This is a genomic window from Alcaligenes sp. EGD-AK7, assembly GCF_000465875.3.
GTDB classification, from domain to species: domain Bacteria; phylum Pseudomonadota; class Gammaproteobacteria; order Burkholderiales; family Burkholderiaceae_B; genus Alcaligenes; species Alcaligenes phenolicus.
Map to the genome: position 1 here is coordinate 1 of NZ_AVOG02000001.1, position 57,671 is coordinate 57,671.

The 57,671-nt window shown below is 56.3% G+C and carries 49 protein-coding genes (1 of these 49 running past the window's edge); 38 read left to right on the forward strand and 11 right to left on the reverse strand.

Going from position 1 to position 57,671, the window contains the following annotated elements; translation table 11 throughout:
* From N879_RS00005 to N879_RS00015, 3 genes are all read left to right on the forward strand, one after another.
* Positions 1-427, forward strand: a 427-nt coding sequence (locus N879_RS00005; protein ID WP_021446463.1) for a helix-hairpin-helix domain-containing protein, incomplete at its 5' end; no start/stop codon positions are given.
* Positions 428-466: 39 nt separating this feature from the next.
* Positions 467-1,039, forward strand: coding sequence for a CDP-diacylglycerol--glycerol-3-phosphate 3-phosphatidyltransferase (gene pgsA / locus N879_RS00010; protein WP_009455960.1), 573 nt, complete (start codon positions 467-469; stop codon positions 1,037-1,039).
* A gap of 5 nt (positions 1,040-1,044) precedes the next feature.
* A complete protein-coding gene (locus tag N879_RS00015) occupies positions 1,045-2,295 on the forward strand; it encodes an MFS transporter (protein WP_031231865.1) in 1,251 nt (416 codons plus the stop codon).
* Between the two features lie 180 nt (positions 2,296-2,475).
* On the opposite strand, the gene queF is transcribed toward N879_RS00015, so the two are convergent.
* Complete coding sequence (queF, locus tag N879_RS00020; RefSeq protein ID WP_009455959.1) at positions 2,476-3,303, reverse strand: NADPH-dependent 7-cyano-7-deazaguanine reductase QueF; 828 nt, start codon at positions 3,301-3,303, stop codon at positions 2,476-2,478.
* Between the two features lie 308 nt (positions 3,304-3,611).
* Between queF and aceA the strand changes: the two genes are divergently transcribed.
* From aceA to N879_RS00070, 10 genes are all read left to right on the forward strand, one after another.
* Entirely contained in the window at positions 3,612-4,919 is a 1,308-nt protein-coding gene (gene aceA, locus N879_RS00025) for an isocitrate lyase (RefSeq protein WP_009455950.1), read from the forward strand.
* A gap of 584 nt (positions 4,920-5,503) precedes the next feature.
* Complete coding sequence (locus N879_RS00030; RefSeq protein ID WP_051359093.1) at positions 5,504-6,472, forward strand: hypothetical protein; 969 nt, start codon at positions 5,504-5,506, stop codon at positions 6,470-6,472.
* Position 6,473: 1 nt separating this feature from the next.
* A complete protein-coding gene (gene ccoS / locus N879_RS00035; RefSeq protein WP_009455947.1) occupies positions 6,474-6,659 on the forward strand; it encodes a cbb3-type cytochrome oxidase assembly protein CcoS in 186 nt (61 codons plus the stop codon).
* 186 nt (positions 6,660-6,845) lie between these two features.
* Complete coding sequence (ccoN, locus tag N879_RS00040) at positions 6,846-8,333, forward strand: cytochrome-c oxidase, cbb3-type subunit I (protein ID WP_021446465.1); 1,488 nt, start codon at positions 6,846-6,848, stop codon at positions 8,331-8,333.
* Between the two features lie 10 nt (positions 8,334-8,343).
* A complete protein-coding gene (gene ccoO, locus N879_RS00045; protein WP_009455946.1) occupies positions 8,344-9,003 on the forward strand; it encodes a cytochrome-c oxidase, cbb3-type subunit II in 660 nt (219 codons plus the stop codon).
* A complete protein-coding gene (locus tag N879_RS00050; RefSeq protein WP_009455945.1) occupies positions 9,004-9,177 on the forward strand; it encodes a CcoQ/FixQ family Cbb3-type cytochrome c oxidase assembly chaperone in 174 nt (57 codons plus the stop codon).
* Positions 9,174-10,091 (forward strand): cytochrome-c oxidase, cbb3-type subunit III, encoded by a 918-nt coding sequence (ccoP, locus tag N879_RS00055; protein WP_009455944.1) that lies wholly within the window; start codon positions 9,174-9,176, stop codon positions 10,089-10,091. The genes N879_RS00050 and ccoP overlap by 4 nt, the downstream gene beginning before the upstream one ends.
* A 37-nt stretch (positions 10,092-10,128) precedes the next feature.
* Positions 10,129-11,628, forward strand: a complete 1,500-nt coding sequence (gene ccoG / locus N879_RS00060; RefSeq protein ID WP_009455943.1) for a cytochrome c oxidase accessory protein CcoG — start codon at positions 10,129-10,131, stop codon at positions 11,626-11,628.
* Between the two features lie 18 nt (positions 11,629-11,646).
* Positions 11,647-11,850: a FixH family protein gene (locus tag N879_RS00065; RefSeq protein ID WP_009455940.1), complete on the forward strand. Its 204-nt coding sequence runs from the start codon at positions 11,647-11,649 to the stop codon at positions 11,848-11,850.
* A 66-nt stretch (positions 11,851-11,916) separates the two neighbouring features.
* On the forward strand, positions 11,917-12,171 hold the full coding sequence (locus N879_RS00070; protein ID WP_022983138.1) for a hypothetical protein: 255 nt from the start codon (positions 11,917-11,919) through the stop codon (positions 12,169-12,171).
* Between the two features lie 160 nt (positions 12,172-12,331).
* Here N879_RS00070 and N879_RS00075 read toward each other — a convergent pair whose 3' ends face one another.
* Entirely contained in the window at positions 12,332-13,060 is a 729-nt protein-coding gene (locus N879_RS00075) for a helix-turn-helix domain-containing protein (RefSeq protein ID WP_009455938.1), read from the reverse strand.
* Positions 13,061-13,384: 324 nt separating this feature from the next.
* On the opposite strand from N879_RS00075, the gene clpB reads away from it, so the two are divergent.
* Positions 13,385-15,976 carry an ATP-dependent chaperone ClpB gene (gene clpB / locus N879_RS00080; RefSeq protein ID WP_009455937.1) on the forward strand — a complete coding sequence of 864 codons (2,592 nt, stop codon included), beginning with the start codon at positions 13,385-13,387 and terminating at the stop codon, positions 15,974-15,976.
* Positions 15,977-16,297: 321 nt separating this feature from the next.
* On the opposite strand, the gene N879_RS00085 is transcribed toward clpB, so the two are convergent.
* Both N879_RS00085 and glnE read right to left on the reverse strand, forming a co-directional pair.
* A complete protein-coding gene (locus N879_RS00085) occupies positions 16,298-16,996 on the reverse strand; it encodes an epoxyqueuosine reductase QueH (protein WP_009455936.1) in 699 nt (232 codons plus the stop codon).
* 102 nt (positions 16,997-17,098) lie between these two features.
* Complete coding sequence (gene glnE, locus N879_RS00090; protein ID WP_009455935.1) at positions 17,099-19,855, reverse strand: bifunctional [glutamate--ammonia ligase]-adenylyl-L-tyrosine phosphorylase/[glutamate--ammonia-ligase] adenylyltransferase; 2,757 nt, start codon at positions 19,853-19,855, stop codon at positions 17,099-17,101.
* A 118-nt stretch (positions 19,856-19,973) separates the two neighbouring features.
* Between glnE and N879_RS00095 the strand changes: the two genes are divergently transcribed.
* Both N879_RS00095 and bla read left to right on the forward strand, forming a co-directional pair.
* Positions 19,974-23,561, forward strand: a complete 3,588-nt coding sequence (locus N879_RS00095) for a YhdP family protein (protein WP_235484212.1) — start codon at positions 19,974-19,976, stop codon at positions 23,559-23,561.
* 97 nt (positions 23,562-23,658) lie between these two features.
* Positions 23,659-24,534 carry a class A beta-lactamase gene (bla, locus tag N879_RS00100; protein WP_009455933.1) on the forward strand — a complete coding sequence of 292 codons (876 nt, stop codon included), beginning with the start codon at positions 23,659-23,661 and terminating at the stop codon, positions 24,532-24,534.
* Positions 24,535-24,663: 129 nt separating this feature from the next.
* Here bla and gdhA read toward each other — a convergent pair whose 3' ends face one another.
* The 3 genes from gdhA to trxA all read right to left on the reverse strand — a co-directional run bounded on the left by gdhA (position 24,664) and on the right by trxA (position 27,798).
* Complete coding sequence (gene gdhA / locus N879_RS00105; protein ID WP_009455932.1) at positions 24,664-26,004, reverse strand: NADP-specific glutamate dehydrogenase; 1,341 nt, start codon at positions 26,002-26,004, stop codon at positions 24,664-24,666.
* Positions 26,005-26,145: 141 nt separating this feature from the next.
* The gene (rho, locus tag N879_RS00110; RefSeq protein WP_009455931.1) at positions 26,146-27,402 is read right to left on the reverse strand and encodes a transcription termination factor Rho; all 1,257 of its coding nucleotides are present in this window, start codon (positions 27,400-27,402) and stop codon (positions 26,146-26,148) included.
* Positions 27,403-27,471: 69 nt separating this feature from the next.
* On the reverse strand, positions 27,472-27,798 hold the full coding sequence (trxA, locus tag N879_RS00115) for a thioredoxin TrxA (RefSeq protein ID WP_009455930.1): 327 nt from the start codon (positions 27,796-27,798) through the stop codon (positions 27,472-27,474).
* Between the two features lie 233 nt (positions 27,799-28,031).
* On the opposite strand from trxA, the gene N879_RS00120 reads away from it, so the two are divergent.
* The 9 genes from N879_RS00120 to N879_RS20605 all read left to right on the forward strand — a co-directional run bounded on the left by N879_RS00120 (position 28,032) and on the right by N879_RS20605 (position 39,658).
* Positions 28,032-29,993 (forward strand): DNA topoisomerase IV subunit B, encoded by a 1,962-nt coding sequence (locus N879_RS00120; RefSeq protein ID WP_031231877.1) that lies wholly within the window; start codon positions 28,032-28,034, stop codon positions 29,991-29,993.
* 20 nt (positions 29,994-30,013) lie between these two features.
* Positions 30,014-32,323 (forward strand): DNA topoisomerase IV subunit A, encoded by a 2,310-nt coding sequence (gene parC, locus N879_RS00125; RefSeq protein WP_009455929.1) that lies wholly within the window; start codon positions 30,014-30,016, stop codon positions 32,321-32,323.
* A gap of 61 nt (positions 32,324-32,384) precedes the next feature.
* Positions 32,385-33,419 carry a CDP-6-deoxy-delta-3,4-glucoseen reductase gene (locus N879_RS00130; protein WP_009455928.1) on the forward strand — a complete coding sequence of 345 codons (1,035 nt, stop codon included), beginning with the start codon at positions 32,385-32,387 and terminating at the stop codon, positions 33,417-33,419.
* A 37-nt stretch (positions 33,420-33,456) separates the two neighbouring features.
* The gene (locus tag N879_RS00135; RefSeq protein WP_021446472.1) at positions 33,457-34,710 is read left to right on the forward strand and encodes a D-amino acid dehydrogenase; all 1,254 of its coding nucleotides are present in this window, start codon (positions 33,457-33,459) and stop codon (positions 34,708-34,710) included.
* A 7-nt stretch (positions 34,711-34,717) separates the two neighbouring features.
* The gene (locus N879_RS00140) at positions 34,718-36,031 is read left to right on the forward strand and encodes an extracellular solute-binding protein (protein ID WP_009455926.1); all 1,314 of its coding nucleotides are present in this window, start codon (positions 34,718-34,720) and stop codon (positions 36,029-36,031) included.
* Positions 36,032-36,134: 103 nt separating this feature from the next.
* Entirely contained in the window at positions 36,135-37,124 is a 990-nt protein-coding gene (locus tag N879_RS00145) for a TcpQ domain-containing protein (protein ID WP_009455925.1), read from the forward strand.
* Positions 37,121-37,714, forward strand: coding sequence for a hypothetical protein (locus N879_RS00150; RefSeq protein WP_009455924.1), 594 nt, complete (start codon positions 37,121-37,123; stop codon positions 37,712-37,714). Before N879_RS00145 ends, N879_RS00150 begins: the two co-directional genes overlap by 4 nt.
* 536 nt (positions 37,715-38,250) lie before the next feature.
* Positions 38,251-39,189, forward strand: a complete 939-nt coding sequence (locus tag N879_RS00155) for a hypothetical protein (protein ID WP_152978298.1) — start codon at positions 38,251-38,253, stop codon at positions 39,187-39,189.
* Entirely contained in the window at positions 39,155-39,658 is a 504-nt protein-coding gene (locus N879_RS20605; protein WP_152978299.1) for a hypothetical protein, read from the forward strand. Before N879_RS00155 ends, N879_RS20605 begins: the two co-directional genes overlap by 35 nt.
* 219 nt (positions 39,659-39,877) lie before the next feature.
* On the opposite strand, the gene N879_RS00165 is transcribed toward N879_RS20605, so the two are convergent.
* Positions 39,878-41,110, reverse strand: a complete 1,233-nt coding sequence (locus N879_RS00165; RefSeq protein WP_009455921.1) for a urate hydroxylase PuuD — start codon at positions 41,108-41,110, stop codon at positions 39,878-39,880.
* A gap of 58 nt (positions 41,111-41,168) precedes the next feature.
* Complete coding sequence (gene uraH / locus N879_RS00170; protein ID WP_009455919.1) at positions 41,169-41,522, reverse strand: hydroxyisourate hydrolase; 354 nt, start codon at positions 41,520-41,522, stop codon at positions 41,169-41,171.
* Positions 41,523-41,754: 232 nt separating this feature from the next.
* Here uraH and N879_RS00175 point away from each other — a divergent pair, with 232 nt between their 5' ends.
* From N879_RS00175 to trmD, 7 genes are all read left to right on the forward strand, one after another.
* Positions 41,755-42,483 (forward strand): GntR family transcriptional regulator, encoded by a 729-nt coding sequence (locus tag N879_RS00175; RefSeq protein ID WP_009455917.1) that lies wholly within the window; start codon positions 41,755-41,757, stop codon positions 42,481-42,483.
* Positions 42,484-42,494: 11 nt separating this feature from the next.
* Positions 42,495-43,427: an allantoinase PuuE gene (puuE, locus tag N879_RS00180; protein WP_021446474.1), complete on the forward strand. Its 933-nt coding sequence runs from the start codon at positions 42,495-42,497 to the stop codon at positions 43,425-43,427.
* A 284-nt stretch (positions 43,428-43,711) separates the two neighbouring features.
* On the forward strand, positions 43,712-46,339 hold the full coding sequence (alaS, locus tag N879_RS00185; RefSeq protein WP_009455911.1) for an alanine--tRNA ligase: 2,628 nt from the start codon (positions 43,712-43,714) through the stop codon (positions 46,337-46,339).
* A complete protein-coding gene (locus N879_RS00190) occupies positions 46,339-46,593 on the forward strand; it encodes a sulfurtransferase TusA family protein (RefSeq protein ID WP_009455909.1) in 255 nt (84 codons plus the stop codon). Before alaS ends, N879_RS00190 begins: the two co-directional genes overlap by 1 nt.
* 136 nt (positions 46,594-46,729) lie before the next feature.
* The gene (gene rpsP / locus N879_RS00195) at positions 46,730-46,990 is read left to right on the forward strand and encodes a 30S ribosomal protein S16 (RefSeq protein ID WP_009455906.1); all 261 of its coding nucleotides are present in this window, start codon (positions 46,730-46,732) and stop codon (positions 46,988-46,990) included.
* Positions 46,991-47,023: 33 nt separating this feature from the next.
* Positions 47,024-47,623, forward strand: coding sequence for a ribosome maturation factor RimM (rimM, locus tag N879_RS00200; protein WP_009455896.1), 600 nt, complete (start codon positions 47,024-47,026; stop codon positions 47,621-47,623).
* A gap of 88 nt (positions 47,624-47,711) precedes the next feature.
* On the forward strand, positions 47,712-48,470 hold the full coding sequence (trmD, locus tag N879_RS00205; RefSeq protein WP_009455895.1) for a tRNA (guanosine(37)-N1)-methyltransferase TrmD: 759 nt from the start codon (positions 47,712-47,714) through the stop codon (positions 48,468-48,470).
* Between the two features lie 72 nt (positions 48,471-48,542).
* Here the strand turns inward: trmD and N879_RS00210 are convergent, their stop codons facing one another.
* Positions 48,543-49,511 carry a DMT family transporter gene (locus tag N879_RS00210; RefSeq protein ID WP_021446475.1) on the reverse strand — a complete coding sequence of 323 codons (969 nt, stop codon included), beginning with the start codon at positions 49,509-49,511 and terminating at the stop codon, positions 48,543-48,545.
* A gap of 76 nt (positions 49,512-49,587) precedes the next feature.
* On the opposite strand from N879_RS00210, the gene N879_RS00215 reads away from it, so the two are divergent.
* Positions 49,588-50,460 carry a LysR family transcriptional regulator gene (locus N879_RS00215; protein ID WP_009455889.1) on the forward strand — a complete coding sequence of 291 codons (873 nt, stop codon included), beginning with the start codon at positions 49,588-49,590 and terminating at the stop codon, positions 50,458-50,460.
* 227 nt (positions 50,461-50,687) lie between these two features.
* On the opposite strand, the gene N879_RS00220 is transcribed toward N879_RS00215, so the two are convergent.
* Positions 50,688-53,540: a valine--tRNA ligase gene (locus N879_RS00220; RefSeq protein WP_021446476.1), complete on the reverse strand. Its 2,853-nt coding sequence runs from the start codon at positions 53,538-53,540 to the stop codon at positions 50,688-50,690.
* A gap of 253 nt (positions 53,541-53,793) precedes the next feature.
* On the opposite strand from N879_RS00220, the gene ndk reads away from it, so the two are divergent.
* The 5 genes from ndk to hisS form a co-directional block, all read left to right on the forward strand.
* Positions 53,794-54,219, forward strand: coding sequence for a nucleoside-diphosphate kinase (gene ndk, locus N879_RS00225; protein ID WP_009455885.1), 426 nt, complete (start codon positions 53,794-53,796; stop codon positions 54,217-54,219).
* 148 nt (positions 54,220-54,367) lie between these two features.
* On the forward strand, positions 54,368-55,516 hold the full coding sequence (rlmN, locus tag N879_RS00230) for a 23S rRNA (adenine(2503)-C(2))-methyltransferase RlmN (RefSeq protein ID WP_009455884.1): 1,149 nt from the start codon (positions 54,368-54,370) through the stop codon (positions 55,514-55,516).
* Positions 55,513-56,007 (forward strand): helix-turn-helix domain-containing protein, encoded by a 495-nt coding sequence (locus N879_RS00235; protein WP_009455883.1) that lies wholly within the window; start codon positions 55,513-55,515, stop codon positions 56,005-56,007. The genes rlmN and N879_RS00235 overlap by 4 nt, the downstream gene beginning before the upstream one ends.
* A complete protein-coding gene (ispG, locus tag N879_RS00240; protein ID WP_009455882.1) occupies positions 56,004-57,290 on the forward strand; it encodes a flavodoxin-dependent (E)-4-hydroxy-3-methylbut-2-enyl-diphosphate synthase in 1,287 nt (428 codons plus the stop codon). The genes N879_RS00235 and ispG overlap by 4 nt, the downstream gene beginning before the upstream one ends.
* Before the next feature lie 42 nt (positions 57,291-57,332).
* Positions 57,333-57,671, forward strand: partial view of a histidine--tRNA ligase gene (gene hisS, locus N879_RS00245; protein WP_021446477.1) — the start only. Its footprint extends 945 nt past the window's final position; 339 of the gene's 1,284 nt are visible here — the first part of the coding sequence; it begins with the start codon at positions 57,333-57,335; its stop codon lies off the right edge, out of view.

Here is a 57,671-nt window from a genome sequence, read left to right on the forward strand (position 1 = left end):
GATCGACGGTGGCAAGGGGCAGGTGGAAATTGCCCGCCAGGTTTTTGTGGAACTGGGCCTGGATATTCACGTCCTGGTCGGCGTTGCCAAGGGTGAAAAGCGTAAAGTAGGTCTGGAAACCCTGGTATTTGCCGATGATCGCCCGCCTGTGGCTTTGGGTGTGGAGTCGGCGGCACTGATGCTGGTCGCTCAGGTGCGTGACGAAGCGCACCGTTTTGCCATTACGGGCATGCGTGCCCAACGTGCCAAAACGCGCAATGTGTCACGCCTGGAAGATATTGACGGGATTGGCGCCAAACGGCGTCAGCGTCTGCTGGCTCGCTTTGGTGGTTTTAGTGGCGTTGCGGACGCAAGTATTGATGAGCTTAGTGCAGTTGATGGAATATCCACTGAACTGGCCGAACGCATTTATCATGCTTTACGATAGGCGAGAGCCTTTGTTTTAAATTAGGTTGGTATCCAAGCTATGCCTTTTAATCTGCCCATAGCCCTGACGTGGCTTCGCATCGTTCTGATCCCCTTGATCGTCGCCCTGTTTTATCTGCCAGCGAATTGGCTGAGCATGGAAACACGCGATCTGTGGGCCGCTTCGGTGTTTATCGTGGCCGCCGCAACGGACTGGTTTGACGGTTGGCTGGCTCGCCGCTGGAACCAGACGTCCTCATTCGGGGCCTTCCTGGACCCGGTTGCGGACAAACTCATGGTCAGTGCCGCTTTGCTGGTCTTGCTGGATCTGGGCCGTGTGGACGCCTTTATCGCCCTGATTATTATTGGCCGCGAAATCACCATTTCGGCATTGCGGGAATGGATGGCCAAGATTGGTGCCAGTGGTAGTGTGGCTGTTCACCGCTTGGGTAAATTCAAGACTGCGGCGCAAATGGTTGCCATTCCTTGTCTGCTGTACTGGTCGCCTGTCATGGGCCTGCCGACACGGATCATTGGGCAAGCCCTGATTATTGTCGCTGCAGTCCTGACGGTCTGGTCCATGTGCTATTACTTGCAGAAGGCCTGGCCGGAAATCAAGAAAAAGCAGCTTTAAGTTAAATGGCTAATTCATCAACAACGACGCTGGATGGGGCGGGGCCTGACGGTTCACAGGACTGGCGGGTGATTGGCGTTATTGGTATCGCCCACGCCAGTTCGCACTTCTTTCAGCTGATTCTGCCCACACTGTATATTTCCCTGGGCCAAGAGTTCGGTTACGACTTCCTGACCTTGGGTGGTCTGGTGACCACCTTTTATCTGGTGTCCTGTTTTGGGCAGGCCTCTTCCGGTTTTCTGGTTGACCGCATCGGCGCCTTGCCGGTCCTGAAAGTGGGTCTGTCCTGTTTTGTGGTGGCGGCCTTGCTGATCGGGACGGCCAATGGCTATGGCATGTTGCTGGCGGCTGCCTTGATCGGTGGCGTGGGCAATGCCGTGTTCCATCCGGTGGATTACTCCATCCTGAATCATCGTGTCAGCCCGGCTCGTTTGGGCCACGCTTTTAGCGCACACGGTTTGACTGGGAATCTGGGCTGGGCCCTGACGCCGGTCTTTATCACCACGCTGACTATTTACTTTAACTGGCGTGTTGCCGTGCTGTCGGCGGCAGCCCTGATTGCGGCTATTCTGGTGCTGGTCCTGATCAACCGGGATGCCTTGGCGGGACGTACAGCCTCGGGAACAGCGCCTGCACGTCCACAGAGCAAAGAATCGGTTTGGACGACGCTATCTACCTTGCTGTCCCGTCCTTCCCTGTGGGGTGCCTTCCTGTTCTTTGCCTTTGCTACGGCAGCGATGGCCGTGGTGCAGAACTACACCATTCCTATGCTGCATAACACCTATGGCATTGATAAGGTGACGGCGGGTACGGCTTTGTCCGGTTTCATGCTGGCCTCGGCAGCGGGCATGTTTGTAGGTGGCTTTATTGCTTCCACGACACCACGTTCTGAATTGATTGTGTTTGTGTCCCTTTGCGTATCGGGCGCTTTGTTGCTGGTACTGGGGGCGGGTTGGGTCATGCCTTCGCTGGCCTTGTTCGTGGTGGGCGCGGCTGGCTTTTGCTCGGGTATTGCCTCGCCATCGCGGGACATGCTGATACGTCGTGTCACTCCCAAAGGGTCTACCGGCGCAGTGTATGGTCTGGTGTACTCTGGCATGGACGTAGGTTCTTCCCTGGCACCAGTGGGCTTTGGTTTGCTGCTGGACGTGGGTTTGACCCAGGCTCCCTGGTACGGCGCAGCCATCGGGTATTGGACTGCGGCTGGCCTGGCGGTGTATGTGGCTTCTACCGTAAGCCGTGCGGCCAAATCCTGATTGGCTTGAAGCTATTCATGGCTACTTGGAAAGCCCTAAAAGAGAACCCCAAAAACCTGTCAAGTTTTTGGGGTTTTTTCTTGCCCTGGCTGCGTCTTGCTGCGGAGCTTGGCACCTTGAATCCAGAAAGGCGTATTGGCCCTCCTGGTTCAAACATCTCTAGCTGGCTTTATATAGAGATCACTGACGCGCCAGGCGAGGTTCGTCCACGCTATCCGCGTGGCTGCTGCGCCAGGGATTGATGTCCAGGCCACCGCGGCGGGTATAACGCGCGTACACCAGCAAACGCTCGGGCTGGCAGCTTTGCTGGATATCGCTGTAGAGGCGTTCTACACAATGTTCGTGGAACTCGGTATGCCGGCGCAGTGAGACGATATAGCGCAACAAGGAAGCCGGATCAATCTGCAGGCCGGTATAGCGTACTTGCACACTACCCCAGTCGGGCTGGCCGGTAACGGGGCAATTGGACTTGAGCAAATCAGAAACCAGGGATTCGGTCACGATGGGGGCATCTGGCAGGCATTGCAGCAAGCCGCTTTGTGGCGTGTAGTCCTGAATGCTGATGTCCAGCTCATCAATGCAATGGCCTTCGAGCTGACGGATAGGCTGGCCGTTCAAGGCCTTGAGCGGAATCAGCGTCACATTGACAGCGGCACCGGCAACCGCGCTCAAGTCTTGCTCCATGCGCTGCACAAGGCTGGCCACATCTTCCACCACTTCATCATTGAACGAGTTCAGATAAAGCTTGAAGGATTTGGACTCGATGATGCGTGGGCTATTCCAGGGAATAACAAAGCGCGCCAGTGCGACGACAGGCTTGCCTTTGGGATTGAGCCAGGAGATCTCGTAACCGTTCCAGATATCGGCGCCATGCCATTGCTCGGGAAGCTGAAGCGCCTGGCGGTTCAGGGAGCGCTCAATACCAAACAGGACACTGGGGTCGTACTGTGTGGGATAAACCACATCGTGCCCAAGAGGCGAGTCTTTAAGAGGGGAGTTGTTGCTCATTGACGGGTGCTGCAGAAATAAAACGGGAAACCGGTGCAGCGAGCAGGCGCTCACCGGGCGGTATAAAGGCGATTATCCCACATTGTGAAATCCTTGTCTCAGTATGCAAAAAACGGCTTGCGCGCCGCACAGTTTTTCATTTCACAAACAGGTAAGTCATTTCATATCTCGGAATTAATTATATATCTATATGATTTTTAAAAGAAAAATATTTACTCTTATATAAGATAGAAAACATGGATGCGGTGCAGCATTTGGGTAGACTGTAGTCATCTTGTTCACTGTTAAATCCATCTTAGGAGTTCACCATGAATGCTCGAGAAACTGAGATCCGCAATTTGCAAAAACGCTGGGCAGAAGACCCACGCTGGCAAGGTATCAAGCGTGGTTACACCGCTGAGGAAGTGATTCGTTTGCGTGGTTCTCTGGTTGAGGAGCACACTCTGGCTCGCCGTGGTGCTGAGCGTCTGTGGCAGTCCATCAATCAGGAACCCTTTGTGAACGCACTGGGCGCCCTGACGGGTAACCAGGCCATGCAACAGGTCAAGGCCGGTTTGAAAGCGATTTACCTGTCGGGTTGGCAAGTGGCTGGCGACGCTAACAGCGCTGGCGAAATGTACCCTGACCAGTCGCTGTACCCCGTCAATTCGGTGCCATCCGTGGTGCGTCGCATCAACAACTCCCTGGCCCGCTGTGATCAGATCCAGTGGATGGAAGGGGTGAACCCGGGTGACGAAGGCTACGTGGATTACTTCGCTCCTATCGTGGCCGACGCAGAAGCCGGTTTCGGTGGTGTGCTGAACGCATTTGAACTGATGAAGGCCATGATTGTGGCTGGCGCTGCTGGCGTTCACTTCGAGGACCAACTGGCTTCGGCCAAGAAGTGTGGTCACTTGGGTGGCAAAGTGCTGGTGCCAACTCGTGAGGCCATCTCCAAACTGGTGGCTGCTCGTCTGGCTGCTGACGTTCTGGACGTTCCCACCATTCTGGTTGCCCGCACGGATGCGGATGCAGCGGACCTGATCACCAGCGATGTGGACGAGTACGATCGCCCCTTCATTCTGGATGAGCGTACGGTGGAAGGTTTCTACCGCACCCGTGCCGGTCTGGATCAAGCCATTGCCCGTGGTCTGGCCTACGCTCCTTATGCCGATCTGGTCTGGTGCGAAACCTCCACACCGGATCTGGAGTACGCCCGCCGCTTTGCGGAAGCCATCCACCGTCAGTTCCCTGGCAAGTTGCTGTCCTACAACTGCTCGCCATCGTTCAACTGGAAGAAGAACCTGGACGACGCCACGATTGCCAAGTTCCAGCGCGAGCTGGGCGCCATGGGCTACAAGTTCCAGTTCATCACTCTGGCTGGTTTCCACGCACTGAACTACGGCATGTTCGAGCTGGCCCACGGCTACGCCCGCAACCAGATGAGCGCCTTCGTTCAACTGCAGGAAAAAGAGTTCGCCGCTGCACCCCTGGGCTTTACCGCTGTGAAACACCAGCGCGAAGTGGGTACAGGCTACTTTGACGCTGTCACTCAGACAGTTGAAGCCGGTAAGTCCTCGACGACCGCACTGGCCGGCTCCACAGAAGCCGAGCAGTTCGCGCCCTCCGAGGCATAAGCAGGACAGGGAAGGGTAGATAGCCCCTTCTCTGGTTGCAGGCAGCCCACCGTACGCTCCAGTCGGTGGGCTGCTTTTTTATTGGCACACTTTTTTGCTTAAAAGCTACATATTTCAAATATCAAATTTGAAGGCTTGATATTTGGTGGCAGCTGTTTTGAACAGACTTTGAAAGTATGGAAAGAGGGAGCGGAAACAAGCCCGAAAAGGCTTGCAAAGCGGGTGGTCAGACCTGCCTGTTCTTCAATTCAAGGTACACGTTAGCGTGGATTGATTTGCATTCACAGCGCTACATTATTTCGTCATGAAAAGTCTTGATAATCAAGGCATTCTCATAGGGGAAAGGCGTGGTAGACTTTGGCCGCGCAAGGGACGCATAAACAGTGCGAAATCCTTGCCCTGTGTTGCGGATGGAATAAAAAAAAGGCTGCCAATAAGCAGCCTTGAAAGCATTGAACAGTTAGCGCCGCGTTGGGGGGGTAACGGCCTGAACAAGATGCATAAGGACAACGATATAGGATCGAAGCAAAGTCGTATTGATTTAAATCAAGAATGAAGAAATATCAGTGGCTTATAGTCCTTCCATGCGCGCATATTCGATTTTTTCTCTTCCAAAGCCCCTCACCGATGAGCAGCGGTCGCGTCGGCGACACACATTAGCCCGTTTGGGCCTGTCCTGGCTGGCTGCCATGCAGGTGATGATGTTTGCTTTCCCCGGCTATATGCGCTCTTTCAGCACTCGCGCTGAAGACATTGAATCTCTCTCGCAAGTCATTGTGCTCATGAATTGGGCGGGCCTGTGCTTGACCATGCCTGTCGTGCTGTACTGTGCCTGGCCCATCCTGAAAGGGGCTGTCAAAAGCTTGTCCGAAGGTCGTGTAGGCATGGATGTGCCGGTGGCCTTGGGTATTGTGGGTGCCTTCCTGCCTAGCGTGTACAACACCTGGATCCAGCAGGGTGAGGTGTACTACGACTCGGTCACGATGTTCGTGGCCTTTTTGCTGACTGCCCGTTATCTGGAGCTTTGCGCGCGCCAGTCGGTGACGCAGTCCGCATCCCATGACCTGATCGAACGCTTTCGCCAGTCTGTGACAGGTCATGCCAATACTCTGGCATTCTGGTTTGTCAGCATTCAGCTGGTATTGGCCGCCGCATTTGGTCTGGTCTGGTACTGGATGGACCCTTCGCATGTCGTTCCCGTTGTGGTTGCCATGCTGGTCATGAGCTGTCCCTGTGCCATGTCCATGTCGGTGCCTTCGGCCGTCGCTTCGGCGCATGCCGGTTTGCTGGCCCGACCTGCCAGGAATGAATTTGAAGTTGTACAACTGACCCAGCAAACCGGCCGCATCGCCCGTCAAAACCTGTACGGTTCGATTGTCTGGCACTTGCTCATGACTCCTTTGGCGGCCTTGGGCATTGTGGCTCCCTGGCTGGCCGCCGTCAGCATGCTGGTGTCCTCTTTGGCCGTGGCGGCCAACTCCTGGCGCATCTATCGCAGCCGCACCCGCGAGGTGCCGGCTCAGTGGACCGGTCCAGCAGCAAGGCAGGGCTGATATGTTTGGCTCTTTGCTGGTCCTGATCCCCATCTCCATTTTCCTGGTCATTGTTATCGGTGTCTCTTTCTGGTGGGCCATTTTTGCTGGCCAGTTTGAGGATACGGGCAATGCGGCTGATTCCATCTTGCTGGACGACGACTCCACAGCGGGTTTGTCGGGAGCAGAGCGTCCACCCGATTCCTGATACCTTCCAATTTTTTTGTTTTTTAGCCCTGCAAATGGTCGGCGACACACAGTCTGCGGGGCGGAAACACGCGCGAGCGCGTGCTTTCCGAAGTTTTTTGATAAGCATCAAGTAGCAGATTACCGACTTGCTGGATGATGTAGCTTGTTGTCGCTTGTATTAACAATGTTTGTTTAGGGGAAGCAAATGGGCACTTCCGATGCAGTCGGAAATAACGCCGAAGTCTTCAATTACGGGATTGTGAGGCAGTTCGCCATCATGACCGTATTTTGGGGCGTCATCGGCATGGCAATAGGCCTTTTTATTGCCTTGCAGTTGATTTGGCCAGAACTCAATTTCGACACACCGTGGCTTAGTTTTGGACGTCTGCGTCCACTGCATACGAACGCTGTGATTTTTGCCTTTGGTGGCACCGGCTTGTTCGCGACATCCTACTATGTCGTGCAGCGTACCTGTCAGGCCCGTTTGTTCTGCGACAAGCTGGCAGCCTTCACCTTCTGGGGTTGGCAAGCCGTGCTGGTGGCCGCGGTCATTACCCTGCCTATGGGTTACACCAGCTCCAAAGAGTACGCCGAACTGGAATGGCCGATTGACATCCTGATCACGCTGGTCTGGGTGGCTTACGCCATTGTGTTCTTTGGCACGATCGTCAAGCGCCGTGTGCGTCACATTTATGTGGCCAACTGGTTCTTTGGCTCCTACATCGTTACCATCGCTGTACTGCACATTTTCAATAACCTGGAACTGCCAGTCAGCTTCATGAAGTCCTACTCGGCCTACGCCGGTGTGCAGGACGCCATGGTGCAGTGGTGGTACGGCCATAACGCCGTGGGCTTTTTCCTGACCACGTCCTTCCTGGGCATGATGTACTACTTCATCCCCAAACAGGCCAACCGCCCCATCTACTCCTACCGTTTGTCCATCGTTCACTTCTGGGCTCTGGGCTTTACGTACATGTGGGCAGGTCCCCACCACTTGCTGTACACCTCCTTGCCAGACTGGACTCAGTCCCTGGGCATGACTTTCTCCCTGATTCTGCTGGCTCCCTCCTGGGGCGGCATGATCAACGGCATCATGACTTTGTCGGGTGCCTGGCACAAGCTGCGTACTGACGCGATTCTGAAGTTCATGGTTGTGGCTCTGTCCTTCTACGGTATGTCCACCTTTGAAGGCTCCATGATGGCTATCCGTACGGTGAACGCGCTGTCGCACTACACCGACTGGACCATTGGTCACGTGCATTCCGGCGCGTTGGGCTGGGTTGCCATGATTACCTTCGGTTCTCTGTACTACCTGATTCCCCGTCTGTACGGCCGTACTGAAATGGCTCGTCCTCGTCTGATCGACCTGCACTTCTGGCTGGCTACCCTGGGTGTGGTGCTGTATATCGCCGCGATGTGGATTGCCGGTGTGATGCAAGGTCTGATGTGGCGTGCTACCGGTGTTGATGGCACCTTGACGTACAGCTTTGTGGAAGTCGTGAAAGCTACTTACCCCTTTTACGCAATCCGTGCTTTGGGCGGCGCCTTCTTTGTGGCCGGCATCTTGCTGATGTCCTGGAACGTGTTCCTGACCATCCGTGCAGGCGAGAAAGGCATCAACCCTGTTGTGCCCCTCAAGAACCCAGACGCCCGCGATCCAGCCCTGGTGGGTCCAACCCCTGTGCTGGCCTAAGGAGTAAATCATGGCTAATGACACTAAAAAGCGCTTTTCACACGCCACGATCGAGAAAAATACCGGGTTGTTGATCATCCTGAGCATCTTGGTGATCTCGTTCGCAGGTCTGGTTCAGATTGTGCCCTTGTTCTTTCAACACTCGACGACCCAGCCCACTGAAGGTATCGAGCCATACGAGCCTTTGCGACTGATGGGACGTGACATCTACATCCGTGAGGGTTGTGTGGGCTGTCACTCGCAGCAGATTCGTATGCTGCAGTCCGAAGTGCAGCGTTATGGTCCTTACTCGCTGGCTGGGGAGTCTGTCTATGACTACCCCTTCCTGTGGGGTTCCAAGCGTACTGGTCCTGACCTGGCCCGTGTTGGTCAGCGCTACAGCGACGAATGGCACCGCATTCACCTGCGCAACCCACGTAACGTGGTGAAAGAGTCCAATATGCCCGCCTACCCATGGCTGCAGAAAAACTCGGTCGAAGGTGAAAACATTCAGGATCGCATGAAGGTATTGCGTACGTTGGGTGTCCCCTACACGCAGGAACAAATTGATGCTGCTCCTCAGGAGCTGGTAGGCAAGACCGAAGAAGATGCGGTGGTTGCTTACTTGCAGGGCCTGGGCGTAGCCAGTCGCGACGCAGCTGCTAGGGCTGTGGAGCAGGGGAGCCACTAAATGCTAGCCATCATCAACGGTGTTATGACTGCTTTGGCGATGGCGACCTTCCTTGGCATTTGCTGGTGGGCGTTCTCTCGGGGACGCCGCCAGGCCAACGAAGAAGCCGCGCTTCTGCCTTTCGCCTTGCCCGACGAGGGATGCAACGATAAAAACCCTGGGGGTTCCGAATGAGTGACTTTTTTAATAATGGCTGGAGCCTCTGGATTTCCGGCATCGCCTTGTTAGGCATCATATTTTGTTTGTGGCTGTTATTTACTCAGCGTGCATTTCTGGGCAAGACGGTCGATGTGGAAGAAACCGGCCACGTCTGGGATGGTGACCTGACCGAGCTGAACACGCCGGTGCCTCGCTGGTGGACCGTGATGTACATCGGTTTGTGTGTGTTTGCCTTGGGTTACCTGGTGCTGTATCCCGGCCTGGGCAGTTTCAAGGGCACATTGGGGTTTAGTTCCGGCCAGCAGGTCAAGCAGCAACAGGCCGAGATCAATGCTCGCCTGGAGCCTGTGTACGCCCGTTACCGCGAAATGCCTATTGAAGAGATCGCTCGCGATCAGGAAGCCCGCGAAATTGGTCAGCGCCTGTTTCTGAACAACTGCGCCCAGTGTCACGGCTCTGATGCGCAGGGTTCTCCCAGCTTCCCTAACCTGGCCAATAAAGCCTGGTTGTGGGGTGGCGAGCCCGAGCAGATTCTGCACACCATTACCGAAGGTCGTACCGGGATGATGCCGCCACAAGCGCAATTCACCCCCGCTCAAGCCTCCGACGTGGCTCAGTATGTGCGTTCCTTGTCCGGCCTGGCTGCAGATCCTCTGCGTCTGGTGGCTGGTAAGCGTGTCTATGACAGCGCATGTTTTGCCTGTCACGGTGCGGATGCCAAGGGCAACACCTTGTTGGGCGCTCCTGATCTGACGGACGATTACTGGTTGTATGGCAGCTCCGAAGCCACCATCGTTCAGACCGTCTTGCAGGGCCGTACCAACCAGATGCCGGCTCAGAAAGCCACTTTGACTCCTGAGCAGATTCGTTTGCTGGCGGGTTGGGTCTGGGGCTTGTCGAACAATGCCGAGCCTGCCCAGGCTAACTAATGTGTTTTAAATTGATCTGACGCCTTCAGGACTTGCAATGAGTAGTGATTCTTCCCAACCCAGCGCTGATAACGCGCAGGGAACTGTGCCCAAGTGGCAACCTCCACGTAACACCAAGGGAGCGGGTGGAACCTCTCCGCAAGTCGAGAAGGCGCTGGTCGATGTACGCAGCAAAATCTATCCACGATCCGTCAAGGGCGTATTCGCCCGCTGGCGGATCTGGATGGTGTATTTCACGCAGATCATTTTCTATGGTCTGCCCTGGTTGGAATGGCATGGCCGTCAGGCCGTGCTGTTTGACCTGCTGGAACGCAAGTTCTACATCTTTGGCATGATTTTGTGGCCCCAGGACGTTATTTACCTGACGGTGCTGCTCCTGATATCTGCCTTCTCCTTATTCCTTTTCACCGCCATGGCCGGACGCTTGTTCTGTGGCTATGCCTGTCCGCAGACGGTCTACACCGAGATCTTCATGTGGGTTGAGCGCAAGGTGGAAGGGGACCGTCTGGCGCGTATCCGCTTGGATGAGCAAGCCTGGAACGCCCGTAAATTGCGTCTCAAAGCGACCAAGCACTTCCTGTGGATTGTGATTGCTTTGTGGACCGGCTTTACCTTTATCGGCTACTTTGCTCCTATCCGCGAACTGGGTGGCGAGCTGATCGCCCTGTCTCTGGGCCCTTGGCAGTGGTTCTGGCTCTTGTTCTACGCCTTTGCCACCTGGGGTAACGCCGGTTTCATGCGCGAAGCCGTCTGTAAGTACATGTGCCCCTACGCACGTTTCCAAAGTGCCATGGTGGACAGCGATACCTTTGTGGTGACCTACGACTTTGTGCGTGGTGAAACCCGCGGTGGTCGATCTCGCAAGATTGACCATAAAGAAGCCGGTATGGGTGACTGTGTGGACTGCAGCCTCTGTGTTCAGGTCTGTCCGACCGGTATTGATATTCGTGATGGCCTGCAATACATGTGTATTGGCTGTGGCGCCTGTGTGGACGTCTGTGACCAGGTCATGGACAAGATGGGCTATGAGAAGGGCCTGATCCGCTACACCTCGGAGCGCGCCATTAAAGAGCGCCTGACGCAATCGCAGGTGCGACGTCGCATGCTGCGCCCGCGCGTGCTGTCTTATATCCTGATTCTGGCCGTCATTTGCGGTGCCTTCGTCTACACCCTGGCAACCCGTACCCCGATGCGTGTGGACGTGATTCGTGACCGTGGTGCTCTGGGCCGTGAAGTGCCTGGCGGCATGATCGAAAACGTGTTCCGTCTGCAAGTCATCAATACCTCGGAAGAGGCGATGGAGTTGCAGTTGTCCGTAACAGGTCTGGAAGGTGCACGCATTCACTTGACCGAGAACGGCCAGGATCACATTCATGTGGCCCCTGCAGGCAATAGATTGTTGCCTGTCGTGGTGCAAGTCCCAATTAGTAGTGCCAAGCCAGGCCTGTATGATATTTCCATTCAGGCAGTCGGCGAGCATGAAGGCGGCCGCAAGACCTACGTGAATGAACGCAGTAGTTTCTATATTCCTCAGTAACTTTATAAAGAGCAAAACATGGACGAATCAAAGGACAGTGGACCCTGGTGGCGTGAACCGTGGCCCTGGTTGTTGATGGCCGGCCCGGCTCTGGCTATCGTGGGCTGCGTCATTACCATTGTGCTGGCGTTCCAGAACTTCAGTAATCAGGGAGTGACGGACGGCGGCGTCAAGCAAGGTCTGGTCGTCACCAAAGGCGAGCCTGCCCGCGAGCAGCGCTAAAAGTAGTTGATACACCGTTACGCTAGGGTTGAGAGAAGTATGTTTCCGTTCAAGAAGGGGGTACGAATGACCATCCGATCGTTGATGTGGATACTGTGGCCTTCATTCCTGGTCGCTGGGGTACTGAGTGCAATTGTGTTTGCTTTGGTAGACCCGTTGGACATCGTTGTGCTTGGACATATGCAAGTAGATCGACTGACCTTTTATACGGTGGCGTTTTTTCTGTTCTGGGTGGCCGCTGCGGTGGCTTGTACGCTTAGCCTGTATATGTCCTCTGGTTCGCCAGCGGTACTGGCTGAACCGGCAGATAGTCTGGACTGATTTCGACAAGCGCCAAACGACAAAAAAGCACATGCAATTTGCATGTGCTTTTTTGTACGCGCTTGGCGCTGGGGAGTGATGCAGCAGGCCCTAGAGACGTTCAGAGCCTTGCGTAAGCCCTAGGCAATACCAGGTAAAGGCAAGGAGCCAGCTAGGGGATTTAATCGCACTCCGTGCCTGCCAGAGTGCGCAGGGCGGCCAGATCCAGCAAGTGGACTTCACGCTGAGAAATTTTCAGCAGACCTTCGCGCGCAAAACGCGAGAACAGGCGGCTGACCGTTTCCAGTGTCAGGCCCAGGAAGTTACCGATTTCTTCGCGGCTCATGCGCAGAATGAATTCGTAAGGGGAGTAGCCAAGCAGCGACAGGCGCTGGGACAGATTCAGCAAGAAGGCGGCCAGGCGCTGCTCGGAACGCAGTCCGGCCAAGGTCATCATCAGTTGATGGGCGCGGTTGATTTCCTTGCTCATCAAGCGACGGAATTGTTGTTGCAAGATAGGCAGTTGGGCCGACAGGCGGTCCAGATCATCAAGGCGGATCACACAGACTTCGCTGTCTTCCAGGGCGATGGCATGGGAGACATGGCGGTTTTCAACCAGGCTATCCATGCCAAGGATTTCTCCTGGTAATAAAAAGCCCGTAATCTGGATGTGGCCGGTGGAATCTTCCAGCTGCATCTTGATCGAGCCAGAGCGCAGACCATAGATTCCTTCGACTGAGTCGGCCAGTCGAAACAGCACGCCGCCCTTGGGGATGCGGATGCGCTCCTTGACTAATTCGTCCAACCGCTCCATTTCATGCTTAGGCATCCCAAGAGGTAGACATACCTCATTGAGCATACAGCTGGAGCAGCGTATGGAGTCAGCGGTAACCGAGATACGTTTTTGCATAAGGAATAATGTCAGATGGCGAAACGCTAAATCTTTGAGTCAAATCAAGTGTAATTGTAGCTTTTTATTGGTTGGTATTCCCGCTAATCCTTAATATGTTTAGTTCTTAAGAGCTGCGCCATGCGGGAAGCGGCTGCCCATGCCGGGTACAGCGCGGTCAGACTGCTCTTGCCAGGTTGTTGTTTAAAAGCGATCCAAACACTTGAATACTTGGTTTTTGGCCTTATCTTCAATTCATCCTGTTATTTGTTGCGAGATCTGAGCGAGCAGTATTTAGTAACTGTTTGCTTTAGCTTATCGCATATTTTCTCAAGTGAAAATTCTATGCGAATCGATAAATTGACAACGAAGTTTCAACAGGCTCTAGCCGATGCGCAGAGCCTGGCTGTTCGCGAAGACAACCCCTATCTGGAACCCGCCCACGTACTGGTCGCCTTGCTGGCCGATGCCGATTCCGGCACTGGCAGCTTGCTGGCTCGTGCGGGCGTCGCCATTCCCCGTCTGGAAAACGAGCTTAACCGCCTGATCTCCAATCTGCCCAAGGTACAAGGGGCGGAAGGTCAGCAGCAGCTCAGCTCGGCTCTGCAAGCCGCTTTGGCCAAAACCGACAAGGAAGCCGCCCAGCGCGGTGATACCTATATCGCCAGCGAGTTGTTCCTGCTGGCCCTGGCTGACGACAAAGGCGAAACCGGTCGTGCCTTGCGCGATGCCGGCTTGCAGCGCCGTGCCTTGGAAGCGGCCATCGAGGCCGTACGCGGTGGTGCCAATGTGAATGATGCCGAAGGTGATAGCAACCGTGAGGCGCTGGACAAGTACACCACTGACCTGACCGAGCGTGCCCGTCTGGGCAAGCTGGACCCGGTGATTGGCCGTGACGACGAAATTCGTCGCACTATCCAGATTCTGCAGCGTCGCACCAAGAACAACCCCGTGTTGATTGGTGAGCCTGGTGTAGGTAAGACCGCCATTGTGGAAGGCTTGGCGCAGCGTATCGTGAACAACGAAGTGCCCGAAACCCTGAAGGGCAAGCGCGTTCTGGTGCTGGACCTGGCTGCCTTGCTGGCAGGTGCCAAGTACCGTGGCGAATTTGAAGAGCGTCTGAAAGCCGTCTTGAAAGAGCTGTCCAAGGACGATGGCAAAACCATTGTCTTTATTGACGAGTTGCACACCATGGTGGGCGCCGGTAAGGCCGAAGGTGCCATGGATGCCGGCAATATGCTCAAACCCGCCTTGTCGCGCGGCGAGCTGCACTGTATCGGTGCTACTACGCTGAACGAGTATCGCCAGTACATCGAGAAAGACGCGGCTCTGGAGCGTCGTTTCCAGAAAGTGCTGGTTAACGAACCGGACATGGAGTCCACCATTGCGATTCTGCGTGGTTTGCAGGAGCGCTACGAGCTGCACCACGGTGTGGCGATTACCGACCCGGCCATTGTGGCTGCGGCCGAGCTATCGCAGCGTTACATTACGGACCGTTTCCTGCCCGATAAGGCCATTGACCTGATCGACGAGGCCGCTGCCCGTATCCGCATGGAGATCGACTCCAAGCCCGAGGTCATGGACAAGCTGGATCGCCGCATCATTCAGTTGAAGATCGAGCGTGAAGCCGTCATCAAGGACACGGACGAAGCCTCTCAGCGCCGTTTGCAGGCCATCAATGACGAGATGGAGAAGCTGCAGCGTGAGTACAACGACTACGAAGAGATCTGGAAAGCCGAAAAAGCGGCAGTTCAGGGCTCGCAAGTCGTTAAAGAGGAAATCGAGAAAGTGCGTGCCGAAATGGCCGAGCTGCAACGCAAGGGCCAGTTCGACAAGTTGGCCGAGCTTCAATACGGCAAGCTGCCCGAACTGGAAGAGCGCCTGAAAGCGGCTGAAGCCAATATGGACAAGGCTGATCAGGACAAGCCTCGCTTGTTGCGTACACAGGTTGGTGCCGAGGAAATCGCGGAAGTGGTTTCGCGTGCAACCGGTATTCCGGTGTCCAAGATGATGCAGGGCGAGCGTGAAAAACTCTTGCAGATGGAAGACTACTTGCACAAGCGTGTGGTCGGCCAAGGTGAAGCCGTACGTTTGGTGTCGGATGCCATCCGTCGCTCGCGTGCCGGTCTGTCTGATCCGTCCCGCCCTTATGGTTCCTTCCTGTTCCTGGGGCCAACCGGTGTGGGTAAGACCGAACTGACCAAGGCATTGGCCAACTTCCTCTTTGATTCCGAGGATCACATGATTCGTATCGACATGAGCGAATTCATGGAGAAACACTCGGTGGCTCGTTTGATCGGGGCGCCTCCCGGCTACGTGGGCTATGAAGAGGGCGGTTACCTGACCGAGGCCGTGCGTCGCAAACCTTATTCGGTGATTTTGCTGGATGAGGTCGAGAAAGCACACCCCGACGTCTTTAACGTGCTCTTGCAGGTGCTGGACGATGGCCGTTTGACCGATGGTCAGGGCCGTACAGTGGACTTCCGCAATACGGTGATCATCATGACCTCGAACCTGGGTTCGCAGCATATTCAGCGTTTGTCGGGCGAGCCTTACGATGTGATCAAGGAAGTGGTGTGGGAAGAAGTGAAACAGCATTTCCGCCCCGAGTTCCTGAACCGTATCGACGAAGTGGTGGTATTCCACGGTCTGGAAGCAGAACACATCGAGTCCATTGCTCGTATCCAGCTTGAGCGTCTGGATCAGCGTCTGGCTCAACGTGACATGCATCTGGAAGTCAGCGAGGCTGCTTTGGCGCAGTTGGCCAAGGCTGGGTTTGACCCTGTGTTTGGCGCACGTCCTTTGAAACGTGCCATTCAGCAGCACATTGAGAACCCGGTGGCACGCTTGATTCTGGAAGGCCGCTTTGGTCCTAAGGATGTAGTGCCTGTGGACTGGAAGGACGGCGAGTTTACGTTCACCCGCAGTATCCAGTAATGAGCAGGCTCTGATTACTGCTGTGCTGGTGAGCGTTGAGCAGTAGAGCGGACCAGCGCATGCAGTAAGCCTTAGTTGAAACGGCAGTAAAAAAAGCGCCTTGGGCAACCAAGGCGCTTTTTCTTTGGCTCGACGGATTGTTTCAAGCTTGGGTTGCTTTACCTGTGATCTGTGCCACCCACTTGGGTTTTGGCAAAGACAAAGCTATTCAGAATCCTGGTGGGGCTTATCGATGCACTGTTCGTATAAGGGACAACTGTCAAGCAGAGGCTGTTTCAGCCAGGTGTGCTAAGTCCGCCAGGACGACCGTTCAGGCCTCGCTTATGCGTTCTTTTGCGCCGGTGCTGGGGGCGGAGTCAGGTCCAGCTCATCTTTGCCGTAGAACTTCACACCGATCTCGACACGAGGGCGGCCTTGCGAGCGGCGGTGGCGGTTGGTGTCGCGCAGCGAGTACACGCAGCCGCAATATTCCTGCTGATAGAAGTTCTCGCGCTTGCTGATCTCCAGCATGCGTTGCGAGCCGCCACCTTTGCGCCAGTTGTAGGTCCAGTATTTCATCTCCGGATAACGGGCTGCGGCGCGCTCGCCGCAGTCGTTGATCTGGTTCATGTCTTTCCAGCGCGAAATACCCAGGACGCTGGAGATGATGTCGTAGCCATTTTCATGGGCGTAGAGGGCTGTGCGCTCAAAGCGCATGTCAAAGCAGACCGTACAACGCTCGCCGCGCTCGGGGGCGTGTTCCAGGCCGCGTACGCGTTCAAACCAGTTATCCACGTCGTAGTCGGCATCAATAAATTCGATACCGTGCTGTTCGGCAAAGCGGATGTTTTCCTGCTTGCGCAGTTCATATTCGCGCACCGGATGGATATTGGGGTTGTAGAAGAAAACGGTGTATTCAATCCCCGAGGCGTGCAAGGCCTCCATCACCTCGCCCGAACAGGGGGCGCAGCAGGAGTGCAGCAGCAATTTCTCGCGCTTTTCCGGCATGGTTAAAACTGGACGATTGAGCTGAGTGGACATGAATCTGAATCCGAGAAAAAAGGCGTCCCGAGTCGGTCGCACAATAAATCAATGCGACTATTGTAGATTCTTGGCAAAGTTTAGTGAAATCAATCTGTTGCCTTAGTACCCCAGGACCTCGTCCCATAGTCGCGTCACGGCCTGCCGTTCCTGAGTTAGTTCGGTCTGCGGGACACGGGCTTTTTCCGCCCCTTCCAGACGTAATGCGTGCTGACGACGGCGCAGGGCACGGTAGGCATCGGCAACTTCCTGAGCATGGTCAACCGCAATCAGGCCCGCTTGCGCGGCAATGCCCAGCAAGGCGATGTTGCCCAGGTTCTCCAGCAGCTTGGGATGCTCTCGGCTATGGCAAAGCACCAGATATTGGGTGATGAACTCCACATCCACCATGCCGCCACGGTCGTGCTTCAAATCAAACAGCTCGCTGCGGTTGGGGTGCCCGGCACTGATCTTGTCTCGCATGTCCAGAATGTCTGCGCGCAGTTTGCGACGGTCACGTTCCATCAACAAGATGGAGCGGCGGATTTCATCGAAGCGTTCCTTGATCTGGGCATCCCCGGTCACAAAACGGGCACGGGTAATGGCTTGATGCTCCCAGGACCAGGCGCTACGGGTTTGATACTGCTCGAAGGCATCCACACTGACGGCCAGCAAACCGGCATCGCCATCCGGGCGCAAACGCAGGTCAATATCGTAGAGACGACCGGAGGAGGTCATGGCCGACAACCAGCTGGTCATGCGGCGAGCCAGTTTGATGTAGCGCTCCACATTGTCCTGGCTGGGGTCGTCATAGAGAAACACCAGATCCAGGTCCGAGGCGTAGCCAATTTCCTTGCCGCCCAGCTTGCCGTAGGCGATGACGGCAAAGCGGGGCGGGGTGTCGTGTTCAGGGCCCAGGCTGCGGGGGCGCGTCAGAGGCCAGGTACGCTCCAGCGTCTCGGCCAGCATCATGTCGGCCAGGGCCGAGAGCTGGTCGGCCAAGGCCTCCACCGTCAGCACGCCTTCCAGGTCCTGAGCCAGTAATTGGAAGGTGATCTGGTGCTGCCAGTCGCGCATCATGTTCATTTGCTGTTCGACATCGGCCTGGCCATCGGGCAGACGGCAGGCGTCCAGGTCGCGGCACATTTGCTCGGACAGGGCCGCAAAGTCCGGAATTTCCATTAGCGAATGCCATTCGATCAGGCTGTCCAGCAGGAGCGGGTATTGAGCCAGATACTGGGCGGCCCAAGGGCTGGCTGAGACAATACGGGCGACGCGGGCCAGCGTATCGGGGTATTCAGCCAGCAAAGCCAGATAAGCACTGCGTTGGGCGATCAGCTCGATCAGGTTGAAGAGCCGTGTCGCTGTCATTTCCGGGTTTTCGGAGCGGTAGGCGTAGTCCTCAGCCAAGGGGATCAAGCGTTGTACGCGATCCAGGCTGGCATTGGGCAGGCTGCGCAGGCGATGGCTGTTCAAAAGTGCCTGACGCAATTGTTCGATGCGTTCCCGCAAAGCCTGATCTTGCTCGGCGCTGTTGACTTCGAGGGTGGGGGCTGCCGCTACAGGAGGCTCGGCACTGGCTTCTTCCCCCATACCCGCTAGACGGAAGGCATTGCGGAAGGTATGCGACACAAACTTTCTGTGCTGGCCTAGCTGCTCGTCGAAATCGGCCAGGCTCAGGCCCAAGGTGGCGGCCAGCTCGGTGCGCAGCTCCTCGTCCTGGGGCAGCAAATGGGTTTGTTCGTCTTCGCGATACTGCAGACGGTGTTCGACACGTCGCAAGAAGGTATAGGCGGCCAGTAGCTTGTCGCAGACCTCCTGGTCCAGCAGACCGGCTGCGCATTGACCGCGCAGAGCCTTGTGCAGGCTGGTTGTTTGCAGGGAAGGCTGTCGTCCACCACGTATCAGTTGATTGAGCTGGACTACAAATTCAATTTCTCGAATCCCGCCATCCCCCAGCTTGATGTTGTGCCAGGTCTCCACGCCATTGCGGTTCAGGGCGCGGCGTGTCCAGTCCTGACGGATGCGCTCGCGCAGGCCGCGCAGGGCGGACAGGGCATCAAAGTCAAAATATTTGCGGTACACAAAAGGGGTACGCAGCGCTTCGAAGTGATGTATATCGCCAGCGCTACGGCTGCCTTCAAAGGCCTGGGCCTTGATGGGGCGCGCCTTGATCCAGGCATAGCGTTCCCACTCCCGGCCTTGATTGACCAGATAGTTTTCCAGGGCCTGCATGCTCCAGGCCAGCGGCCCCGAATCACCGTCCGGACGCAGACGCAAGTCGGTGCGAAACACCTGGCCGAAGGCATCCGTATCGGACAACACGGGCATCATGCGCTGGGTTACTTTGCCGTAAAACTCGTGATAGCTCAGGGGGCGGCGACCATCGGTTTCGCCGTCCTCGTCGTAGAGCATGATCAGGTCAATGTCCGAGGAAACGTTTAATTCTCCCCCGCCCAGCTTGCCCATACCCAAAATAATCATCTCTTGGGGCAGGCCGGTTTCCGAGTTTTTAGGAATACCGTGTACGTCAGCCAGTTGCCGGGCCACGGTTTCATAGGCTTGTGCCACGGCCAGATCAGCCAGGCTGCTCATGGCCTGCATGACTTCATCCAGGGGCGCCAAGCCATTGATATCGCGGATCATCAGCACCAGAAAGACCCGTTCGCGCAGTTGGCGCAAGGCCTGGCGCACTTGTGCCAGACGATCATTATCGGGCTCGGGCAGCAAAGTCCTATACCATTGCGTAATCAATGCGGGGGTGACAGGGTGTTGGGCTTGCTCTTCCAGCCACGCTCCAAATTGTGGCTGAGCGTTTACTTTTCGACGCAAGGGGCCGGACCATTGCATCACGGGCTTCAATATAATGGACTGGCTCATACGATAAGAGGCTTTTCGGATAAGGGGGAACGACAAGTGAAATGACTTGTCTGACTAGGCCGGAAATGACCGCATCTAACTATACTCGGGAATTGATTGCATGGTAGTTCGAGGGCTTGTGCGACTGGCGCTAGTGCTCTATTTTGCGCTGATGCTAGGCCTTGTCGGGCTACGTTACTTGCTCGTGCCGCAACTGGATAATCTGCGTCCCTATCTGGTGCAGAAAATTAGTGAGCAAACCGGCCTGCAAGTCCAGATCCAAGAATTAAAAGGCGACTGGCAGGGCTGGAATCCCCATCTTTCCGTGACAAACCTGTCGCTGGCAGAACCTGGGCAGGAGCCCATGTTGCAGCTGCCCAAACTGCAAGCCGATATCAGCTGGAAGTCCTTGTTCAGCGGCTCGCTGCAATTGCGCCAGCTGGATGTGCAAGGTTTGACGATCCCGGTGCGGCGCGACCCCCAGGGTCAGATTCTGGTGATGGGTCAGGTGCTGGATCTGAATGATGAGAGTGCCCCGTCCGAACCCGAAGCCTGGCAAGGACCGGTTCGCTGGTTGCTGGAGCAGCGCGGCATTCGCATTCAAGGTACGTCCTTGCAATGGCAGGATGATCTGCGTGGCGCGCCTGTCTTGAGTCTGCCGTCGATTGAATTGCAGATCGGCTACAGGCAGGGCTGGCATGAGGTCAATCTGGCGACAGCCTTGCCCGCCAATTTGGGCGAGTCCCTGGCTTTGGCCTTGCGTGTGCAGGGCAAGCGTCGTCTGCCCGAGAGTGTGGATGTGATGGACCTGCCCTGGGAACTGACGGTTCAGGCTAAAGGGGTGGATGCTCCTGCGCTGCGCCCGTGGCTGGATGTGCCTGTGGCCCTGGACAAGGGCTGGGTCGATGTGCGCGCTCAAGCCACTCAGCCTAAAGCGGCCCAGACCGTACAGATGCAGCTTGCCGCCCAGTTGCGTGATGTGGCCGTGCTTACCGATAGCGATGATCGCCTGCAACTGCAGCAAGCCAATCTGGAACTGGCGGGGGGGCTGAATGATATGCAGGCGCTGGCCCAAGGCAAGCAAAGTGGCGATGTGCAGTGGGCCTTGTCGATGAACAGTTTTGGTCTGCGTGTGCCGGATTTGTTTGCCCAGTATTTGGCTGTGGATCAGCTCAATGCTCAAGGCACCGTCCACCGGGATGAGCAGGCCAGACTGAGCGTCAGCAAAATGAATCTGGCTTTGCGTAATCCTGATCTGGATGCACAGTTGACAGGTAGCTGGCGCGAGGATGCCACGTTCGAGGCCGGTGTGGCTGACTGGCAGGGGCAGTTCAAGCACCTGAATCTGGCGGCTTTGGTGAATTACCTGCCTTTGACGGTCAATCCTCTGGCGCGTGAATGGATGCAGGCCGGACTGGTGCAGGGGGCGGTACGAGACGGGACAATCCGTCTGCAAGGCGGCCTGGATACCTTCCCGTATGGCTTGAGTCCGGAGGATGGCAGCTTTGAAGTGGCGGGGGCTTTGGATCAGGGAATTGTGGATTATCAGCCCGCCCGTCCCAAGCGGTTGGCCTGGCCGCGTCTGGAAGGCGTGCAGGGCAGCATACGCATGCATAACGACAATCTGGATATTGTGGCTCAGCAGGCGCGCATGCCGATTGCCAAGCAGCAGGATATCGTGCTGCGCGATATTCAGACCCACATTACCTCCTTGGAGCAAAACAGCTTTCTGAAGCTGGAAGGTCTGTCCCAGGCACCGGCGACCAGTTATCTGGCCCTGGTGCATCAATCCCCCTTGAATGCCTTGCTGGATGGCTTGCTGGCCGACAGCCGTGTCAAAGGGGATTGGACCGTACCGGTCAAGTTGCAGATTCCTTTGGATAATGCTGATGATGCCCAGGTACAGGGCCAAATCCAGATGAACAATGGCGAGTTTCAGTACATGCCTGAAGCCCCTTCGTTTACAGCGTTGAAAGGCGAACTGGCCTTTAGTGAAAAAGGCGTCAGTGCCCAAACCTTGACGGGCAAGATGCTGGGCGGTGATACCCGGATCAGTGGTGTGCTGGAGCCCGGCAAACCCGGTTTACGTCTGAATGGTGTGCTGACGGCCAAAGGCCTGGAGCAATACCTGGAGTTGAAGGGCTTGCAGCGTTTGCAGGGTCAGACACCTTATAGCGTGTTGATGAAGCTGGACGCCAAGGGCGCTTTTTCGTTTGGGGCCGAGTCGAACCTGACAGGTTTGGCACTGAATTTGCCTGAACCTTTCCACAAGCCTGCCGAGCGTGCGGCCAAACTGAAGGCGGATTGGAGTAGCGATTCCGCCGCCAAGATGGACCGTTTGCAAATCAGCCTGGAGGACAGACAGAGCTTTTTGCTGAACCTGCTGCATGCTCAAGGTTCCCGTGATGGCAGCTACTTTCAAAGTGGCAGCATGGGAACACCGGGATTGGTGAATTGGCCCCAACGCGGTTTTGAATTACATAGTCGCTATGACCGTATGGACCTGGATGCCTGGGAAAGGGTGGTGGGGGAGTTTGGCCAGAATCTGGATGGCAGTCCCTTACCTCCTTCGGCCCGCCCCTTGCTGCCTTTGCTGGAGCGGGTGCGTCTGAAAGCGGATCAGGCGTTTTTCCGAGGGCAACTGCTGGACCAGCTGGAAATGGAAAGCACGGAAGATGCCGCTGGCAGACTGTTTCTAAGCATGAAGGCCAAGCAGGCCGAAGGGCGTTTGCAGGCGCAGCATCAAGGTGGCCGCTACACCGGCATGTTCAATGCCAACTTCTCCCATCTGTACATTGACAGTGGCAGGCCTGATTGGGCTTGGCCCGACGCCGACTTGCCCATGAATGACGACCTGCGTTTGCCCGCGATCTCGTTCAAGGTGGATGATTTGCAGATTCAGGGTGTTCGCTTTGGCAAGCTGGAAGCCAAGGGCAAGCCCGCTGGAAAGGGACAAAAGTGGACGTTGGAAAACATTTCTCTGAATGCCCAGGGTATGCAGCTGAATGGTTACGGCTCTTTGGCATTGAGTGGGTCGCAGCGTGGCCTGGAGTTGGTGGCAAACAGCCGGGTAAGCAATTTGGGACAGTTTGTGGATGTCAGTGGCTTGCTGACCGAGTCCATCAAGGATGGTGACGGCACGGTACAGGCGGCCTTGTTCTGGAGCGACTTCCCCTGGTCTTTTGACAAGCGCAACATCCGTGGCCAGTTCAATGTGGATTTGCGCAAAGGGCGCTTTATCAGCCTGAAGTCGCGCTCGGCTAAACTGCTGGAGCTGCTTAGCTTGCAGTCCATCTCGCGCTTGAGCCGTCTGGATCTGGATTTGTTTGGGGCGGTGAAACAAGGCTTTGCGTTCGATAGCCTGACCGGGCGCATGAATCTGTCGCAGGGCAAGCTGGAGCTGGATAATTATCAGATCAAGGGTCCGGCAGGGGCGATCAGCCTGAAAGGCTGGATTGATATCCGGGATGAGACGCTGGATTTGATTGCGGTGGTAGACCCGAATCTGGATATGAGCGGTGCGGCGATTGCAGCGTACTTTACTGTCAACCCGATGGTGGGAGTTGGGGCCTTGCTGACACAGTGGCTGATGCAGATTCCGATGAGCAGTCACCTGTCTGTCACGTATGCGGTAACAGGCAAGATGGATGATCCCCAGCTCAAAGAGTTGGCGGTCCCTGCTGTTGGTAGCGCGAAACAAGAGAAACAGCCTCGGATCGAGCCTTGATGGCAAGCGCTTCACTCAAAGCGGTTTTGAGTGGGTTTTTTATCAGGGTCGCAGCCAGGCTTTTCCGTGTTTTAACCCTTATGCAAAGGATAGGCCGATGAGCGCACAGAGACTGAAACAACTGGCAGCGACCTTGCTCGTGGCGAGCCTGCCTTTCCATGCGCTTGGAGCGCAAACGCATCCTGTGGCTCAGGCCGCACAAGCGGTCGAACAATCCTTGCAGGCCCGTGTCGGACTGGCTGTACTGGATACGACAGATGGGCAGTTGTGGCAATACCGTGCCGATGAACGCTTCCCTATGGCCAGTACCAGCAAGGCCTTGATCTGCGCGGCGTTGTTGGCCCGAGGGCCGGGTGCCATGAAGACCGCCTGGCTGGTCAAGGAAGAGGCCATTCAATCTTACGCACCGACGACAGAAAACCTGATAGGGCAGTATGTGCCAGCGTCGCAATTGTGTGCGATCACGATGCGCAACAGCGACAATACTGCGGCCAATGGGGTTCTGGAGATGCTGGGCGGGCCCGAAGCGATCACGTCCTTTCTACGCAGTGTAGGCGACATGGTGACACGCCTGGATCGCAACGAACCCAGCTTGAATGAGGCCAGGCCAGGTGACCCGCGTGACACCACTAGCCCGCAAGCCATGGTGCATACCTTGCAGAGTCTGGTGCTGGGCGATGCGCTGAAAGCCCCAGACCGAGATCGGCTGATTGACTGGATGACGCATAACGAAGTGGGTGGGCCTTTGCTGCGGGCCGGTGTTCCTGAGAGCTGGACCGTGGCAGACCGGACCGGGGCAGCGGCTTACGGCACTCGCGGTGTTGTGGCGGTGATGTGGCCCCCTGAGCGTGCGCCGCTGGTGGCTGCCGTCTACATCACGGAAACAAAGGCCTCCATGGAAGAGCGCAATGCGGCCATCGCAACGATTGGCAAGGCAATTGCAGCGGCTGTGGATCAAAAAGCTTCGCCGTAGCTGGTGTGGGGAAGGCGAGGGGCACGTTAAGAAAGTGTGCTTGGATGCCTGTATTGAAGCTTGGGATTTGCAGCATAAAAAAAACCGCCTTGTGGGCGGTTTTTTTGACTACTGAGCAAGGCGCAAAACTTAATAAACGCCTTGATGACGCATGGCATTGGCGACTTTGACAAAGCCGGCAATATTGGCGCCGTTAACGTAGTTGATGAAGTTGCTTTCTTGACCATAGTTCACACAATTTTCGTGGATGTCACGCATGATGGAGTGCAGCTTTGCGTCAACTTGTTCGCGTGTCCAGCTCAAGCGCTGGGCGTTTTGGCTCATTTCCAGACCGGATACGGCAACACCGCCCGCATTGCTGGCTTTGCCTGGGGCATACAGGATCTTGGCGTGGATAAAGGCATCGACTGCATCCAGCGTGCTGGGCATATTGGCACCTTCGGCAACGCAACGTACACCGTTCTTGATCAGGATTTCAGCATCCTTGCCGTCCAGTTCGTTCTGGGTGGCGCAAGGCAGGGCGACATCCACAGGGATATGCCAAGGACGTTTGCCTTGTTCGTACAGCAGGTGATGTTGCTGGGCGTAATCGACCAGACTGCCACGCTGTACATTTTTAACGTGCATCAGGGAAGCCAGTTTTTCACGTGTAAAGCCGTCCATGTCCACCACGCAACCTTGCGAGTCGGAAACGGTAACGACTTTGGCACCCAGATCCAGGCATTTTTCAATGGCGTACTGAGCCACATTGCCCGAGCCGGAAACGGACACTGTCATGCCGTCCAAGGACAGCCCTTTACGTGCCAACATTTCCTGTACGAAATATACGGTGCCATAACCAGTGGCCTCAGGACGAATCAAACTGCCGCCAAAGCACAAATCCTTGCCGGTGAACACACTGGCTGCGCTGTTGGAGAGTTTTTTCATCATGCCGGCCATAAAGCCCACTTCACGCGCGCCCACGCCGATATCACCAGCAGGAACGTCGGTATCGGGGCCCAAGTGACGGTACAGCTCAACGATCAGGGCCTGGCAAAAGCGCATCACTTCGCCATCCGACTTGCCTTTGGGATCAAAGTCCGAGCCGCCTTTGCCGCCGCCCATGGGCAGAGTGGTCAAGGCATTCTTGAAGGTCTGTTCAAATGCCAGAAACTTCAAAATGGACAGGTTCACCGAGGGGTGAAAACGCATGCCGCCCTTGAAAGGACCGATGGCATTGCTGTGTTGAATACGGAAGCCGCGATTGACCTGAACCTGGCCACGATCATCTACCCAGGAAATACGAAACTGGATAGCACGTTCGGGTTCGACCAGACGCTCGAGCAGACCATGATCGGCGTACTGGGGGTTTTTCTCGATGAAGGGCCACAAGCTGGTCATGACTTCCCGAACGGCCTGCATGAATTCAGGCTGGTTGGGGTCGCGGGACTGCACTCTGGCTAGGAACTGTTCTAGAGAGATAGATTTCATTGCAAGCGAACTCTGTTTGCAATACTGAGAACTCGAGTCGAACTCAGCAGATTGAAAGAATGGATGCACGGGAATGCACCCGATCATACGCCCATCGCAAGCAAGCCTCTCGTATAGAGAGGCTTGCGCAGGATGTTCGATTTACTTCTTCATCATGTCGAAGAATTCGGAGTTGGTCTTTGTGGCCCGGATTTTGTCCAGGATAAACTCCATGGCTTCAATTTCATCCATCCCATGGATGAACTTGCGCAGAACCCAGACCTTTTGTAGAAGGTCGGGCTTGATCAGCAACTCTTCACGACGTGTGCCTGATTTGTTCAGGTTGATGGCTGGGTAAATACGTTTCTCGGCCAGACGGCGCTCCAGATGGATTTCGGAGTTGCCGGTACCTTTAAATTCTTCATAGATGACTTCGTCCATGCGGCTGCCGGTTTCAATCAGGGCAGTACCGATGATGGTCAAGGAGCCACCTTCTTCCAGATTACGGGCAGCGCCAAAAAAGCGTTTGGGGCGCTGCAGGGCGTTGGCGTCCACACCACCGGTCAAAACCTTGCCCGAAGCAGGGACCACAGTGTTGTAGGCGCGAGCCAGACGGGTAATGGAATCCAGCAGGATCACCACGTCTTTTTTCAATTCAACCAGGCGTTTGGCCTTTTCAATGACCATCTCGGCCACTTGCACGTGACGTGTGGCGGGTTCGTCAAAGGTGGAGGCCACCACTTCGCCGCGCACCGTGCGCTGCATCTCGGTTACTTCCTCGGGGCGCTCGTCCACCAGCAGGACGATCATGATGGCCTCGGGGTAATTAGTCGTGATGGCGTGAGCCATGTGCTGCATCATCACGGTTTTACCGGATTTGGGGCTGGCCACGATCAGGGCGCGCTGGCCTTTACCAATAGGCGAGAAGATATCCAGGATACGGCCTGTGATGTTCTCTTCGCTTTTGATGTCGCGCTCCAGGCGCATGGGCTGGTCCGGGTGCAGCGGCGTCAGGTTCTCAAACATGATGCGATGTTTGATGGCCTCAGGCTGCATGCCGTTAACCTTGTCAACTTTTACTAGGGCAAAGTAGCGCTCGCCGTCTTTAGGGGTGCGCACTTCACCTTCAATGGAGTCACCCGTGTGCAGATTGAAACGACGTATCTGCGAAGGGGAGATGTAGATATCGTCTGTGCTGGCCAGGTAAGAGGTTTCTGGCGAACGCAGAAAGCCGAAACCATCAGGCAGGACTTCAAGCACCCCGTCGCCGAAAATCTGCTCGCCCTTTTTGGCGTGCTTTTTCATGATGGCGAACATCAGCTCTTGCTTGCGCAAGCGGTTCGCGTTGTCGATTTCCAGAGTGGCAGCCATTTCTAGCAGCTGCGAGACGTGCAGAGCTTTTAATTCGTTCAGGTGCATGGGAGTGGGGAAGGGCTTTCAGCAGCAGACCGCAGGCCAGCGAAGGGCCTGCGTGCGGTTAATCAGAGATTACAGGGAGCTGTCGAGAAACGCGCTAAGTTGGGACTTGGAAAGTGCACCGACTTTAGTTTCGGCCACTTTGCCGTCTTTAAACAGCATGAGCGTTGGAATACCGCGAACACCATATTGAGCTGGGGTGTCGGGATTTTCATCGACGTTGAGCTTAGCGATGATAACACGACCTTGGTACAGTTCGGCTGCCTCATCAAGCAAAGGGGCAATCATTTTACAGGGACCGCACCAGGCAGCCCAGTAATCGACCAGAACGGGGAGGTCGGCGTTAAGGACGTCAGACTCAAAGGAGGCGTCCGTGATGTGTTTAATGGAGTCGCTCATGGCTAGATACAAAAAAAGTGAGAATAACGAAAAACTATACGTGTGGCGTGACCTGAGCACAATGTATTCTACGGCCAATTGCGACGGTCTTGTTGCCAATTTTTGACAGGATACCATTGCGTCTGGTTGATAATGTGCATTCGCTGCGCAACGCGCGCCAATAAAGCGTTTCCCCACTGGCGCCTAACCACTCGTAAAATAGCGTTTTTCTGTACGATCTACCGGGAATCAAGTTGTCTACTACACGTTACGACGAATCTTCTATACGGGTGCTCAAGGGGCTGGAACCGGTCCGTCAGCGCCCGGCCATGTATACCCGCACGGATAATCCCCTGCACATTGTGCAGGAGGTCATCGATAACGCGGCCGACGAAGCCCTGGCTGGTTTTGCCCGCACACTGACTGTCACCTTGCTGGAAGACGGCGGCATACAGGTTGAGGATGACGGGCGCGGTATTCCTGTTGGCTTGCACCCTGAAGAAAATGCGCCGGTGGTGGAACTGGTGTTCACGCGACTGCATGCCGGGGGCAAGTTCGACAAGCTCAATGGCGGTGCCTACGCCTTTTCCGGCGGTTTGCACGGGGTGGGTGTGTCGGTGACCAACGCCTTGTCTCGTCGCCTGGAAGTGCTGGTCTGGCGCGATGGCCAGGCCAACGAGATTGTGTTTGCCGACGGGGAGCTGGAGCAGCCCCTGACCCAAACGGGCACGGTGGCCAAGCGCAAGACGGGTACCCGTGTGCGGGTCTGGCCCGATGCCAAATATTTTGATTCCGCCCAGATTCCCCTGGCCCAACTGACTCATATCCTGCATAGCAAGGCCGTCCTGCTGGAAGGCGTGACGGTGGAACTGGTGCAGCAAAAAACCGGCCAGCGCCAGCAGTGGCGCTACGAGGACGGTTTGCGCGGCTACCTGCAGGAGGAAATGGAAGGGGTGGAGCTGCTGGTTCCTCTCTTTGAGGGCCGCCAGTACGCCCCGCAAGATGACGATAATTTCTCCGCCGGCGAAGGTGCGCACTGGGTGGTGGCCTGGGCGCTGGACTCCAATATTGTGCGTGAGTCCTATGTCAACCTGATCCCAACCCCAGCGGGGGGAACACACGAATCGGGCTTGCGCGATGGCTTGTATCAAGCCGTGCGCAGTTTTGCCGAACTGCATAGCCTGATTCCCAAAGGCGTCAAGCTGCAGGCCGAGGACGTATTTGCCCGTGCCAGCTTCGTGCTCTCGGCCAAAGTGCTGGACCCGCAGTTTCAAGGGCAGATCAAGGAAAAGCTCAATAGCCGTGACGCCGTGCGTCTGGTCAGTGGCTATGTGCGCAATGCGCTGGAACTGCATCTGCATGCCAATGTGGATCAGGGTCGCAAATTGGCTGAAGTGGCGGTGCGTCAGGCTCAGGCCCGTACCCGTTCGGCGCAGAAAGTGGAGAAACGCAAGAGCTCGGGCGTGGCCGTGTTGCCCGGCAAGCTGACGGATTGCGAATCACACGATCTGGAAAGTTCGGAACTGTTTCTGGTCGAGGGTGACTCGGCTGGCGGTTCGGCCAAGATGGGCCGTGACAAGGAATTTCAGGCTATCTTGCCCCTGCGCGGCAAGGTTCTGAACGCTTGGGAGGTCGATAAGGACCGCTTGTTCGCTAACCAGGAAATTCACGATATTTCCGTGGCGATCGGCGTGGACCCGCACGACGCCCAGTCCGAGCCGGATCTGTCCGGTTTGCGTTATGGCCGTATCTGTATCCTGTCTGATGCGGACGTGGACGGCTCGCACATTCAGGTGCTGTTGTTGACGCTGTTCTTCCGTCACTTCCCCAAACTGATCGAGGCGGGCCACGTGTATGTGGCGCGTCCCCCCTTGTTCCGTGTAGACGTGCCTGCCGCTGGCAAACGCCCGGCCCGCAAGATCTACTGTCTGGATCAGGGCGAGCTGGACGCCATTCTGGAAAAACTGCGCAACGAAGGTATACGTAACGAGTCCTGGAGCATCAGCCGTTTTAAAGGTCTGGGTGAAATGAGTGCGGAGCAGCTGTGGGATACCACCATGAATCCGGACACCCGCCGTTTGCTGCCTGTGCATTGGGGGGAGGATGGCCTGAGCGATACACAAGCCATGTTCACCATGCTGATGGGCAAGGGTGAGGCCTCGGCCCGCCGAGCCTGGTTGGAAGAAAAAGGCAATTTGGCCGATCTGGACGTCTGAGCCCGACTTAAGAGTTATTTATGGATAGCAATCAATTGGATTTTGAACCGGCGGGATCGGACGATAGCATCACGCTGGCGACTTACGCGGAACAGGCTTATCTGGATTACGCCGTTTCAGTGGTACGTGGACGTGCCTTGCCCGATCTGACCGATGGCCAGAAGCCGGTACAACGCCGCATTTTGTACGCGATGGATGCCATGGGTCTGGGCCCGACGGCCAAGCCCGTGAAATCGGCCCGTGTGGTGGGGGATGTGCTGGGTAAATATCACCCGCACGGTGACCAGGCGGCCTATGACGCCATGGTGCGTATGGCGCAGGATTTTGTGCTGCGTTATCCGCTGGTAGACGGGCAGGGCAACTTTGGCTCGCGCGACGGCGACAATGCCGCCGCCATGCGTTACACGGAAGCACGTTTGACACCGTTCTCGCGTCTGCTGCTGGACGAGCTGGACGAAGGCACAGTGGACTTCATCCCCAACTACGATGGCAGCCAGAAAGAGCCGGTGACTTTGCCTGCACGCCTGCCCATCATGCTGCTTAACGGCGCATCGGGGATTGCCGTCGGGATGGCGACCGAGATTCCTTCGCACAACCTGCGCGAAGTGGCCCAGGCTTGCGTCAGCCTGTTGCGCAACCCGAATTTGAGCGATCAGGAAATCCATGAGATCGTCCCCGGCCCGGACTTTGCCGGTGGTGGTCAGATCATTTCCGCTGCTGACGATATTGCGGCGGTGTACGCCCAAGGCCGTGGTTCCATCAAGGCTCGTGCCCGTTGGGTATTCGAGGAAATGGCCCGTGGCCAATGGCAATTGGTCGTCACAGAATTGCCGCCCGGCAGCTCCTCCCAGCAGATTCTGGAAGAGATTGAAGAGCGCACCAACCCCAAGGTCAAGGCTGGCAAGAAATCGCTGAGCACCGAGCAACAGCAAACCAAAGCCTTGATGCTGAACATGCTTGATGCCGTGCGTGACGAGTCGGGTAAGCAGGCTGCGGTGCGCCTGGTCTTTGAACCCAAATCCCGCGCGATTGATCGGGACGAGTTTGTGACCACCTTGCTGGCGCAGACCAGTCTGGAGCGCAACGTCTCCATCAACCTGGTATGTATTGATACGGATGGCCGTCCCGGTCAGCGTTCCTTGCGCCAGGTCTTGCTGAACTGGCTGGAATTCCGCCGTCACACGATGGAGCGTCGTACTCGCTACCGTCTGGATAAGGTCACCGACCGTATTCATGTGCTGCAAGGGCGCATGGTGGTGTACCTGAATGTGGATGAAGTCATCCAAACTATTCGTGAATCCGACGAGCCGCGTGCCGCCCTGATGGAGCGCTTTGATCTGAGCGAGCGTCAGGCCGACGATATTCTGGAAATGCGCTTGCGTCAGTTGGCGCGTCTGGAAGGCTTCAAGATCGAGAAAGAGCTGAAAGAGCGTCTGGACGAGCAGGAGTCTTTGCAAAAGCTGCTGGATGATCCCAAAGCCTTGAAGCGTCTGATGATTCGTGAGATTGAAGCAGACGTTAAAACCTATGGTGATGACCGTCGTACCCTGATTGAAGCGGCCGAGCGCGCTGTGCTGGAAACCAAGGTGGTTGACGAGCCGGTTACCGTGATTGTGTCGCGCAAAGGCTGGCTGCGTTCACGCCAGGGCCATGGCCATGACGCCTCGCAATTCAGCTTCAAGACTGGCGATGGCTTGCGCGATGCGCTGGAGTGTCGCAGTACCACGGACCTGGTCGCCATCGGCACCGATGGCCGGGTCTATACTGTTCCGGTCTCCAGTTTGCCTTCAGCGCGTGGCGATGGTCAGCCCATTACCTCCATGATTGAAGTCAGCCCCAGTGCGCCCATTGAGCATATTCTGGGGGCGCCTTTGGATCAGAACTACTTGCTGGCTGCCTGCGACGGTTACGGTTTTGTGGCTTCTCAGGGCGACATGAATACACGGCAGAAAGCGGGCAAGCAGTTTGTCACCGTCGAGGATGGCAAAAAGCTGCTCAAGCCCTTGGCCTTGCGCCCGGATGATCAGTACGTGGGCCTGCTCAGCGAGCAGGGACGTTTCCTGGTGGTGGACATCAAGGAGTTGAAAGTGCTGTCCAAAGGGGGGCGTGGCACGGTGCTGATCAAACTGAACGAGGGCGATACGCTCAGTCAATGGGTTGCCTTTGGTGAGGCGGGTCTGGCCGTCAGCGGAGTGAACCGCAAGCGTCTGTCGACCATTGTGATGGATCTGGACATGCTGGCCAATTATCTGGGCAAGCGGGCAGGCAAGGGCAAGGCCCTGTCGCTCAAATTGAACGACCCTGTGCTGCATCGGCCTGAAGAGTCCTGAATTTATATAGCCGCCGGAGGCTGGCCCTCCGCCTGATCGATTTCTTTTTTGAGTGTTGGATATGAGTTTCAAAGTCACGGTTCAGCCCAGCGGGCACAGTTTTGACGTACAGCCCGGACAGTCTGTGCTGGATGGCGCGCTGAATGCAGGCATTGTCTTGCCCTATAGCTGCCGCAATGGCACCTGTTCGTCTTGCCGTGGCAAGGTTATTGAAGGTGAATACGATGCAGGCCGTGCGCCCGAGCAATTGCTGAGCGAAGAGGATCGCGCTGCAGGCTACACCCTGTTTTGTCAGGCCAAGCCCAGCAGCGACATGTTGATCGAATCGCACGAAATTCGCATGGCGACTGATATCCAGATTCGTAAAATGCCGTCGCGCGTGGTGGGTCTGGAAAAAGTACGTGATGATGTGATGGTGGTGCGTCTGCAAATGCCATCGTCCGAGCCATTCCGATACTACCCCGGCCAATATTTGGAATTCATCCTGAAAGACGGCAGCCGTCGTAGCTATTCCATGGCGACGCCACCACGGGAAGACAATCAGGTGGAATTGCATATCCGTCACATGCCCGGTGGTGTGTTTACCGACCACGTGTTCGGTGCCGGTGCTACGGCCATGAAAGAGCGCGAGATTCTGCGCGTGGAAGCACCTTTGGGTTCTTTCTTCCTGCGCGAAGATAGCGCGGCTCCTATGGTTTTCCTGGCCAGCGGTACAGGTTTTGCTCCGATCAAGGCCTTGATCGAGCGCCTGATTCAAACCGGCAGCCAGCGCGAAGTCGCCCTGTACTGGGGCGGGCGTCGACCCAAGGATCTGTACCAGTCCGAACTGGCCGAGAAATGGGCCAGTGAACTGCCTAACTTGCGTTTCATTCCGGTGATTTCCGACGCTCAGCCTGAAGATGGCTGGACAGGTCGTACGGGCTTTGTGCATCAGGCGGTACTGGCTGATTTGCCGGATTTGTCGGCCTGGCAGGTGTACGCCTGTGGCGCGCCGGGCATGGTTGAAGCGGCCCGCAAGGATTTTGTGGAGCAGGCTCAACTGAATCCGGACAATTATTTTGCAGATGCCTTTACGTCGCTGGCAGACGTCAAGTAAGCGTCTTGATCAATAGCTCAACAAGCGGACAGTACACATGAAAGTAGCAGTTCTGGGCAGCGGCATTATTGGGGTATCAACTGCCTGGTGGCTCAGCCAGCAAGGTTGTGAGGTGGTGGTCGTGGATCGGGGAACCGGTCCCGCGCAGGAAACCTCGCGTGCCAATGGCGGGCAAATCTCGGTCTCGTATGCCGAGCCCTGGGCCAACCCGAAAATGCCGCTCAAACTGCTGAAATGGTTGTTGCAGGACGATGCTCCCTTGTTGTTCCGTCCGCGTCTGGACCTGCGCCAGTGGCGCTGGTGCCTGTCTTTCTTGCGAGAGTGCCTGCCGGGGCGGGTTGCGCCCAATGTGCGCGCGCTGGTGGCCATGGCGGAATACAGCCGCAGCACGCTCAAGCAATTGCGTCCCAGCCTGGATTTTGATTATCGCCATCAGGAAAAAGGCATCATTACGTTTTACCGGGATGCCCAAAGCCTGGACGACTCCCAGCAAATGGCCGACGTCATGCGAGATATGGGAGTGGACCGCCGCATCATGAGCGTGGACGAACTGGTGCAGCTGGAGCCTGCCCTGGCATCAGCGCGCGGCCAGATCGTGGGTGGCGACTACACCAAAGACGATGAGTCGGGCGATGCCAATCAATTCACCTGCGGTTTGGCGGCCATGGCCAGGCGAGCCGGAGTGGAGTTTCGCTTTTCTACTCAAATCACCCGTTTGCTGACGGCCAAGGGCCGAGTGGTGGGGGTCGAGGTTATAGGCGCGGATGGTGCGTACGACTCCATACAGGCAGACGCCTTCGTGGTGGCCATGGGCAGTTTCAGCCCTACCGTCCTGCAGCCGCTGGGAATTTCCTGCCCCGTTTATCCGGCCAAAGGCTATTCGGCCACCTTCCCGGTGCTGGTCCCCGAGGGCGCGCCTACTGTCAGCCTGACAGATAAAGATCACAAACTGGTTTTTTCCCGCCTGGGCGATAGCCTGCGGGTTGCTGGAACGGCCGAATTGTCGGGCTATACGCGTAGCTTGAACCCCGCCCGCTGTCAGGCTTTGTTAACGCATGTGGCTGATCTGTTCCCAAGCGCATTGGATTTTGATAATGTTCATTTCTGGTCAGGACTGCGTCCTGCCACAGCATCAAATGTCCCACTGATAGGCCGATCCTCCATTCCCAACCTGTACCTGAATACCGGGCATGGCACCTTGGGGTGGACCATGGGCATAGGCTCTGGCCGAGCCTTGGCGGACCTGGTCATGGGGCACAAACCCGAACCTGAATTTCCTTTTTTATCTTGAAGGATGTATGAAAAATCTACGCGGATTACTGTTGAAACGTGGTGTTATGGCTTTGGCGATGGCAGCGGGTGGCTCAGCCGCTTTGCTGTTCGGGTCGACCGCCCTGGCAGCCGTTGATATTCAGGTCTGGACCGCTTTGAACTCGCACAATCAGGACGAGTTCGAACGCTTGGTTCGGGATTTCAATCGTAGCCAGAGCGACGTCAAGGTGTCGGTCAAGGCGCATGACACAGAAGCCTCTTTGGAGCAGGTCATGCAAGCGGGCAAGGATTTGCCCAATCTGGTGCAGTTAGGCGAGATGTCCGGCCTGGACGAGGTCGCCGACCGCTCCTACATCATGCCCATGCACACCTTGCTGGCTCGGGAAAAAATGGACAATGTGTCCTGGTTCCTGGCCTCGAATTCCTTTGTGCGCAATGGCCGTGGCCAATTGCAAGGCTTCCCCTACATGGCCGAAATTCCGGTCATGTACTACAACCTGGAAGCGTTTGATAAAGCCAAGATCGAGCCTCCCGTGCCCAGCCGCGTCTGGCTGGACTTGCAAGCTCAACTGGTTGATCTGGCCAATAAAGGCTCGCGCCGTTGTCCTTTGACCTCCGACCAGTCTGTCTCCATCAACCTGGAAAACCTGGCAGCGGTTAATAACCAGATTTACGGTCTGGCACCCGGCCCCAAGGTTAAAGGCAAAGTAGGCTTTGATTTTGACGTGATGTATATCCGTCACTTGTCCATGATGATCAGCTGGGTGAAATCCGAGCTGATGGTCAAACCCGGCACCTTGCCCGAGTCGCCCCAGCGTTTTGCCAAGGGTGAATGTGCAGTCATGTTCTCCAACTCCGGCCATATCGGTGAGTACAGCGACACGCGCGGCCTGAAGTACGCTGTGACTGGTCTGCCTTACTACCCTGAAGTCACCCAAACCCCCGGCAAGCCTTTTGTGACCGGCTCGGCGCTGTGGGCGGTGAAAGGCCATAATGCTGAACAGAACCAGGCCTCGGCCCGCTTCATCAGCTGGTTGGCCCAGCCAGAGAATGCCGCTCGCTGGTATCAGAAAACAGGCTTTTTGCCTGTAAGCCGTGAAGCCTTTAACGCGACGGGTAGCGACTACTACAAGGACAAGGGCGACTGGATGCACCTGGTGGGCGCCTACAGCAGCGGTACATCGGGTACAGCCAAGGGCAACTTCCGTAACTACCGCCAGATTCGCGCCGTGTTCAACCAGAGCCTGGAAAGCGCGCTGGACGGTCAGCAACCTGCCATGACGGCCTTGCGTACCGCCGCCACGGAAGCCAACCGACTGGTGGCTCAGAAAGGACGCTGATTTATCTGTGCGTACAAGCCGATCTAGCGGCTTGAGCGAGCATCCTTGAAGATAAACCCCATGCCCTTGACGGGACATGGGGTTTTTTCTTTGGGTGCTCGCAATGCGTTTTCTTGTCCGTTTCTGCGTCTTGCTGATGTGTGGCCTGGGGTTGTCTGCCTGTCAGACCAGTCAGGGGCCTGATGGCCTGTTGGCTGATCCGGGAACACGCGTCTTTAACTTCGATTGGCGCTTGTCTGGCGACCCTCAAGTCGGCCCTATGCAGGTGTTTGATAACGGCAGGCGTATCTGGCTGCATTTTGCACCGGAGCAGATGCTGCCAGCGGTGTTGGGGCGCAGGAATGGACAGGAAACGCTGCTGTCTTTGAAGCCCTTGGGGCAGTTTCAAGTGATTGAAGGCCTGTGGACGGAGTTGATATTTCGGGCCGGACGAGCACAGGCGCAGGCTAGTTTAGGGCGCAAGAGTGCCCATGCTGAGGGTGCTGCAACACTTGGCGTAGAGGCATCGGATGCCTTGCCACAGGACCGTAGTCAACAGAAGGATCAGCAGCAAGCCCGAGCCAGTCTCTCCCAGCGTAGTGATTCTTCGCCAAGCCATTTCCCCCTAAGTCGTTCTGATATCCGCTCTTCCGAGCAAAGTAGTCTGTTTTCTGGAAAGCCTGCGCCAGATTGGATGGCGGCTCAAGTGAAGGAGGGCGAGCCTGCTCCCGGGAACGTGTTGCAGACACAAGCCTTTCAAGCCCGTTCAGAGTTGCTGCCAGTCTCAGCTCCTGGTGTGGATGCACAGTCCATTGCAGAGCCTGTTTTTGAACTGCGAATCAAGGATAGAACCTTGAGGCAGGCATTAGTCCGATGGGCTAAGCAAGCGCAATGGGTTTTTGCACCTGAGCATTGGACTTTGGAGGTTGATTTCCCTATCAAGGCGGCGGCTCGCTTTGAGGGGGACTTTGAGACTGCTGTGGCTCAGTTGTTGGCGGCTGCCCAACTGAATGCTCATCCTTTGCAGGCCTGTTTTTACTCAAATCAGGTGCTCAGGATTCTGGCTTGGCCGCAAGCCTGTGATCCCAGCGCTTCGCCCGAGGGACAGTCATGAATTATCTCTGTCTCTTGTTTTTGCCGCTGATAGCGGCTTGCAGCTTGCAAACAGCAGGGCAGCATGTTGATCAGGCATGGCTGGATGATGCCGTGGTGTTGGATGGCAACAGTCCATCCTCCGTGGCCCATGCTCAGTCTGTCGACAAGCCCTGGTTGCTGGGGGCGGCGGTGCCTTTACGAAAACCGGCTGCCTTGCCAGCGGCATTGCGCTCCAGACAAACCTTCAGTTTTTCTTTGGAAGCGCCTTTGCCCGATCTGGATGAGCTGGCGCGTCGTTTGTCTTTATTGTCTGATCTGAGCGTTTTCATTAGCCCGCAGGCTCGTTTGCCTTTAACGCATTTCCCGCCACGAACCGCTGGGCAGGAGGGGTCGGAATCGGCTCGGCAGGGAGGTCTGATTTTTGAACAACTGCGTTTGTCAGCCTTGTTGGATCAGGTTGCAGCGGTATATGGCCTGAAGTGGCGTTATCAGGCAGGCCGTATTGAGCTGTATCGCGATGAGAGTTCTCAGGCTTTGGGGCAGCAGTCTGGATTGCGACAAGTAGACGGGTCAGGGACAGGGGACTTAATTGGTCGAGGTGTGAAATGAGTTCTGCCTTGCCTGAGCGGGAGTACTGGTTTGGGTTGCAGTGGGTGGATGCCAGGGACGGTATGCGGCGGACTCAAAATCGTCGAATGAAGAGATCGTATTGGACTTGCTTGATGGGAGTGAAAGGGGGGCTGAGAGAACAGGCACGTAAGCAAACGGAAAGGCAAATAGAAGAACTACAACAAGTACAGGAAAAGACTGATGAGGATGTAGCAGGACAAAGAGCAGGGCAAACAGCAGGACGAACAGCAGGGCAGGCAATGGCTTGGGTTCCAAGTTGTTGGCTGAACAGCCGGAGGCCCCAATCTGTCTTGCGCTTGGCCCAGAATGGGCCTTCAAGAGCCAGACTAACGCGAGTTCAGGCTTATTCTGCGGCTGCTTGTATGGCTGCCCACCACCCTCAGGACGCAGTTTTTCTTTTATGGACGGTGGCTCCTGGCCGTTTGTGGTTTCTGGTGCTTGAACATGGTCAGGTGATGGAAGGTAGCGATTGCCTCCTGGCTCAGATCGGGCAAGTGCAGACCTTACGGCGGGCCATGCAGGCGCGTTATCCCTCCATACGCGAACTGCGGCAACCTGATGATTTATGGGTTTGTCTGGAGCAAGGCAGAAGACCGCAGGGCCGCATGCAGCGCCAGCCTGTCAGGCATGCTAGGTGGTGTGAAAAGATCCCGCTCCGTCTGGCGCTTTTGTCTTTGTTGGTGATGGCTGCGCTTGGGGGCATGTCGTCCCTTGATCTGCGGAGGCACTTGGTTGCGAATGTGCCTGATTGGGAGCAAAGCCTAGCCCAGGAAGAACTTGGTTTGACCAGTATTCAGGCCGTGTTGAGCTTGATTGAGGAGCTTCCTGCTCAGGGGGCAGACTGGCAATTGCAGCAGGTGGATTGTCGCCGTCAGGCCGGCTTGTGGGAGTGCAGGGCACATTACGGGTTTGAGGGTGTGCAAAGTTTTAGTGCGGCCATGAATAGCCAGATTCGTGAGCCGAATGTGCTGGAGTTCACCGGCTTGGGGCAGGGGGCTTTGAGTATCCGGCGCGGGTATCAGACATGGATTCCTCAGTTCTTGGAAACGAAAGATCAGACGCGAATGCCAACTGCGGCATCTCCAGGTTTGCATGCCAAGCTGGCGGCCGTGCAGCCTGCGTTTATGCGCTTGTCATTGAGCCCTGCTCAGTGGGTTGAATCCTCCGCCGAAAATGAGCAAACAAGGGCAGGCGTGTGGCGCCGCTCCTGGCTCAGTCAATCGCCCCTGCGTTCGGTGTATTTACTGGCGGCCCAGCTTCCTGAACTGCACTGGGAGCGTATGAGCTTGTCATTGAATTCGCGGTCTTACCCCTCGCTGCTGGGCAGCGCTTTTATCGTGGAGCTGGAAGGCTATGTTTATGAATCTGCGCAGCGGGATCTGGCTGATCAAGATCTGGCCGATTATATGCAGACCCCTTTTGAGCATTCTGTTTGGTCTGACGCTGATGTTTAGTGCACCGGCTTGGGCGATGGAAACCATGGCGACGATAGTAAGGGAGATGCTGTTGCTGGAAGCCGAACAGGCGCGGCAGAACATGTCGTCCTGCTTGAGGACACCACAGGAGCAAGAGAGGGCAAGTCAGCCTGATGTGGCCAAGATCAAATCCAGTAAGCCCACCCCTGCATTGAAGCTGAAAGCGATCTATGGAAAAGACACCCAGTTGCTAGCTGAAGTGCAGCATGAGCAGCGTCTGCTCTTGTTTCAGCAAGGACAGCTTTGGCCGATAGGGCGTGAGCGCGATCGGTCCATGCGCCTCTTGTCTTTGAGTAGTCGCTGTATTGAGCTTGAAATAGGGCAAACCCAGGCTCAAGCTGCGCAACCGCAACCGCAACCGCAACCGCAACCGCAACCGCAACCGCAACCGCAACCTGAACTGCAATCCATCAAACTATGTTTGCCTTCCGGGCAGGGCCAAGTGTGACAGGACTTCTGCGATCCGCAGAAGCCCAGGCTTACTGCTTTGCAGGTTTTACGCCTGACTGTTCTTGAATCAGCAAGGCCGTGGGTTCGTGCAGCAGCAGACCAGACAGGCGGCTTCATAGACCCGAAGCAAGAAAAAACCCCGACATGATTTTCATCATATCGGGGTTGGAAGTTACTACGGAGCTTGTCGCTCGTCAGGCTTGAGCCTTGTTCTGCATTAGTCGCGGGTACCGCTCCAAGCGGCAATGGCGGCACGCTCTTCGTCGGTCATTTGCGTCATGTTACCCAAGGGCATGTACTTGGAGTGCACTACGGTCTTGACCTGTTCGGCGTGCAGTACCGTGTTGTCGATGGTATCGAGCAACATGCCGGCAGGGGCAGCCGTAAAGCCGAAGTCGGCATTGGGCTTGACCGCGTGACACTGAACACATCGTGCGTCCATGATTTCCTGGACACGGGCAACACTGATTGTTTCCGCACCGTTGGCAGCTTCAGGTGCACTGGCAACTTCACCCTTCAAGCTGGCAGGAGCCGCCAGGTAACCCACGATCAGCAGCAGCACAACACCGGCAGCCGGGTAGGCAGGCTTTTTGATGCCAGCGTGCATCAGCACGAAGTATTGACGGATCAGGGCACCGGCAAAGATGAACAGCACCATGATGATCCACGCATTGGGGTTGTTATACGTGAACGAGTAGTGGTTGCTCAGCATCAGCAGCAGGACAGGCAGCGTGAAGTAGGTATTGTGTACCGAACGCTGTTTGCCGCGCTTGCCATCCAGAGGGTTGGGCGCCTGACCGGCTTTCAGTGCCTTGACCATGCGGCGCTGGCCGGGAATGATCCAGAAGAACACGTTGGCCGACATGCTGGTGGCCATGACAGCACCGGTCAGCAGGAAAGCAGCACGACCCGAGAAGATGTGGGCGCTCAGGTAAGCCACGACCACCATCATGATGGCTACTGCCACGCTTAGCAGGCCGTCGCGGTTCATGTTGGGGCTGATCAGGCGGCACAGGCCGTTATAGACCACCCAGCCCAGTACCAGGAAGGCAATGGCCATCACGTTGGCCTGAGTGCCTGTCATTTGAGCCGCCCATTCCCAGGGACTGTTGGGGTTGACCAGATAGAACTCGGGCTTGGTCAGGTAGAGCAGGGCGAACAGGAAGAAGCCGGACAACCAGGTGGTGTAGGACTTCCAGAAAGACCAGTGCAGGTCATCAGGCAGTTCAGCCGGGTTGGTCAGGTATTTCTGGTTGTGATAGAAGCCGCCGCCGTGGACAGCCCACATCTCGCCAAACACACCGCGTTTCTTGCTTTCTTCGCCTTTGGGCGGTTTCAGGCCATTGTCCAGCATCACAAAGTAGATGGACTCGCCGATCCAGGCGACAGCCGCAATCACGTGCAACCAGCGCAACAGCAGGTTGCCGTACTCAAGTAGGTAAGCGTACATAAAGATCTCGTATCAGAGTGGTTTCGTATAGAAGCGAAAAGTCGACTTGGATACGCGATCAGCTGCCGCGATAGGTAGACCAGGACCAGGGGGTCACGACCAGAGGTACGTGGTAATTGGCATTGGCATCAGCGATACCAAAGCGAATGCCGACCTGATCCACAAAGCGTGGCTCGGGCAGAGCCACACCGCTGGCGGCAAAGTAGTCACCTGCATGGAACACCAGTTCAAAAACGCCCGTGTGCATGGCCTCGCCTTGCAGCAGGGGCTCATCACAGCGACCGTCGCTGTTGGTGTGAGTGGTTTTGATCAGAGTGCGTTGATCGTTTTCGATGGAATAAAGATCGACGCGCACGCCGCTGGCTGGGCGCCCTTGAGTCGTGTCAAGGACATGGGTTGATAGCTTTCCCATAAATGTCTCCGGTTTATGGTGATCAAAAAAGGTCCAGCGAGCCCAGTTTTGAGAACCGGCCGGGGGCCAACGGTGCAAGGATCAGTGCGCTGGGTTGAGGCCCCGAAACTGTCGCTCTGTTTGAGGAATCAGATTGTCGACAATTTATGTTGACGATTTTGTCGGGGTACCGAATAATTGTCAATAGTCAATAACGAGAAATTCTATGCTTCAGATACGGCGGCAAGAGGGGATGAGCAGTGAATCCCAAGCGCCCAGCGCCTCCTCGCTGCTAGAGGGAGGCATGGCAGATAGCGAGGTCGGGCGTGTTTATAGCCAGATCTTTGATGCGGTCGTTGACCGTCGTCTTTTGCCTGGAACCAAACTGACGGAAGCCACGCTGTGCACGATTTTCGAGTGCTCGCGGGCGACCGTTCGTGCGGCGCTGGCTGCCCTCGAACACGACAAGATTGTGGTCATTGAACCCAATCGGGGTGCTTTTGTTTGGAAGCCGACGGCCAAGCAAACACGGGACGTGTTTGAACTGCGGCGTGATCTGGAAGCCTTGATTCTGCAAAAACTGATCAGCTACCCGGATCTGCCGGAGCGTCTGGCTGGCCTGTATGACATGGTGGAGCGTGAACAACACGCCTTTGAACATGGCGACCGCATCAGCTGGTTGCGCCTGTCCAATGCGTTTCACGTGATGCTGGCGCGCTGCGCTGGCAATGATGAGCTGACCGAGTTGATGCACACCTTGTGCGCCCGCACCACGCTCATCATTGCGTATCACGATACACCGGGCGAACAGGCGTGCTCGTTTTACGAGCACAAAGAGATTTTGGACAAGCTTAGTCAGGGCGATGCCGAAGGCGCGCATCTGGCTATGCATCATCACTTAAGTGATTGTGAACATCGCATGAGCGAAGCGGGTGATGGCAATGCTGCCGATCCTTGGCTGGCCCTCAGCGTAAAACGCTAAACGGAGACGGTATGTCCTTGAGTAAGTACCCTCGTGACCTGGTCGGTTACGGTAAAAACGTGCCTCATGCACAATGGCCTGATCGGGCGCGCATCGCGGTGCAGTTTGTCTTGAACTATGAAGAAGGCGGCGAGAACTGCGTTCTGCACGGTGACCCGGGCTCCGAGCAGTTCCTGTCCGAAATTATTGGTGCGGCCGCTTACCCGGACCGTCACCTGTCCATGGAATCCATTTACGAATACGGCTCGCGTGCCGGTGTCTGGCGGATTCTGAAAGAGTTTGAGAAACGCGGCTTGCCCATGACCATTTTCGGTGTGGGTATGGCGCTGGAGCGTCATCCTGAGCTGGCACAGGAGTTTGTACGCCTGGGCCATGAAATCGCGTGCCACGGTTACCGCTGGATTCACTACCAGAACGTGTCCGAAGAGGTGGAGCGCGAGCATATGCGCCAGTGCGTGAAAGTGCTGACGGACTTGCTGGGCCACCATCCCGAAGGCTGGTACACCGGCCGTGACAGCCCCAACACCTTGCGTCTGGTGGCAGAAGAAGGCCAGTTCCTGTACAGCTCCGATTACTACGGTGATGATCTGCCGTTCTGGACCGAGGTTCAACTCAGTGACAATACGGTCAAGCCGCAATTGATCGTGCCTTACACCCTGGATAGCAATGACATGCGCTTTGCGGCTCCTCAGGGCTTTAACACCGGCGATCATTTCTTCTCCTACCTGAAAGACGCGTTTGACGTGCTCTACGAAGAAGGTGAAGAAGCCCCCAAGATGTTGTCCATCGGTTTGCATTGCCGTCTGATTGGCCGTCCTGGCCGCTTCCGTGCCTTGCAGCGCTTCCTGGATTACGTGCAATCGCACGAGCGTGTCTGGGTTTGCCGTCGTGTGGATATTGCTCGTCATTGGGCCGAGCATCATCCCTATCAGCCCAAGGCCTGATCGAGGCAGGGCCAGGGTTCATGCCTCCTGGCCCGTCAGGACGACATCCTGAATATGAGCAGGGTGCCTTCACATTCCGACTCGCCAGGGTCGGAATTGTTGTTTCTGCCCGCTGAAAACAGTACTATTTGACGCTTACGCAGCCGCTCGTACAGGGAGTGTGGCGTCCTGGCTTCTCACTGCTTTGCCGGGGCGGCAGGTGTTGTGCCAGCGCAGCGCGCGCATGGGCTGCAAGGCTGATCGTCTTATAATAGGCAGTTAAATTTTCCATCGCGTTGCATGTAATGAAAACCTCAGAAATTCGTCAGAAGTTTCTTTCTTTTTTTGAATCCAAGGGACATCACATCGTCTCCTCGGCTTCGCTGGTACCAGGCAATGACCCGACCTTGCTGTTCACTAACGCAGGGATGGTGCAGTTCAAAGATGTGTTCACGGGCAAGGAAACCCGACCCTACAACCGTGCAACCAGCTCTCAGCGCTGTGTTCGTGCCGGTGGCAAGCACAATGACCTGGAAAATGTGGGCTACACCGCCCGCCACCACACCTTTTTTGAAATGCTGGGCAACTTCAGCTTTGGCGACTACTTCAAGCAAGACGCCATTCGCTATGCCTGGGAGCTGCTGACGACGGTTTACAAGCTGCCTGCAGAGAAACTCTGGGTCACCGTCTATCAAGAAGACGATGAGGCCTACGATATCTGGGCTTCGGAAATTGGTGTGCCCAAAGAGCGCATCATCCGCATCGGCGATAAGGGTGGCGTACGCTACAACTCGGACAACTTCTGGCAGATGGCCGATACCGGCCCCTGTGGTCCTTGTTCGGAAATCTTCTACGATCACGGCGCTGACGTTTGGGGTGGCCCTCCCGGATCGCCTGAAGAAGACGGCGACCGCTATATCGAAGTATGGAATCTGGTGTTCATGCAGTTCGAGCGTTCCGCCGACGGCACCATGACGCCGCTGCCCAAGCCTTGTGTGGACACCGGCATGGGCCTGGAGCGTATTTCGGCTGTGCTGCAGCACGTGCATTCCAACTACGAAATCGACCTGTTCCAATCCCTGATTCAGGCCGCCGCACGCGAAACCAAGACCAGCGACTTGAGCAACAATTCGCTCAAGGTGATTGCTGACCACATCCGTGCTTGCAGCTTCCTGATTATTGACGGGGTGATCCCCAGCAATGAAGGCCGTGGCTATGTGTTGCGCCGCATTATTCGCCGCGCCTTGCGTCACGGTCACAAGCTGGGTCAGAAGGGCTTGTTCTTCTACCGTTTGGTACAGGATCTGGGTCTGACCATGGGCGAAGCCTACCCCGAGCTGATTAGCCAGCGCGAGCGTATCGAACAAGTGCTGCGCCAGGAAGAAGAGCGTTTCAGCGAAACGCTGGAAAATGGCATGCGCATTCTGGAAGGCGCTTTGGCCAACCTGCCGGAGAATGCCAAGCTGGATGGCCAGACGCTGTTCACCTTGTATGACACCTACGGTTTCCCCGTGGACTTGACCGCCGACATCTGCCGCGAACGTGGCATTGAGGTCGATCTGGACGGTTTTGAAGTTGCCATGGAAAACCAGCGTCAGATGGCACGCGCTTCGGGCAAGTTCAAAACAGCCGAAGGCCTGAGCTACTCCGGCGTGCAAACCCGCTTTGATGGTTACACCACCCTGGAAGGCAGCGGCACGGTTACCGCCTTGTATGTGGATGGCACCTCTGTGCAGTCCGTGGCCCAAGGCCAGCAAGCGGTGGTGGTTCTGGATGCCACCCCTTTCTACGCCGAATCCGGTGGTCAGGTGGGGGATGCCGGTATCTTGAGCGATGCCAAGGGCCTGTCCTTTGAAGTGCAAGATACTCAAAAGATTTCCAATCAGGTTTTCGGCCACCAAGGTGTGCTGAACGCAGGCACGCTGACAGTGGGCCAGACCGTTCAAGCCCAGGTGGATACCGAGCGTCGTGAGCGCGTGATCCGTAATCACTCGGCCACGCACTTGATGCACAAGGCCTTGCGTCAGGTGCTGGGCGGTCATGTGCAGCAACGTGGTTCCCTGGTGGACGCCGAAAAGACCCGTTTTGACTTTGCTCACGATGCCGCCATGACGGCCGAGCAAATTGCTCAGGTCGAAGCCATTGTGAATGAGCAGGTTCTGACTAACCAGGCCGTGCAAGCCCAGCTGATGTCCTTTGACGACGCTGTCAGCGGTGGTGCCATGGCTTTGTTTGGCGAAAAGTACGGCGATGAAGTGCGCGTACTGGATATCGGCTTCTCGCGCGAGCTGTGCGGCGGTACTCACGTTCAACGCACGGGCGATATTGGCCTGTTCAAGATTGTCTCGGAAGGCGGTGTAGCCGCTGGCGTGCGCCGTGTCGAGGCCATCACGGGCACCAACAGCCTGCATTGGGTACAAGCGCAGGAACGCTTGTTGAACGACGCTTCTGCCAGTCTGCGTACGCAGCCAGAGGGTCTGGTTGCCCGTATCAGCGCCTTGCAAGGTCAGATCAAGGATCTGGAGCGCGAGCGCGAACAAATGCAATCCAAGCTGGCTGCTTCGGCAGGCCAGGATCTGCTGGCTCAGGCTGTCCCGTTGAATGACAGCAGCCGCTTGCTGGTTGCCACGTTGCAAGGCGTGGAAGCCAAAGCCTTGCGCGAAATGGCGGATCAGTTGAAGAACAAGCTGCAGTCTGCCGTGATCCTGCTGTCTATCGTGGCAGACGGCAAAGTCAGCCTGGTGGCTGGTGTGACGCCTGATCTGACTTCCAAGGTGAAGGCGGGTGATCTGGTGGGCTTTGTGGCCTCGCAAATGGGCGGGAAGGGCGGTGGTCGTCCTGACATGGCCATGGGCGGCGGTACCGATGCCAGCGTTCTGCCGCAGGCCAATGCCTCGGTGCAGGCCTGGGTTCAAAGTAAATTGGGTGCCTAATGACGATGTCCGAGACCGGCGCATTGCCCAACAGCGATCTGCAGGTTGATGCAAGTGGGCTGAAATGCCCCTTGCCCATCTTGCGTGCCAAGAAAGCCTTGGCACAGCTGGAATCCGGGCAAGTGTTGCAGGTCATCACGACCGATCAGCACGCCATTCAAGATTTTCAGGCTTTTTGTCGCCAAACTGGCAACGAACTGTTGGCTCAAGACCAGCAAGCCGAAAAAACTCTGCATTTTTTACGCCGTCGTTGAGCCGACGGCGGTAGAATACTGCTTTGTCTGTTGCGTATCTAGCACTGAATCTGCTATCTTAGCGTGTTACTTTTGGCATGCTTGCCAGAATAGTGCTAGAATTTTTTGTTTACCTTACACAATAAAGGGATTATCAATGGTGGTAATTCGCTTGGCCCGTGGTGGCTCCAAAAAGCGTCCTTTTTACAACGTAGTAGCCGCCGAGGCGAGCCAACGCCGTGATGGTCGCTTCATCGAACGTCTGGGTTTCTACAACCCCGTTGCTGGCGAAGGTCATGAAAACCTGCGTCTGCAAATGGACCGCGTTAAGCACTTCACCGACAACGGTGCTCAGGTTTCGCCTGCTGTGGCTCGCCTGTTGAAAGAATACTCGGCTAAGGTTGCTTCGGCTGCCTAAGTTGATTCACCTGTTTTTTTAGTAGCGTTTAGTGTGAAGCAATCTGCGATTCCTGCTGACCTTGTTGAGCTCGGTCGTATTGTTTCCGCTTATGGTGTGCGTGGTTGGGTCAAGATCCAGCCGCATTCCATGCAAACCAAGGCGCTGCTGAATGCAAAGACATGGTGGTTAAAAACGCCCCGGCCTGAATCTCAGGCGGGCGTTTTTGCGTCTGTGTCACCCAGACAGATACAAACCGCAAAGCAGCATGGTGCAACCATCGTGGCGCAGTTTGAGGGTCTGGATAATCGAGAGCTGGCTCAAGCTCTCAAGGGGCATACCGTTTGGGTATCCCGTGCCGCTTTCCCCAAAGCGGACGAAGACGAATTTTATTGGGTCGATCTGATCGGCTGCCGCTTCTTTGGCGAGCAGGACGGCCAGGCTGAAAGCCTGGGCGAAGTGGTGGAAGTGCTGGATAACGGCGCGCATGCCATTTTGGTCGTGCATCGCGGCTTCTGGGATGCCGAAGGTGTTTTTACTCCTGTAAAGGACGAACAGGGCAGGCCGCTTGAAGAGCTGGTTCCCTTTGTGCAAGCCATTGTGCATACGGTGGATATGTCCGCCCGCGAGCTGCACAGCCACTGGGCGATTTGATCGTTTCAATCCTGCGCACCTGCATGGCTCTGGCCTGACTGGTCGAGCCTTGTAAAGCGTATCCGCTTTTTTCTCTTGCCGAGTCCTCATGCGATTTGATGCCCTGACCCTGTTCCCGGACATGTTTGATGTGGTCAGCGAGGCTGGGGTTACCGGCCGTGCGCACAAACAGGGCATCTGGCAGATGCGGACCTGGAACCCGCGCGACTACACCACTGACGTGCACCGTACCGTAGACGATCGTCCTTACGGCGGTGGCCCAGGCATGGTCATGCTGGCTGACCCCTTGAATGATGCCCTGGATCAGGCTTTGGCTGATCGTGGCGATAGCCCGGAAGTGATTTTGCTAAGTCCCACAGGGCGACGCTTTGACCAGGCTGTGGCTCAGGAACTGGCTCAAGGTCCCGGTGCGGTTCTGGTTTGCGGTCGCTATGAAGGTATCGATCAACGCTTTATTGATGCGCGCGTCACCCAGGAACTGTCTTTGGGGGACTTTGTGCTGTCTGGCGGCGAAATTGCCTCGCTGGCGATTATTGATAGCGTGATTCGGCTTTTGCCCGGCGTGTTGAATGACGCTGACTCGGCTCGTCAGGACTCTTTCCATGCCGACAATAGCGGCTTGCTGGATAGCCCGCATTACACGCGTCCCGAGGTATACCGCGATCAGGCGGTGCCCGACGTGTTGATGTCTGGTCATCATGGTCGTATCCAGGTATGGCGGCGTGAGCAATCCCTGCGTTTGACAGCCTTGCGGCGGCCCGAGTTGATTGAGCAGGCCCGTCAGCGTGGCGAACTTAGCAAGGCAGACGAGCGCTTTTTGGCATCTTTGGCTTCCTTGAGCGAATAGCTTTGTTTAAAGCGTTCGCCAAGCCTTAACGGCCCGTTTTTATGCGGGCCGTTTTGTATCTGGGTGACTTTGTTAGTCGTACTGGCCAAGCTGCAGTTGCGAATTTTCCGCAGGGGTGTTGTCCTTGGTATTCAGTGTCTGCCGTCCCCAGCTCATCAGGGCCATCCCGCTAATCGCCAGTAAACCTCCGCCGATCAAGGATGGGTTCAGGGTCTCCTTAAGCCACAGGCTGGACAGTAAAACGCCAAACAGCGGTACAAGGGCCAGATAGGCGCCTGCGGATGTTGCGCCCAGGCTTTTCACGCCGTGCATATACCAGGCGAAGGCCAGAGCCGTTGAACCCAGGCCCAAGGCCAACACGCTGTACCAGGCTTGGCTTGGCGCATGGATCAGGCTGCCCCAGGCCGAAAGACCCTCCACCCCCAAGCTGCTGATGGACAGCAGCACTGCGCCAATCAATGTGGTCATGCTGGTGGCGGTCAGAGAATCTACGGTGGTCAGTACGGTGCGGCCAATCAAGGTGTAGCTGACCCAGCACAATGCACAGCCCAGTAATAGCCATTCGCCTATTCCGCTCTGGCCTGGCATGAGGCTGCTGATAGAGCCGGCACTCAGGGCATAGAGAGCCCCTGATACGGCCAGGATTACTCCCAGGCTCATCTTTTTGTTGACTGGCTCGCGAAACAACAAAGAGGCCAGTATCAGGATCAGGACCGGGTTCAGGGCAACGACCATGCTGGCCTTGCCTGCTGGCACCAGTTTCAGGGCCAGAAGAAAGAAAATTGAATAGCCAAATACCCCAAAAGCCGAGGCGTTAAGCAGACCTAGCCATTCTCGGGAGTCAAGTGTGCATAGGGCTTTCAGTCGGCCGCTCCAGCTCATCCAAAGCAGCAGTGCGACGCTGGCAATCAGGAAGCGCAGACTGGCTGCCGCCAAAGGCGGCATGGCTTGCGCCACGACTCGGCCCCAGGGCCAGGAGGCCCCCCACAGAGCGGCCATGCCAATCAGACTTAGGTGTACGGAGTAGTTGGGAGATTTCATTCAAGCCACTATGGAGAAGATTTCAGCAGGGGTACTATTTACTTTTATTGCTTCATAGTCGAATGAGTAAACGCTCATGACCTTCACCCAACTTGAAATCTTTTCCGTGCTGGCCAGGATAGGCAGCTTCTCTCGGGCAGCCAGTGCCTTGGGGATTACGCAAAGTGCGGTCAGTCATGCGCTCAAGCAGCTGGAGACTGATTTGGGTGTTTGCCTGTTTTCTCGTGGCCCGACCTCAGTGGAGTTGACGGAAGTAGGGGCGAAATTGCTGCAACGTGCCAACGATATCCTGCAGCAGAGAGAGGCCTTGCATCAGGAGGCCTGCTACGAGCAGGGAATTGCCCGTGGCACCTTGCGTATTGCTTCTTTTGGGGCTTCCTCGTCCTTGCATTTGCTGCCGCATTTATTGGCTTGCTACAGGCAGACGCATCCCGAAGTGGAGGTGCAGATTGACGAGGGTATTGATAGTGAAGTGGCGCAGTGGCTGCTGGAGCGGCGTGTGGAGCTGGGCTTTGTGATCTTGCCAGATGATCGCTTTGACTGCTTGCCCTTGGCCCAGGATGAGCTGATGGCCGTGCTGCCGGCAGAGCATCATTTGGCCGTTTGCGCCCGTGTTTCTGCCAGTGACTTCCATGACTTGCCGTTTATTCGGACTGCGGCAGGCTCTGGCCCGCATGTAGATCAGTTTCTGGCGGCAGCAGGGGCGGTCCCCAGGACCTTGTTCCGTTTCGAGCAGTTGTCCTCCATGTTGGGCTTTGTCGCGCAAGGAGTGGCTGTGACCATTGCGGGCAGGCTGGCCTTGCCGGAGCCGCCAGAAGGGGTGATTTATCGCAGCCTGGAGCCGTGTAGGCCTCGTGAAATTGCTCTGGCGGCTCTGAATTTCGAGCGGCTTTCTCCTGCTGCTCAGGCGTTTTTGCGGATAGCCCGGAAAATACATCACAAGAGGTGATGCGCTCAGGATGGCTTCGCTTTTTCTTGTTGTGTCAGTGCGGGATAGCTTCTGTGCGCGACCGGTCTGCGCTGGTGTGATGCTCCTGTGTTCTTCTGTTTCGTATGAACAGGGAGGGTGTGTTACGAGTAATCGGAATAGTGTCGCTGGATTGAGGGACCATAGATGCAAAAAGGCCCTGCACTAGTGCAGGGCCTTCTCTCGTCACCGAGACCTGATTCAGGCGATTAGCCCAGACGCTCAAACTGCTGTTTCACCTTGGCTAGTGTCTCACCGAATTGAGCCACGCGCAGGCGCTCCTGTTCAACCACGGCGGCGGGCGCACGTTCTACAAAGCTGGCGTTGCCCAGTTTGGCTTCGGCCTTGTTGATCTCACCTTGCAGACGTTCGATTTCCTTGGACAGGCGGATACGCTCCGCTTCCACGTCAATCTCTACGTGCAGCATCAGCTGAGTGGTGTCGACCACTTGTACTGGGGCGCCGGCGTCGGTGGGCAGTTGGTCCACAATCTCCACGCTTTCCAGTTTGCACAAGCTGGCCAGATAGAGGCTATTGGCGCTCAGGATTGCAGCATCACCTTGGGCAACCAGTGGCACGCGCTGAGCGGGCGAGAGGTTCATCTCGCCGCGCAAGGCGCGAATCGCGTCCACTTGGGCTTTCAGTTCTGCAACCTGTGCCATGGCCTGTTCATCAATGGCGGCCGGATTGGCGATAGGGTAGGGCTGGACCGAAATGCTGGTGGTTTCATTGGCAGCGCGTTTGCCAGCTACCACCGAGACTTTCTGCCACAGCTCTTCCGTAATGAACGGGATGATGGGGTGTGCCACGCGCAGTACTACTTCCAGTACACGGATCAGCGTGCGACGGGTGCCCAGTTGCTGCTCGGGCGTGCCGTTCTGGATCTGGGTCTTGGCCAGTTCCAGGTACCAGTCGCAGTACTCGTCCCAGACAAAGTGGTAGATGGCGTTGGCGATGTTGTCGAAACGGTAGTCGGCAAAACCGCGCTCGGCGTCCTGTTCCAGGCCTTGCAGCAGGCTGATGATCCAGCGGTCCGCAAAGCTCAGTTCGGCAGCAGCGTCGGTGTGCAGTTCATGGTCTTCGGTGTTCATCAGCACAAAGCGGGTGGCGTTCCACAGCTTGTTGCAGAAGTTGCGATAGCCTTCACAGCGCTTCATGTCGAAGTTGATGTTGCGACCCAAGGTGGCGTAAGCGGCCATAGTAAAGCGCAGCGCGTCCGTACCGAAGGCGGGGATGCCATCGGGATAGTCCTTCTTGGTGCGCTTGCTAATGCTTTGAGCCTGCTTGGGATTCATCAAGCCAAAGGTGCGCTTGTGTATCAGGCTTTCCAGGTCGATGCCGTCGATCAAGTCCACCGGGTCAATCGTGTTGCCCTTGGATTTGCTCATCTTCTTGCCTTCCATATCGCACACCAGTCCGTGAACGTAGACGGTGTTGAACGGAACGCGGCCAGTCAGGTGCATGCTCATCATGACCATGCGGGCTACCCAGAAGAAAATAATGTCGAAGCCAGTTACCAGCACGCTGGAGGGCAGGTAACGGGCCAGATCCGGGGTTTCTTCAGGCCAGCCCAGATCGGTGAAGGGCACCAGGGCGGAGGAGAACCAGGTGTCCAGCACGTCCTCGTCGCGGCGCAGTGGGCCGGTCACGCCAGCAGCGCGGGCTTGTTCCAGAGCGTCTTCTTCGGAGCGGGCGACAAACAGGCTGCCGTCTTCGGCGTACCAGGCGGGGATCTGGTGACCCCACCACAGCTGACGGGAAATACACCAGTCCTGAATATTGTTCAGCCATTGGTTGTAGGTGTTGGACCAGTTGTCGGGGTAGAAGCGTACACGGCCATCGGCCACCACATCCAGGGCAACCTGGGTGATGCTCTTGCCGGGGTGCAGGGAGTCTTCTGGCGCAGGCTTGCTCATGGCGACAAACCACTGGTCAGTCAGCATGGGTTCGATAACCGTATTGGTACGGTCGCCGCGTGGCACCATCAGCTTGTGTGGCTTGACGGCCTTGAGCAGGCCCTGGGCTTCCAGGTCGGCCACGATTTGCTTGCGTGCAGCAAAGCGCTCCAGGCCTTGGTAGGCTTCGGGAGCGGTGTCGGCAATATGGGCATCCAGCGTCAGGATGCTGATCATTTCCAGGCCGTGGCGCTGGCCAACGGCGTAGTCATTGAAGTCGTGGGCAGGAGTAACCTTCACCACGCCGGTACCAAAGGCCGGGTCTACGTAGTCGTCTGCAATGATCGGGATGGAACGGCCAACCAGGGGCAGGGTAACGGTTTGACCGATCAGGCCGATATAGCGCTCGTCTTCAGGGTGCACCATCAGGGCGACGTCGCCCAGCATGGTTTCGGGGCGGGTGGTGGCCACCGTCAGGTGGGTCAGACCGCCTTGAGGTGTGGTCAGCGGATAGCTGATTTCCCACAGATGGCCGTCTTCTTCCTCGCTGACCACTTCCAGATCAGACACGGCGGTGCCCAGCACGGGGTCCCAGTTCACCAGGCGCTTGCCGCGGTAAATCAGGCCTTGCTCGTACAGACGGACAAAAGTTTCCAGCACGCCACGGGACAGATTGTCGTCCATGGTGAAGTATTCGCGGCTCCAGTCACAGGACGCGCCCAGGCGGCGGAACTGGCCGGTAATGGTATTGCCCGACTTCTCTTTCCACTCCCAGACTTTTTCCAGGAATTTCTCGCGGCCCAGGTCGTGGCGGCTGATGTTCTGGGCATCAAGCTGGCGTTCCACGATGATCTGGGTCGCAATCCCGGCGTGGTCGGTACCGGGAATATAGACCGTATCGTCGCCTTTCATGCGGTGGTAGCGCGTCAGGCCATCCATGATGGTCTGATTAAAGGCGTGGCCCATGTGCAAAGTCCCGGTGACGTTTGGTGGTGGGGACTGGATCACAAAGGGTTCGGACTGATGATCACCCAAGGGCTGGACATGTTGGCCACCCTTGAAAAGGTCGGCTTGCTCCCAGCGCGCGTACCAGCGCGTTTCGATTTCCTGGGGTTCAAAGCTCTTGGATAATTGCTCGTCGGAGGTCGTAGCGGATGAGTTGGTCATGGTGATGCGGTCTGCCTGCCCCTTATTGCACGTTCAGTGCCAGATAGGGCGGGACTAATCCTGGGTAAAAAACGAATTTAAGATGCACTATTTTAAGATGTGGCCGTGCGTCTTTGGCGTGGTAAAATGCCGGGTTGCCGTAAATCTGATGAAAGTGCTTGTTTTCATTAAAAAATTTAGCGCGAACCGTCGGATCTGCATTTTGCTTTACGCAGCAAAGACTACACTATATTGTTCTTATTTGGATTTTCACATGGCTATTGAACGCACTCTGTCCATTATCAAGCCCGACGCTGTTGCTAAAAACGTGATCGGTCAGATTATTTCCCGCTTTGAAGGCGCTGGCCTGAAAGTGATCGCTGGTCGCCTGGTTCACCTGTCCCGTGGCGAAGCCGAGCGCTTCTACGGCGTGCACGCCGAGCGTCCTTTCTTCAAGGATCTGGTCGACTTCATGGTTTCCGGTCCTGTATTCGTACAAGTTCTGGAAGGCGAAGGCGCCATTGCCAAGAACCGCGAACTGATGGGCGCCACCGACCCCAAGAAAGCAGACGCCGGCACCATCCGTGCTGACTTCGCTGAAAGCATCGACGCTAACGCTGTTCACGGTTCCGACGCTCCTGAAACCGCTGCTGTCGAAATCGCTTTCTTCTTCCCAGAGTGCAACGTTTACAGCCGTTAATTCGTTAAACCGCGCAGTACTGGCGGCACTCTGAGCAAGACTTGCCCGGCTCACCGGAATCGGTTTGCCGGGCAAATCCGCAAAAAGGGGCTTTTTTGCACTCCTGCAAGAAAGTAATAGCCAGAACGCGTGAAGGTATTATTTTTTTATGTCATCGCTCGAACCTACCAATCTTCTGGGCCTGGGCCCGGAGCAACTTGTTGAACTGGTCGCCCAATGGGGTGGCAAGCCTTTCCGCGCGCGCCAATTGCAGCGCTGGATACACCAGCGTCAACAAGACGATTTTGGGCAGATGACGGATCTGGCGCGCGAGTTCCGCGAGCAGCTGACCGCTAATTGCGTTGTCACCGCGCCCAGCATGTCGCACGAACATATTTCTACCGACGGCACCCGTAAATGGCTGTTTGATGTAGGCAGCAATAACGCTGTCGAAGCGGTTTTCATTCCCGAGGACGACCGGGGCACCCTGTGTATTTCCAGCCAGGCTGGCTGCACCGTGGCCTGTCCATTCTGTTCCACGGGCTATCAAGGCTTCAACCGCAACCTGACCACCTCCGAAATCATTGGTCAGTTGTGGTTTGCTCGCCGTGCTTTGCTGAATGCGCCGGAAACCGCCCGTATTGGCGATGCCGAGCAAACCAGCACGCGTGTCATCAGCAATGTGGTCATGATGGGCATGGGCGAACCCCTGCTCAATTACGATCAGGTGCTTGGTGCCTTGCGCCTGATGCTCGATGACAATGCCTACGGTCTGTCGCGCCGCCGCGTGACGGTCTCCACCTCCGGGGTGGTGCCCATGATGGATCGTCTGGCCAAAGATTGCCCGGTCGCACTGGCCGTATCGCTGCACGCGCCCAATGATGCGTTGCGCGATCGCCTGGTGCCACTGAACAAGAAGTATCCGCTGGCCGAGCTTCTGGATGCCTGTAATCGCTATCTGGAGCACGCCCCGCGTGACTTCATCACGTTTGAATACATCATGCTGGACGGCATCAACGATACCGACCAGCATGCGCAGGAACTGTTGGATATCGCACGCATTGTGCGCTGTAAATTTAATTTGATTCCTTTCAATCCTTTTCCGCAGTCCGGTCTGAAACGCTCTTCAGCTGCACGGGTCAAACAGTTTGCCCAACGGCTGATGGATGGTGGGGTGGTAACCACAGTGCGCAAGACGCGCGGCGATGATATTGCTGCCGCTTGTGGACAGTTGGCGGGCGATATTCGTGATCGCACCCGTATCGAACAACGTTTGCCTGATCGTGCTGTCATTCAAATCAAACAGGAACGTGCATGAGCGAGACTCTGGTCCCCTCCAACCAATCGGCTCCGGAAGCGGGCTCAGGTGTAGGCCCGACATTGCGTGAGTTGCGCCTGGCGCGATCCTGTACGCTGAACGAAGCCTCCACCCGCCTGAAGTTTTCGGTTCGCCAGCTAGAGGCCCTGGAAGCTCAGGAGTGGGACCAGTTGCCCGGTGGGCAGCCTTTGCGGGGCATGGTGCGTAATTACGCGCGCTTTCTGGAGGCTGACGTATCAGCCGTGCTGGTCATGCTGGAAGCTCAGGTCAGTGATACCGCTGCGCCCAAGCCCGTACCGCGCAATCATTCGGGTGCGGGCTTGTCCAGTGCGGACTTGAGCCTGTATGCCGACTCGCGCGGCGGGTTTGGCTGGATCTGGATTCTTATCATTATTGTTTTGCTGCTGGTAGCCGGTTTTTACGCCATTGATCGGGGCTGGGTTCCCGAAGAGTGGCTGGTGTTCGATTGGCTCAAGGACTTGAAGAAATGACGCAGGGTCCCGAAACTCCCTCTGCTTGCCAACCTCTGCCGGTGGGCGCCCAACCCAAACGGGTAACCCGCGCAGTTGATGTGCGCTGGGGCGATCATGTTGTGAAATTAGGTGGCTCGGCCCCGGTCGTGGTGCAGTCCATGACCAATACGGATACCGTCGATGCTATTGCAACGGCTATCCAGGTCAAGGAACTGGCGCGTGCCGGTTCTGAAATGGTGCGTATTACGGTCAATACCCCCGAAGCGGCCCGTGAAGTGCCCGCCATTCGCGAGCAGCTGGACCGCATGGGCGTAAATGTCCCCTTGGTGGGGGACTTCCATTACAACGGCCATAAATTGCTGGCAGATTACCCCGAGTGTGCTCAGGCCCTGTCCAAGTACCGGATCAATCCGGGCAATATGGGCGGTGGCAAGCGCCGGGACGATAACTTCGCCAAGATGATCGAAATCGCCTGCCGTTACGACAAGGCTGTGCGAATTGGCGTGAACTGGGGCAGCCTGGATCACGAGCTGATGGCCCGCATGATGGATGAGAATAACGAGCGTGCTCATCCCTGGACGGCTCAGGCGGTGATGCGCGATGCTCTAGTTATCTCTGCCATCAGCAACGCCCAGCGTGCCGAGGAACTGGGGCTGTCGGGCAACCGTATTGTTCTGTCCTGCAAGGTCAGCCATGTGCAGGACCTGATCACGGTCTACCAGGATTTGTCGGCTCGTTGTGACTACGCCTTGCACCTGGGTCTGACCGAAGCGGGGATGGGCAGCAAGGGGATTGTGGCTTCCACCGCCGCCTTGGCTGTCTTGTTGCAGCAAGGCATTGGTGACACCATTCGTATTTCCCTGACTCCTGAACCTGGTGGCGATCGTGCTCGTGAAGTGGTGGTGGCTCAGGAAATCTTGCAGACCATGGGTTTGCGTGCTTTCACCCCTATGGTGGTGGCGTGTCCGGGTTGTGGTCGCACCAGCAGTACGGTGTTCCAGGAGCTGGCCAACGATATTCAAAGCTATTTGCGTGACCAGATGCCCGTCTGGAAGGATCTGTATCCCGGCGTGGAAACCATGAACGTCGCGGTGATGGGCTGTGTGGTCAATGGTCCGGGGGAAAGCCGCCACGCCGATATTGGCATCAGCTTGCCAGGAACCGGGGAAGTCCCTTCGGCACCCGTCTATGTGGATGGCGAGCGGGTGGTGACCCTGAAGGGTGATACTATCGCTCAGGAATTTCAGACCATTGTCCAGAATTACGTTGAGCGCCGCTACGGCAAAACATCAACGGTTTGATCAACACGCTTGTCAGTCTATGGCGAGCAAACCATTAGAATTATGACGCAGCAGTTTCAAAAGCTCCGCGCCCTGACGGGCATGAAAGACACCTTACCGGGTGAAAGCGCACAGTGGGAAGCCCTGGAGGCTCTGGTGCGGGAATGGTTGGCCAGCTATGGCTATCGCAATATGCGTACCCCCGTGCTGGAACATACCCAGCTGTTTGCTCGTGGTATTGGCGAAGTCACCGACATTGTCGAAAAGGAAATGTATTCCTTTACCGATTCGCTCAACGGCGACAAGCTCACCATGCGTCCCGAATTTACGGCGGGCATGGTGCGCGCCACTATCGAACATAATCTCTTGTACGATCGCCCTCATCGGGTTTATGCGATGGGA

Bases quoted from the DNA above. Each gene is read 5' to 3' on its own strand.
- pgsA (WP_009455960.1), top strand. From the start codon at position 467: ATGCCTTTTAATCTGCCCATAGCCCTGACGTGGCTTCGCATCGTTCTG.
- N879_RS00015 (WP_031231865.1), top strand. From the start codon at position 1,045: ATGGCTAATTCATCAACAACGACGCTGGATGGGGCGGGGCCTGACGGT.
- queF (WP_009455959.1), bottom strand. From the start codon at position 3,303: ATGAGCAACAACTCCCCTCTTAAAGACTCGCCTCTTGGGCACGATGTG.
- aceA (WP_009455950.1), top strand. From the start codon at position 3,612: ATGAATGCTCGAGAAACTGAGATCCGCAATTTGCAAAAACGCTGGGCA.
- N879_RS00030 (WP_051359093.1), top strand. From the start codon at position 5,504: ATGCGCGCATATTCGATTTTTTCTCTTCCAAAGCCCCTCACCGATGAG.
- ccoS (WP_009455947.1), top strand. From the start codon at position 6,474: ATGTTTGGCTCTTTGCTGGTCCTGATCCCCATCTCCATTTTCCTGGTC.
- ccoN (WP_021446465.1), top strand. From the start codon at position 6,846: ATGGGCACTTCCGATGCAGTCGGAAATAACGCCGAAGTCTTCAATTAC.
- ccoO (WP_009455946.1), top strand. From the start codon at position 8,344: ATGGCTAATGACACTAAAAAGCGCTTTTCACACGCCACGATCGAGAAA.
- N879_RS00050 (WP_009455945.1), top strand. From the start codon at position 9,004: ATGCTAGCCATCATCAACGGTGTTATGACTGCTTTGGCGATGGCGACC.
- ccoP (WP_009455944.1), top strand. From the start codon at position 9,174: ATGAGTGACTTTTTTAATAATGGCTGGAGCCTCTGGATTTCCGGCATC.
- ccoG (WP_009455943.1), top strand. From the start codon at position 10,129: ATGAGTAGTGATTCTTCCCAACCCAGCGCTGATAACGCGCAGGGAACT.
- N879_RS00065 (WP_009455940.1), top strand. From the start codon at position 11,647: ATGGACGAATCAAAGGACAGTGGACCCTGGTGGCGTGAACCGTGGCCC.
- N879_RS00070 (WP_022983138.1), top strand. From the start codon at position 11,917: ATGACCATCCGATCGTTGATGTGGATACTGTGGCCTTCATTCCTGGTC.
- N879_RS00075 (WP_009455938.1), bottom strand. From the start codon at position 13,060: ATGCAAAAACGTATCTCGGTTACCGCTGACTCCATACGCTGCTCCAGC.
- clpB (WP_009455937.1), top strand. From the start codon at position 13,385: ATGCGAATCGATAAATTGACAACGAAGTTTCAACAGGCTCTAGCCGAT.
- N879_RS00085 (WP_009455936.1), bottom strand. From the start codon at position 16,996: ATGTCCACTCAGCTCAATCGTCCAGTTTTAACCATGCCGGAAAAGCGC.
- glnE (WP_009455935.1), bottom strand. From the start codon at position 19,855: ATGAGCCAGTCCATTATATTGAAGCCCGTGATGCAATGGTCCGGCCCC.
- bla (WP_009455933.1), top strand. From the start codon at position 23,659: ATGAGCGCACAGAGACTGAAACAACTGGCAGCGACCTTGCTCGTGGCG.
- gdhA (WP_009455932.1), bottom strand. From the start codon at position 26,004: ATGAAATCTATCTCTCTAGAACAGTTCCTAGCCAGAGTGCAGTCCCGC.
- rho (WP_009455931.1), bottom strand. From the start codon at position 27,402: ATGCACCTGAACGAATTAAAAGCTCTGCACGTCTCGCAGCTGCTAGAA.
- trxA (WP_009455930.1), bottom strand. From the start codon at position 27,798: ATGAGCGACTCCATTAAACACATCACGGACGCCTCCTTTGAGTCTGAC.
- parC (WP_009455929.1), top strand. From the start codon at position 30,014: ATGGATAGCAATCAATTGGATTTTGAACCGGCGGGATCGGACGATAGC.
- N879_RS00130 (WP_009455928.1), top strand. From the start codon at position 32,385: ATGAGTTTCAAAGTCACGGTTCAGCCCAGCGGGCACAGTTTTGACGTA.
- N879_RS00135 (WP_021446472.1), top strand. From the start codon at position 33,457: ATGAAAGTAGCAGTTCTGGGCAGCGGCATTATTGGGGTATCAACTGCC.
- N879_RS00140 (WP_009455926.1), top strand. From the start codon at position 34,718: ATGAAAAATCTACGCGGATTACTGTTGAAACGTGGTGTTATGGCTTTG.
- N879_RS00145 (WP_009455925.1), top strand. From the start codon at position 36,135: ATGCGTTTTCTTGTCCGTTTCTGCGTCTTGCTGATGTGTGGCCTGGGG.
- N879_RS00150 (WP_009455924.1), top strand. From the start codon at position 37,121: ATGAATTATCTCTGTCTCTTGTTTTTGCCGCTGATAGCGGCTTGCAGC.
- N879_RS00155 (WP_152978298.1), top strand. From the start codon at position 38,251: ATGCAGGCGCGTTATCCCTCCATACGCGAACTGCGGCAACCTGATGAT.
- N879_RS00165 (WP_009455921.1), bottom strand. From the start codon at position 41,110: ATGTACGCTTACCTACTTGAGTACGGCAACCTGCTGTTGCGCTGGTTG.
- uraH (WP_009455919.1), bottom strand. From the start codon at position 41,522: ATGGGAAAGCTATCAACCCATGTCCTTGACACGACTCAAGGGCGCCCA.
- N879_RS00175 (WP_009455917.1), top strand. From the start codon at position 41,755: ATGAGCAGTGAATCCCAAGCGCCCAGCGCCTCCTCGCTGCTAGAGGGA.
- puuE (WP_021446474.1), top strand. From the start codon at position 42,495: ATGTCCTTGAGTAAGTACCCTCGTGACCTGGTCGGTTACGGTAAAAAC.
- alaS (WP_009455911.1), top strand. From the start codon at position 43,712: ATGAAAACCTCAGAAATTCGTCAGAAGTTTCTTTCTTTTTTTGAATCC.
- N879_RS00190 (WP_009455909.1), top strand. From the start codon at position 46,339: ATGACGATGTCCGAGACCGGCGCATTGCCCAACAGCGATCTGCAGGTT.
- rpsP (WP_009455906.1), top strand. From the start codon at position 46,730: ATGGTGGTAATTCGCTTGGCCCGTGGTGGCTCCAAAAAGCGTCCTTTT.
- trmD (WP_009455895.1), top strand. From the start codon at position 47,712: ATGCGATTTGATGCCCTGACCCTGTTCCCGGACATGTTTGATGTGGTC.
- N879_RS00210 (WP_021446475.1), bottom strand. From the start codon at position 49,511: ATGAAATCTCCCAACTACTCCGTACACCTAAGTCTGATTGGCATGGCC.
- N879_RS00215 (WP_009455889.1), top strand. From the start codon at position 49,588: ATGACCTTCACCCAACTTGAAATCTTTTCCGTGCTGGCCAGGATAGGC.
- N879_RS00220 (WP_021446476.1), bottom strand. From the start codon at position 53,540: ATGACCAACTCATCCGCTACGACCTCCGACGAGCAATTATCCAAGAGC.
- ndk (WP_009455885.1), top strand. From the start codon at position 53,794: ATGGCTATTGAACGCACTCTGTCCATTATCAAGCCCGACGCTGTTGCT.
- rlmN (WP_009455884.1), top strand. From the start codon at position 54,368: ATGTCATCGCTCGAACCTACCAATCTTCTGGGCCTGGGCCCGGAGCAA.
- N879_RS00235 (WP_009455883.1), top strand. From the start codon at position 55,513: ATGAGCGAGACTCTGGTCCCCTCCAACCAATCGGCTCCGGAAGCGGGC.
- ispG (WP_009455882.1), top strand. From the start codon at position 56,004: ATGACGCAGGGTCCCGAAACTCCCTCTGCTTGCCAACCTCTGCCGGTG.